Origin of the sequence: Rhodococcoides fascians NBRC 12155 = LMG 3623, assembly GCF_001894785.1 — a bacterium.
In the GTDB taxonomy this organism is placed as follows: domain Bacteria; phylum Actinomycetota; class Actinomycetes; order Mycobacteriales; family Mycobacteriaceae; genus Rhodococcoides; species Rhodococcoides fascians.
In genome coordinates this window covers 56,263-113,933 of sequence record NZ_BCWW01000012.1, presented here as the reverse complement: position 1 = coordinate 113,933, position 57,671 = coordinate 56,263, and the positions used below count along the sequence as shown (strand labels likewise).

Sequence of the window (57,671 nt, the reverse complement as noted above, 5' to 3'; positions counted from 1 at the left end):
TACCGGTGTCCTGGGCTTGGCCACCGTGGTGCTCGTCCACGAACTCGCCGAAGTCCTGGTCATTGCCAATGCGATTCGCGCCGCCCGCACCACGCCCTTGGACGGTTTCGTGCCCCCGCCCGCGGCGTCCGGTGCCCTCAACGTCACGATCGCACCCGCAGCGGCTTTCGAGGATGCCTGCTGCGCTCCGGCTCCGACGCCGAGGAACACCGCACCTCTCGCATCTGGGAACCTACTGGCCTCCACCACCGCAACGTCACCATCGGCGATCGGAGCAGACGATGGCAGCTCCGGGTGCTCGGATGGATGTACCTGCTGCACATCGACCCCCGCTACGGCGAACTCTTCCGCGGAAAGAGGTAGAGACCGGTGAGCGGTGATCGAACTGCACGCAGGCTCTACGGGATAGAAATGACCGCAGCAGCAGGTGCATCGACAACAGAGGTGCGCTGGTACCACCTCGAACGAGCACACATCCTCTCGCAGCCCTGTTGACGGTTGCATGCTCGCAACCACGACTTGATGTCGAAAGCTGCTGCGACAGAACATGATCGGCGCGAATCCTGGGGCCAGTTGCTTCGGATCGTGGTCGCTGCTCCAGGATCGTGGTCAGGGCGATACCCGGCCGGTAACACCGGCCGGGTCGAGGCGGGACTGATGTCGCCGATGCCCATTCCGCAGGACCTTGCGGACGCGCTGGGGGGCACGTAGCGGGAGTCATCAGTTCAGGCCTGCGTAGGAGTGCAGCCCGGAGACGACCATGTTGATGATGAACAGGTTGAACAGCATCGCCACGAATCCGGCGATGTTGATCCATGCTGCGCGGGTGTTGCGCCATCCGCTGGTGGCGCGGGCGTGCAGGTAGGAGGCGTAGACGATCCAGGTGATGAAGGAGACCGTTTCTTTCGGGTCCCAGCCCCAGAATCGGCCCCATGCGGCTTCGGCCCAAATGGCACCGAGGATGACGCCGACGCCGAAGAGCGGAAATGCGAAGATCGTGGTCTTGTACGCCACGATGTCCAGAGTCTGAGCGGAGGGCAGACGGGCGACGATCCGGCTGGCTCGACTACCCGAGGCCTCGGGATGCTTCATCCGGATCAGGAACAGCGCGCTCGCAACCCCGGAGATCAAGAACACCCCGCTGCCGAGCGAGACGATCGAGACGTGCACCGGCAGCCAGTACGACTGCAGTGCCGGTACCACCGGTGCTGCGTCGGCGTACAGCACGGTGCCGGCGACGAACAGGAGGATCAACGTCGGCACCAGAACGAACAACCACAGGGTGCGCAGCTGCGTCGAGCGCAGCACCACCAGTGCAGCCAGTACACCGGCCGCGCAGGTGACCGAGACGAATTCGTACATGTTGCCCCACGGCGGGCGGCTGGCGGCGATCCCGCGAAGAACGATCGAGCCCACGTGCAGACTCAGTGCCACCATCACCAGCCCGAGTCCGGTACGGCCCAGACGTTCGGACGGAACCCGACGGGGTGCGTCGGGAATGCGACCTGGTGTCGTCGATGTCGCTGCGATCACCCGCGTGCGCAGTCGCTCCATATTGTGCAGCGCCGCGCTACGGGTCGTCGCGAGCTGACCGAGGAATGCGATTGCGGCGAGGAGATAGACCACGAAGGCGGTCTCGAAGCTGATGTCGCTCCAACGGGCGAGGGTGTCGTCGATCGGCATGGTGCTACACCGTTTCTCTGTCGTGGGTCTCGGAGTCGCTCGGGGCTATCTGCGGCCAGATCTGTGACCGGAGGGTCTGGAATTCGGGTCCCCAGCCGGCGTGATCGGTGCGAGCCAGGCCGCCCATGTCCACTCGCGAGAGGCCGTGTTCGCCAAGGTGGGCCCGGAACCAGACGCGGCGGCGTGTGATCACCAGGGAGATCAGTAGTCCGGTCATCATCGTGATGGCGAACACCAGGACCCACCGCTGCGCGGGGTCGTATCCGACCTGGAGATTCGCGAATTCCTTGGCACCGTCGAACCGGACGAGAGTGCCGTCGGAGAGGGTTGTCGATTCTCCGGGCCGCAGGTTGACCCGGTCCTGCTTGACCAGCCGACCCTGGTTGATCATCTCCTGGTCCAGGGAGAAGATCGACTGCGGGATGCCGGTGTCGAGACCGGTGTCGCCCTTGTAGATGTCCACTGCCACAGCGGGATCGACCAATTCCGGGAAGCGGGAGGAGAGCAGATTTCCGTTGAATTGCGCGGTGGGCGCGAAGAGTCCTTCGATGGCGATCTGGCCTCGGCGGCGTTCGTCGGCGGTGGGGTAGGTCCCCCCGGGTGGGTCGAATCGCAGCGCGCCGCTGCTGAGGAACGTGGTGGCGTCGTCGGGGCGGAACTGCAGGGCTTCGGTGCGGGTCTGGCCGTCGGGGAAGGTGACGGTGAACTCGGGGGCATAGCCGTGTCCGGTGAGGTAGATGCGTTCGTCGCCGAGCCGGAGGGGTTCGTTGACTTTGAGCTGATACTCGCGCCAGGTGTCGGCGGCGATGTCGTCGGCGCTCTGGTAGGAGATGTTCGAGGTGAACATCTCGGCCTGACCGTTCTCGAGATAATCGGCGGTGAAGTCCTTGACCCGGATACAGAACGGCTCGAGTCCGGTGCCGTCGGTGCTGTTGCCGGCGCGGAAGGAGTCGTAGACGGCGGGAGAAGTGTTGCAGAAACCGGGTCCGTTGTCGGCGATGACGATGACCGAGCCTTCGTAGCCGAACAGTTTGCCGATGGCGATAGCGGCGAGCAGACCGATCAGCGAGAAGTGGAAGAGCAAGTTCCCGGCCTCGCGGGTATAGCCCTTCTCGGCCGAGAGAGTCAGTGCCCCATCGGGCTCGGGTCGAACGACGGTACGCCACCCTTTCAAGTGCGGCGCGATGTCGGCAAGCACCTTCTCGGGGTCACCGGCGAGGGTGCCCGAATGATGCAACGGTAGTCGAGTGAGATTTCGGGGTACTCGAACAGGTTGTGCGCGAAGAGCTTTGCCGTGCTCGATCAACCGGGGAGTCAGACAGCCGATCAGAGACACGAACAGCAGGACGTAGATCGCGGTGAACCAGGAACTTGCGAACACGTCGAACAATTCCAGTGTGTCCATCACCGGCCCGAGAGCCGGGCGCGCGGCGATGTAGGCATCGACGGCCTGGGTATTGAGATTGCGCTGCGGCAGCAATGCGCCGGGGATTGCTGCGGCGGCGAGGAAAAACAGCAGCACCAGCGCTGTACGCATCGACGTCAGTTGTCGCCACCGGTTGCGCAGCATCGCCACCGTTCTGCGCACCAGTCCCGGCGAGTGCACACCGGGGTGTTCCTCGATCGTCATCTCCGCACGCCCGTCACCGACCACCATCTAAATACTACGCGACATAGTAGTTGATGGGTTCGGTGTGATGGAGCGTGGTCGGCGCAGCAGCGAGAACGCCAGTGCCGCAACAGCGCCGGTGGCGGCAATCCATTCCGGAACGCTGCCGGTGATCGTCGCCGGGGTGAGGGTGGTGCTCAGTGACACCTCGGTGACGACAGCTGCGGGGGTGAACAGCTCCGTGCGCTCGACGACCTCCCCGCGTGCATCGATGACGGCGCTGACGCCGCTGGTGGCCGACACGACGACGCTGCGCCCGTGTTCGACCGCTCGTACCCGCGACATGGCGAGTTGTTGATAGGTCATGTTCGTCCGACCGAAAGTGGCGTTGTTGGTGGGCACTGCGATCAGCTGGGCACCGGCGCGCACGGAGTCGGTGAGCAACGAGTCGAAGGCGACCTCGTAGCAGGTGGCCACCGCGACGGGCACTCCGGCGAGGTCGAGGACGCCGTTGCCCTGGCCCGGGGTGAAGTTTCCTGCCTGGGCGGCATAGGGAGAGAGTGCGGTGACGATCGTGCGCATCGGCAGGTACTCCCCGAACGGCACCAGTTGCCGCTTGTCGTGCCTCTGCCCGGGCCCGGTGCCGGGATCCCACACGATCGAGGTGTTGCTCGTGGTGCCGTCGTCTCGGCGGAGAACCGTGCCGACGAGTACGGGGACTCCGACGGCGCGGGCCGCGGCGGCGATACGTGCGGCGGCGTCGGGGTTGCGCAGGGGATCGATGTCGGAGGAGTTCTCCGGCCAGATGACCAGGTCGGGTGCGCGTACGCGGCCGGAGTCGATGTCGGCGGCGAGCTCGATGGTGCGCTGAACATGGTTGTCGAGAACCGCGCGTCGTTGGGCGTTGAAGTCGAGACCGAGACGCGGGACGTTGCCTTGCACCAAGGCGACGGTGACCGTGTCCTGCTGCGGCGGAGCGAACAGTGGAGCCACCACCGTGAGCGCCCCTACAGCAGTGGCCACACCGATGCACGACGCTGCTGCAGTTCTGCGGGTGATGCGACCGGAGGCAACGACGCCGGCCAGAGCGGACCCGATCAGCACCACGACGAACGACAACCCCGGCGCGCCGATCACCGCAGCCAGAGGCAGCAGCGGCCCGTCGGATTGACCGAATGCGATGCGGCCCCAAGGGAAGCCGCCGAACGGGACACGTGAGCGCGCAGCTTCGATCGCCACCCAGGCGCTCGCCACCCAGACCGGCGCCCACGGCAGTCGGGACATCCGATCCGCTACCGCGCCGAACATCGCCACGAAGAGGGCTTGAACGACGGCCAGCGCCAGCCACGGCACCGATCCGACGTACTCCCCCACCCACGGCAGCAGAGGCACGAAGAACGCCGAGCCGGCGACGAAGCCGTAGCCGGCCCCCGCACGCGTCCCTCGCCCGCGCACAGCCAACAGCAGCATTGCAAGTGCTACCGGGGCGAGAAACCACAGATCGATGGGCGGGAATGTGGCGTACAACATCAGCCCGGATGAGGCAGCCGCGAGGAGCCGGATCCAGGCACGGACTCCGTTGCTGCCGGTCACCCACCGCGCCCGGTTCGAGTCGTCGCCGGGTCGTCGAGGTCCGGGTTCTGTGTCAGGAGCCGCTCTCATGACGACATGAGCGTGCAGCCGGTACCGGAGAAATCTCTGCCGTTCATCAACTACTATGGTGCATAGTATTTTATGTGATGGCAACTCTGCGGCGGTGACCGATCCCCTTCCGTCGACACCCAGCACCTGTCCGAGGTACACACCCGAGAACGAGGATCCGTGAACCGCTCCCCCACCACGTCTCCCACGCGGCTGCGTGCTTACGCAGTGACTCTCGTGCTGACATTGGTCGCTACCGCGCTGACCGTCGACTACTGGGCGCAACAAGCATTGCCCGGCTCTCCGATCCCTCTACCGATCCTCGAATTGCGACTCGCCTTCAACCGCGGAATGGCCTTCAGTCTGGGCAATTCGCTGCCTCTATGGGTGATCGTGTCGGTCACGGCGACGATCACCGCCGGGGTCGCGGCCTACGGATGGCACAGCGCTCGGCACGGGGAGCAGTGGACCACGGTGGCGCTGGCGTTGATCCTCGCCGGCGCGCTGTCCAACGTTCTGGACCGGCTTGTCGACGGTGCGGTCACGGACTACTTTCACACCGGTTGGTGGCCGACATTCAACCTCGCCGACATCTACATCACCTGCGGGGTGGTGCTGATGATCGGGTCGGCACTGTTCACGCGAGAGGCCACAAAGATTACCCCTCGGTCCGCAGTGCCCGACAGCGCCGAATCGTGAACGTGCATGAGATACCTCGGCGGTCGAATCGAATGCCCTGCAGTGCACATACATTCGCGACAGGACAATCATGCTGATCCGCTCGAACAGTGAGGGTGATCGACACCGGAACTGCTCGAAACATAGTCGACTACAACCACCGACACGCGATCGTCGCCTCTCGCTCACCGAGGCGTACCGAGGGGAGCCTGCTGTATGAGCGAGGACATCCCGGCGCTACCGCGCCGTATTTTTCTCGCTACGAGCTGCGCTACAGCGTGCCTGGCTGCCGCCGGATGCAGCGTCGGCGAAGCCCCGTCCGGTGAGGACACCGCTTCCGACGGTCCCGTCACCTTGTCGGTGAACGATGTTCCTGTCGGCGGTGGAATCGTGCTCGCCGACCGGCAGGTCGTCGTCACCCAACCGGAACCCGGTATCTTCCGGGCCTTCTCGGCTATCTGTTCTCACCAAGGGTGCACAGTGAACCGAGTTCGCAACGGCACGATCGAGTGCCCCTGCCACAACAGTGCGTTCTCGATCACCGACGGGGCGGTCATGCGCAGCCCCGCCACCGAGCCACTGCCGAACCGTGCCGTGACCAGAACCGTAGATACCCTCACAGTCGACTGATCCATCACCGGGCGCGAACATGCGAGGTGGACGGGTTCGGGGTGAACGGTCTCGACCGGGCCGATGTGCGGCACTCGAGGACCCACTCTGTGCCCCCACCCGACGGGTGCCGGTTCGGTACATCGCTGCCGTGTCGACGACAGCACAGCGTGCCGATCGCGCACCGGGTCGAGACCTGCCTACCAATTGACCTCTCGGCACCGGCCTTCGCCTTCCCGGGGTTCGACCTGCACAGTGGCGTGTTCGAGACCGAACTCGTTGCGGAGAACCTGCTGCGCTGCAGCGAGCACCCGCGGTGTCTCGGCCTCCGGGGCGACCGTCAGATGCGCCGACGCGACCTCCATCCCCGACGTCAGTGTCCATATGTGCAGATCGTGCACCTCTTCGACATCGTCGACATCGGTCAGGGCCCTTTCCACGGCGGCGACATCGATGCCCGCCGGAGCATGTTGCAGCAGAATTCGTACGGCGTGACGGCCCAGGTTGAACGCGCGTGGCAGGACGAACACGCCGATGGCGACCGCGATGACCGGGTCGGCGTACCGCCACCCGAACAGGACGGTGACCAGTCCGCTGACCAGTACGCCGATCGAGCCGAGCATGTCCGCCATCACCTCGAGATACGCACCCCGAACATTGAGGCTGTCCTTGGCGCCGCTGCGCAGCAGGACGAACGCGATGAGGTTCATCACGAGCCCGAGGGTGGCCACCGCCATCACCGGGACGCCGGGGACCTCGGGCGGATTCGTGATGCGTTGCGCGGCTTCGTAGAGAATCCAACCGGCCACACCGAACAGCAGAAGTGCATTGAACAATGCGGCGAACACCTCGGCTCGGTAGAGCCCGAACGTGCGGGCAGCCTTGGTCGATCGTCGCTGTGCGAGTGTGATCGCCACGATCGCCATCAGCACCCCGAACACGTCGGTGAACACGTGTGCGGAATCGGAGAGCAACGCCAGCGACGAGGTGGACAGGCCGACGACGACCTGCGTCACCAGGGTGACCGCCCCCAGACCGACAGCGATCCACAGTCGCCCGAGGTGCTTACCGGACGCGCTGGCCGGTGAACCCGGCTCTATCCCGTGGCCATGTCCGTGCCCCATCGTTGCTCCTTCGTCGTGTCAGATCCGCAGAACGACAACATATTGCGATATGCGCATACATGCAAGTGTTGAAGGATCATCCGGCGGTGGCTGCCCGGACTCGTACAACTATCATTCGTAGTAGTTCATTGTCGGCGCAGGTCGGACTGCCTCGCGCCCATGCCGGAAACACGATCCACCGGGAAGAGGCGCACACCATGGCCACCGAAGCGGCCCATTCGACCCGCGGCGCAGTGGATCGACGCTCCGGATCGCAGGTGATGGTGCTGTGCGCAGCGATTGCCGCGGTGGTCGCTGCACTGCTCGCAGCGATGTCGACGTCGCAAGCGCTCGTGCTGTTGGGTCTGCCCGATCCGGGCCCGATCACCACGTACGGGATCCCGGCACTGACCGCGATCGGCGAGGTGGCTGCCGTCGTGGCGGCGGGGTCGCTGCTCCTCGCGGCATTTCTCGTTCCGCCTCAGAGGTCGGGTGTGCTCGACATCGACGGGTACGTAGCCGTCCGCACCGCGGCGAAGGCCTCCGCAGTGTGGGCGGTGTGCGCGGCGGCGTTGGTGCCGCTGACACTCTCGGACGCCTCGGGTCAACCTGTCGGATCCGTTGCAGCGCAACCGGTGCAGTTCCTCGGTGCGATCGGCGATGTCGAGGCCTCCACTGCATGGGCCATCACCTCTGCGGTCGCGGCGATCACCGCCGCAGCATGCGCGGCGGTGTTGCGGCATCGATGGACCCCCGCCTTGTTCGCCCTGTCGATGCTCGCGTTGATCCCGCGCGCGGTCACCGGCCACTCCTCGACCGGCGGCAATCACGACATCGCGACGAACTCGTTGATCCTGCACATCCTCGCTGCCGCGCTGTGGGTGGGCGGACTCCTCGCACTTCTCGCTCATGCGCTGCGCGGAGGTGGGCACCTTGCCGTCGCGACCCGCCGCTACTCGACGCTCGCTCTGGTCGCGTTCGTGATCATGGCGGTCTCCGGAGTGGTCAACGCTGCCGTGCGAGTGCCCGTGACGTCGCTGTGGGATTCGACGTACGGCGCTCTGATACTGGCGAAGATCGCAGCTCTGGCGATCGTGGGGACCCTCGGGTGGATACAGCGACGACGAACGGTCCGCGCTCTGGCTCACGACCCCGCGAGGCGCAGATCCCTGATCACGTTGTCGATGATCGAGACCCTCGTTCTCGTCACCACCGTGGGCCTGGCGGTCGCACTGGGCCGCACTCCCCCGCCCCCGCCGCAGGACACCTCGCTGCCCCAGGCGCACGAAGAGGCCTTGGGCTACGTGTTGGACGGCCCGCCCACCGCTGCGCGGTTGGCGTTCGAGTGGCGTTTCGACCTGGTGTTCGGCTCCGCGGCGGTGATCGCGGCCGTCCTGTATCTGGTGGCCGTGCGGCGCCGTCGGCGGGCAGGCCTGTCATGGCGGCGGCGGTGGACAGCGAGCTGGTTGGCGGGTACTGCGGTGCTGCTCGTGGCGACCTCGTCCGGGGTCGGGTTCTACAGCCCGGCGATGTTCAGCGTGCACATGGCGGGACTGACCGCGGTCGCCGTCGCCGTGCCGTTGCTGTTGGTCCTCGGCCGACCGGCAACCTTGTTCGCCTCGGTCCTGCCGACCGCGTCGGCCGCCGAAGCACCGGGCTCGCGCGAATGGCTCCGGGCTGCATGGCAGAGCCGAGCAGCCCGGATCGCGATACACCCGTGGGTCAGCACCACGGTGTTCCTGAGCAGCTTCTACCTGCTCTACCCCGGCGGACTGTTCGACACCGTCGCCGACTCGCATGTGGCACACATGGTGATGAAGGGCTGGTTCCTGACCGTCGGGATGGTGATGTTCTGGGGCACGGTCGGCGAAGACCCGGTACCGAGACCGATCGCGGGACTGACGAAGTTGCTCGCGAGTATCACCGCATTGGCCGGGTTCGCATTCTTCCTCGTCGTGACGATCGATCTCGAGACCGCGCTCGGAGCGAGCTTCTACAGCGGACTGCGTCTGGACTGGAACGCAGACCTGCTGGCCGACCAGCGGCGCGGCGGCACTCTGGCGTGGGGCATCGGGGAGTTGCCGTTGCTCGCTGCCGCGGTTCTCGCCGCGGTCCGGTGGTCGGCGGCCGACGAGAGCGCGGCACGGCAACGAGACCGCCGAGTCGACGATCAAGGTGATACCGAACTCGAGGCGTACAACACCATGCTCGGTGGCCTGTCCTCTCGGCGCGATCACCCCTGATACCCGAAACGCCCAGCCCTGTTCCGGTGCGGATGTCGTAGCCCGGCGGGATGTCGTAGCCCGGCGGGATGTCGTAGCCCGGCGGGATGTCCTCCGAGGACCGTGACCAGCGGTACGGACGAATCCGGGTCGAGTGGGATGGAAAAACTATGCTCGATAGTAGTAACCTGTGGCCTGACCGTCACCATTTCGTTATCTCGAGCGAGGCCACGGCCTCGTAGCCACCAAGGATTGTGATCTTGGCCCGACACCGCACACCCGATCCGATCGACGACGACTACGCAGCGCCGGCACCCGGCGTCGCGGTCTCGATGCCCGTCGGCAACAGGCCGACGGCGCTCATCGATCACCCCCGTCATCGACACGCCGGGTTCGCACCCTCGCGTTTCGTGACCGAGTCGCCCGCCGAGACCGTGTACTCCGACAATCGGTCGCAGGACGAGCACACGCCTTCGGCGCAGACGCCCGCACCGGATGTACCCGCTCACGCGGTCAGCGCCGCCTGGGACACCGCGGCCGCGGACACTGCCGCGTCGATGTGGGTGCACGTGGCCGGTCCGGACGAGACGACACACGGCGACGGTGGCCGCGATGTAGTGCAGGCCGTGTCGCGACGTGCTCGCCGCGGACTTCATCGCCGCCGGGTGCCGAAGCCGGGTGGCCGCGCCATCGCTGCGTCGGTCGCGGTCGGTGCCTTTCTGTCCGCGGCAGCGACGTCTCCGAACACCGGGTCGCAGGACAGTGTGGCGCTCAGCGCTGCGAGTATCGATAGCCCTCCCGCCGGCGTCCTGCCGCCGAGCCCGGTCGTCGCCTCACCCCCGCAGGTGTTGCAAATGCCCGATCTCGATGTCGGCCGGCTCGCGCAGCGCATGACCGAGCAACTCGCCGAGGGGGGAGTTCGGGCGGCGGAGCGCGCCGCACGCGATGCCGAGGCGCGGCGCCCGCTCTCGGTGGTGCCGGTGTCGGGCACATTGACCTCCAGTTCTGGGCCGCGTTGGGGGACAACGCATTACGGACTCGACATCGCCAATACGATCGGGACGCCGATCGTATCGGTGACCGACGGTGAGGTCATCGAAGCAGGGCCGGCGCAAGGGTTCGGCCTGTGGGTGCGTATTCGTCAGGACGACGGCACGATCGGGGTGTACGGCCACATAGACCAGGCGCTCGTCACCGCCGGTCAACGCGTGAAAGCCGGCGAGCTCATTGCTACGGTAGGCAACCGAGGCCAATCCACCGGACCCCACCTGCATTACGAAGTGTGGCAACCCGACGGTGCCAAGTCCGACCCGACGGCGTGGCTGTCGGCACGCGGAGTCGATATCACCTGACACGACGAGGAAAGAAGAACTGGCGATGAAAAGGCTCGGTGATCTCGAAGCGGAGGTGATGAACGTGCTCTGGCAATGTGATCGACCGCAGTCGGTCCACGACCTGCGTGAACGCATGGCCGACAGAAACCCCGCCTACACCACGATCCTGACCGTCGTGACCCATCTCCACGAGAAGGGGTGGGTCGAGCGGACCAAGCAGTCACGCGCCTATCTCTACTCGCCCGTGCAATCTCGGGCCGAGGCCACCTCGCAAGCGCTGCGCGAAATCCTCGACACCAGCACCGACTCGGCCGCCGTGCTGATGCATTTCGCGAAAACCGTCACCGACGACGAACTGGACGCCCTGCGGGGGAACCTGCCGGACGCGAACCGGTGATCGTCGCACTGGCATTACTCCTCGCCGCGACCCTGGTGGCCGTTGCCATGCCGCCGCTGCTGACCTCACTCACCCGCACCGTCGGCCCCTCTCTCGCCTTGACCGCTTGGATCGGCAGCATCGCCGGGGTGCTGTTTCTCGTGGGATCCGCGGTGGCGGTGTTGCTCTGGCCCGGCCATGCGCCGGCCGAGGGCATGGTCGAACTCGCCGTCCGCTGCCTGGGCTCGCTGCAACACGCGGCCCAGCCGTGGATCGGGGAAGCGGTCGCCGGGGCATCGGTCGTCCTCGCGGCGTCGGCATCGGCGCGCGTCCTGCGCTCGACTCGCCGTCAGCTTCGAGCGCGGTCCAAAGTCCGCGACTATCACCGCGATGTCATCGCCGTCGTGGCGCGCACGGACCCCGGACCCGAACCGATCATGTGGCTCGACCACCCACTCCCGCTGGCCTACAGCATCGACGGTCGCCCCGGCTACGTCGTGGCCACCGAAGGCCTGCTCGCCCATCTCGATCCCGAACAACAGCGAGCAGTGATCGCACACGAACGTGCCCACCTGCGCGGGCGCCATCACCGCATCGTCAACATCTGCGAGATCCTGGCCAAAGCGCTTCCTCGCGTTCCCCTCTTCGCCGCGGCACCCGCGGCGGTACGGGTCCTGGTCGAGGTCGCAGCCGACCGGTCCGCGGCCGCAGTCACCAGCGCCGACACTGTACGTTCGGCATTGTCGACGGTCTCGCAGGCGCATTCTGCGCGGCCACTGTGGGCACTGGGCCTGATCGGGGACTCGACCACCGAGCGGTTGCATCACCTCGACACGAGCGCGCAAACACCGAGCCGAACCCGAGCGGGCGCTTATGCTGCCGCCGCCGTGCTGCCCCTCGTCGTGCCGGCCGTGTTGGCCGTCGTCTCGCTCAGCGCGGTCTCCGCCGCAGCGTGCGCGGTCCTGCTGATCTGAACAACCCCAAATACTATGCTGCATAGTATTTGGGTTACGCTGGCGGACGCGTCCTGTAATTCGCGTGCGACACGAAGGTGGTTCCATGACGGCGTTGACATCTCCTCCGGCTGCGCCGGCGGTTCGCCCCTATCCACCCCGCGGGGCCCGCAAGGGGTCGTTCCTGCACACGATGGTCACCACCACCGATCCGAAGGTCATCGGACTGATGTACTTGGTGACCTCGTTCGGGTTCTTTCTCGTCGGTGGCCTGATGGCGTTGATCATGCGCTCCGAGCTCGCGGTCCCGGGAATGCAGTTCCTCTCCAACGAGCAGTACAACCAGCTCTTCACCATGCACGGCACGATCATGCTGCTGCTCTACGCCACCCCGATCGTCTTCGGCTTCGGCAACTACATCCTGCCGCTGCAGATCGGCGCACCCGATGTCGCCTTCCCCCGGCTCAATGCCTTCTCCTACTGGCTGTACCTGTTCGGCGCACTGGTCACCACCGCAGGTTTCATCAGCCCCGGCGGTGCCGCAGACTTCGGCTGGACCGCGTACACCCCGTTGAGCAGCGCCGTCTACTCCCCCGGTATCGGATCCGACCTGTGGATCGTGGGCCTGCTCGTCGCCGGCCTGGGCACCATCCTGGGCGGGGTCAACATGGTCACCACCGTGGTGTGCCTGCGCGCACCGGGAATGACGATGTTCCGGCTACCGATCTTCACCTGGAACATCCTGGTGACCTCGATCTTGATCCTGCTGGCGTTCCCACTGCTGACCGCAGCACTGATGGGCCTGCTCGCCGACCGTAAACTCGGCACCCACATCTTCGATCCCGCCAACGGCGGAGCGTTGCTCTGGCAGCACCTGTTCTGGTTCTTCGGACACCCCGAGGTCTACATCATCGCGCTACCGTTCTTCGGAATCGTCTCGGAGATCTTCCCGGTCTTCTCCCGCAAACCCATCTTCGGGTACAAGGGGTTGATCTACGCCACCGTCGGCATCGCCGCCCTGTCCATCGCGGTGTGGGCGCACCACATGTACGCCACCGGTGCCGTGCTGCTGCCGTTCTTCTCGTTCATGACCTTCCTCATCGCCGTGCCGACCGGGGTGAAGATCTTCAACTGGATCGGCACCATGTGGCGCGGCCAGGTCACCCTCGAATCCCCCATGCTCTTCTCCATCGGATTCCTGATCACGTTCGTCTTCGGTGGACTGTCCGGAGTGCTCCTGGCGAGCCCGCCCATCGACTTCAACGTCACCGACACCTACTTCGTCGTCGCGCACTTCCACTACGTCGTGTTCGGAACGGTCGTGTTCGCGACCTACGCCGGCATCTACTTCTGGTTCCCCAAGATGACCGGCCGCATGCTCGACGAACGACTGGGCAAGTGGCACTTCTGGCTGACGTTCCTCGGCTTCCACGCCACCTTCCTCGTCCAGCACTGGCTCGGCGCCCAAGGAATGCCGCGCCGCTACGCCGACTACCTCCCGTCCGACGGATTCACCACCCTCAACCAGATCTCGACCGTGGGATCGTTCGTCCTCGGGGCCTCGACGCTGCCGTTCATCTGGAACGTGTTCAAGAGCTACCGCTACGGCGAAGTGGTCACCGTCGACGACCCCTGGGGCTTCGGTAACTCCCTCGAGTGGGCGACCAGTTGCCCACCCCCGCGGCACAATTTCATCGAGATGCCCCGGATCCGCTCCGAGCGGCCGGCGTTCGAGCTGCACTATCCGCACATGGTCGAACGCATCCGCGCCGAGCAGCACGTCGGTGGCCCGCACTCGGATTCGATCGCGCCCTCGGAAGTGATCACCGAAGCGATTGCCGGACCGGACGTATCGAAACGGCCGGACGTCGACAAGTAACACGGTCGACCGACCCCCGTAGGCTCACACCCCCTTACTACTAGTGCGCATAGTAGTAAGGAGAATCAGTACGACCAGAGGAGAACCGAACGTGAAACGATGGATGCTGGTCGCCGTGCTCATGTGCGGCACAGCACTGTTCTCCGCGGCCCCGGCATCGGCGCACAGTGAACTCGTCAGCTCCGACCCCCCGGCCGATGTGACGCTCGAGTTCGCACCGATCGGCGTCGGCCTCAAGTTCAATCAGGACATCAACGAATCGTTCGCGACCATCAGCGTGGTAGGTCCTGGCGATACTCAGTGGACGCAGGGTACGGCCACGGTCGAGGGCCCCGACGTATCGGTCCTGCTCGAGGACGGCCTACCCAACGGGCAGTACACCGTCGGCTACCGCGTCACCTCCGCGGACGGGCACCCGATCACCGGGTCGTACGGCTTTTCGGTCGACGTCGCGGAGACCGCCACCCGCCCGGACGCTGCTGCACAGCAATCGCAGGGCGGTGCGACCTCGCCGGCTCCCTCGACCACGCCGACGCAGGCCTACGATCCGAACAACCCGTCCGCCAGCGAGGACCGGCCACCGAAACAGAACACCATGATGCTGCTCTCCATCGTGGGCCTGACTGTCCTCGGTCTCGCTGCCATCGCCCTGACGTTGGTGATCCGAGGCAAGGACAAGCAATGACAGGGGCCCGATGAACATCGCCGCCGTAACTCCCCCGGAAGGCCCGCCGACCCTGGCAGCGTTGCTGAGCTTCGATCTTCCGCCGCTCCCGATCCTGCCGATCGCCGGCATCGTCATGGCCGGACTGTACTGCTGGGGGCTCTACCGGATCCGCGGCCGGGGTATCGCATGGTCACGGTGGCGGAGTGCGAGTTTTCTGCTCGGCTGCGCGGCGCTGGTCCTGGTGACCGGACTGCAGGTCGAACGCTACGGATACAGCCTGTTCAGCGTCTTCATGTTCCAGCATCTGACGTTGTCGATGACCATCCCACCGTTGTTGGTGGTGGGTTCGCCCGGACGACTTCTGTTGCGTGCCACCGCTCATCACGGAGCCGGGCGGTGGGTACTGATCGCGGCGCTGACGGGGTTGCGTAGCCGCGCCGGGCGCATCGCACTACATCCAGGTCTGACGATCCCGTTGTTCCTCTTCAGCTATTACGGGCTGTATCTGTCGTCGATCTTCGATGTTCTCGCCATCACAGTCATCGGGCACGTATCGATGGAGATCTTCTTCTTCGCCAGCGGGCTGCTGTTCATCATCCCTGTGCTCGCCGTCGGCCCCCTCCCCGTTCGGCAGAGCAATCTGGGCCGGTTGTTCGACCTGTTCGTCGAGATGCCGTTGCATGTGTTCTTCGGTGTCATCCTGATGATGTCGAGCACCCCCATGCTCGCCACGTTCGCCTCCCCACCCCCGGACTGGGGTGTCGATCCGGTATCCGATCAGAAGCTCGCCGGAGCGTTGGCGTGGTCCTACGGTGAGCCGGTGGCATTGCTGGTGGTGCTCATCTTCTGTATTCGGTGGAACCGGGACGAAAAGGAGGAATCGGCTGCCGCGGACCGGCACGCCGAAGAGGACGGGTACAGCGAACTCAACGCCTACAACGACTTTCTGAAAAAGATCGGTAGCGAGACCAGTCAACGGACCTGAGCTGTCGCGGCCGTCCCGCGCTCGGGGACTGCCGCGAGCTCATCGCCTGATCGCGCTTACTGGCAAGGGCACGATCGGGCGCATTCATCGCGCACGTGTGCCCGCCCCGATTCTGGCTCCCCGCTCACCGAGCCAGGCTTGCGGATCGACCTTCTGCCCCGCGGGAGATGTGGTCTCGAAATGCAGGTGCGGACCCGTCGAGTTACCGCGGTTCCCGACCTCTGCAATCCGATCGCCCTTACGGACGCGCTGACCCACCGTGACCGAATTTCCGTTGTTGTGCCCGTAGGTGGTGATCGATCCATCGTCGTGTCTGATCCGAACCCACAGCCCGAAGCCCTGTGCGGGCCCGGCGCTGATGACCGTTCCATCGGCCGCGGCGACGATCGGTGAGCCCAGTGAGTCGGCGATGTCGACACCGCCGTGTTGTGTCCCGCTTCGGGTGCCGAAATTCGAGGTGACCAGTCCGCTGCTGGGTGCGACAGCAGACGCAGTACCTCGGGAGGTGGCCGAGCCACCGGACGTGGAACCGCGCTGCTGTGCTGCATCAGGAACAGAATCTTCGGGCGCGGTCGTCTCGGATGCGGGAGGGGTGTCGGTGGTGCCGGGCACGGGCGAATCGCGGCCGGTGTTGCCCGTCACCGGATCCTGTTCCCCACCTCGGTCGCCGTCATGCGGGACTGCGGGGTCGAGGGCGTCGACCTGGAGCGATGCGGCGATACGAAGGGCCAGGAGTGGGTCGAGAGTCGCCAACGGGGCCAGGCAGGACAGGGACTGCGCCGGGGCATTCGAGACTCCACGGGCGATGGCGTCGACGATGCATCCTGCCGACGCGGACACCGGGCCGGCGGTGTCCGCGATGACGCCGCCGGCCTGGGCGGCGGCCCACGTCGAGGATGCGAAGGCTGCGAGGTCTGCCACCGCGATCGGATCGGTACCGATTGTCGCGGCCCGATCGGCCAGGCGGATCAACCGGCTGACGGCGTCGGCGGTCTGCTGACCTTCGACCTCGTCCCCGGACTCCACGGCCGGTTGACCCGGATTCGCTTCGGCTACCGGGGCGTGCAGGAACACCGCACCGAGTGCGGCACCGACGATCACGTATGTCCGCGCACCTCGGCATGCGCGACGTCGCCCGCCGCTCGGCGTCGTCTTTCCCGCGTTGTTCACGTGGTCACCCCACCCTTCTCGTTGAATGCCGGTCACGATCGCAGTGGATGCCGTGTCGGCCGTGGGTCAGTGTTGCGTGATCCCATCGACACCACAAGCCCCTTCTGTCACACTCTCGACTGCATTCGTCGCTGTTTCGCCTATCGATTCGGCGTCGAAAGTGAGTGCTTTGCACAGTAACTCGACGATTCGACGCCTTTTCATGCGTGCCGATGCCGGTCATGGGGGTCATCCCAATCGTTATTACTATGCAACATAGTATTTAGATATCGGCGTCAGCTCTCCGGCAACGGTGAGACCCCGTGTGCGCTCAGCAGGACATCGATCTGACCGACCTCGGCGGTTTGCGCGGAGGCGATCGAGCCCGCGAGCGCGGCGACAGCGGGAACTGTCGCGTTCGCTGCTCCCTGCTCTGCCATCGGGATTCCCCCACGATGGTGGCGGCGGAGCAGTTGTAGATACCGGCCGTCGAATTCTTCGGCGTTCATCCGGCGAAGTGCCGTCAGCTCGGCGGTACTGGCCATGCCGGGCATCGACGTCGCGTCCTGTCCGCTGTCGTTCGCGGACGCGCTCATGTCCATCGGGTGACCCCCTGTCGAGCTGGCCCCGGTCATCCACGTCATCGTCGGGCCGTCGGGCAGATATGGCCTGTCCCACAGTGTCAACCAGCCTTGCATCGTGCCGACTTGGCTCTGCTGCGAGGTCAACACGTCGAAGGCGAGGGTCCGGATGACCGGATCCGTCGAGCGTCCCAACGCCATCGCCGACATCTCGATCGCCTGGTTGTGATGGACCGACATGTCCTGCGCGAAACCCACATCCACCGAATTCGATGCCGGTACGGCCACTCGTGCGCTGTCCGGTGTGAGCAGTACGCCGATGAGGACGCCGGACAGGACGAGAGCTGTCACCGCCAAGCCGATGAGCAGTGCCCTGGGCCTGGATCTGGGTCCCGTTTCCGCGGCGTCATTCTGTGCACTGTCGTTCTGTGCATCGTCGATCTGGGCATCGTCGGCCTGGCCGTGCACGGTCATCGACTCCCCTCCCCCATCGGCGCTGGCGCACTGTCGAGGGCCGGGTCTTCCTCGAGGGGCACCGCGTCCGGTCCTGGCTCGCTGGCGTCGAACGGCGGCGGGTTGTCGGGATCGAACGCGCCGGGAATGGTCGAGCAACTGGCTCCGCTCTCGGGGTGGGTCGAGGGGTTCTGTCGCAGAGCAGCGACGAACTGAGTGATGCGCCGGTCGGAGGCATTGTCGAGCTCGAGTCGATGGCCCCACGACTGCAGCGTGATCGGTGCCGTCAGGCCCGGGTAGGGCGACATCATCGTGTAGGGCTCGCCCTCGACCCGCCCGGCGAGTGAACCGACCTCGTCGGAGGAGACCCGGTTCGGGTCGTACGTCACCCACACCGCCCCGTGTTCGAGCGAATGAACCGCGTTCTCGCTGCGTAGCGGGACGGGGTACACCACTCCGGTACACGTCGCCCAGGTCTGGTCGTGAGGGCCGCCGAACGGCGGACTCTGATCGTAGGCAACTCTCTGAGCTGGTTCGACGTGCCGCGCGGCCGGATACTCGACCTCGACGACGCCGTCGATGCCGCGGGAGGGGTCCGGGTCGTCGGCGGTCGGCGCGAACCGCTCGGCCTGATTGCGTTCGAGGACGCGGGGGGCCAGGTTGTATCCGATCGCACCGACGAGCACGACGATGACGACACCCGCGCCTATCACCGCCCAGGGAGCGCGCACGCCCCCGGGCACTCCGGCTGGGCGTGATCGCCGAGTCGAGCTCCGTCGGCCTCGGGCGGGGTTTCTGCTGCTGTTCATATTGCTCCTCCATCAAATACTATGCACCATAGTATTTGAATCAAGGTCCCAGGAAGCCCCTACGCACGACAGGACGGCCGATGCCGGTGTTCCGCGCACCCTCAACTGCTCGCGGGCAGCTTGCCCTTCATGTGCTGGCCTACAACGGTGCACGCCTGCTCTTCGTGTGTGTCGCCGCAGGAGTGCTTTTGGCCGTCGACGCACTGACGAGCCTTGACATTTCCTTCGTGTTGGTACTGCTTGGCGCACTTGCAGCAAGCCTGCCGCTGTCGGCACTGACCCTGAGGAAGCTCCGCCGAACCATCAATGCGGACATCGAAGCAGTCGATCGCACGCGCTCGATCAAGAAGCGAGGCCCCGCGGCGGGACGACCCGGCACCGACAAACCGTGACGTCGGCGCACGGACTTCGGCGTTGGCGTTGGCGTTGGCGTTGGCGGATCGTCCGTGTCGGTCACTGTTCGCCGACCCATTCGACGGACGCTTCGGCGTCCGGCTCGATGTCTAGTAGTTCCAGGGTGCGGTGCATCAGAGTCTCGATCCGATACTCGAGATCATCGACGAGGTCAGGCACATCGGCCAGAGCGGCGTGGGCACGGCGGCGGGCATCGACACCGATTAGCTAGTAGTCCGAGCCTGGTGCAGCTGACACCGGGTGCGGTGGTGTGCCGGTGACGTCAGTTTCCCGCTCGCCACGACCGCGTCGCCACGACAGGGGCGGGCGTGGATCGCGCCGGGGCAGTCGCCCGGAGCGGTGAGCAGCGATGACCGCCCCGACCGCTACCTGGGGCATCGGGTCGGCGGGAAACGGCACGACCCCACCGGTCGATCGGAACGGCGACGGGGCCTGGACGCACCGGCCACCTGCACATACCGGGAAAAGTCTCCCCCGGTACGTGCTCGGTGAGTAGTAGCGTCGAGGGGTAGCGATAGAACCGCAGGACAGTACGCCAGCGTTCCCACATCTCGGCGGGACGGAAGCCTTCCGACTCATCGGCTGATATCCGGACACTGTGCCGCCCACCGATCCACAGGGATGGAACTGACCACGCGCGGATGGGCCGCGAGTTCGTGCTACTTGAGCACGCAAATTACACCGCTGGGTGGGCTTGTCACCGAGGTCGGCAGACGAGGTGCAGGTGGGAGTTCGATTGCTTCCGAAGGGAATACGAACACCGAAGAACCGCCGAGTGAGCTGCACCTCATCGACTTGCGGCTCCGTACACGGCCGGGAGACTTGGTTGCATGACATCTTCTGTGGCACTCAGCCGCGAAACAGCCGTCGGCGCGGAGGCGCGACTGTCGTGGATACTGTCCGCGCTGGCCGGAATGGTGGGTGCTGTCGCATTTCTGCATTCGGCGGGGTATTTCGTGACGTTCATGACCGGCAACACCGAACGCGCCGTCATCGGGCATTTCGGCAGTCCGGAAGGTAAGCCCGTTGCACCCGGCGCATCGCCGTGGGCGGCGCTGGCTTTGATGGGTGCCTTTCTGGCGGGAGTGGTGATCGCGTCGATCTGCCGCCGCCGATACTGGTCCAATCACCCACACGGAGCAACAGTTGTCACGACCATCGCCCTCGCCGCGGCAGGGCTCATCGATATCGGGATATCCGGCTGGGCGTCCGACGACGTAAATTTCTATCCCATTCTGTTGGTTGCGTTCGCTCTCGGCGCGCTCAACACAGCATTCACGAAACGAGAAGAAACCTACATCCCCCTGAGCTACGTCACCGGCACCGTCGTCAAACTGGGCCAAGGGATCGAAAGACACCTACTGGGCGGCGGTACTTACCTCGACTGGCTTTGCTATGCAATGCTTCTCGGGTCCTTCGCAGCCGGAGGCGCAGCCGGGGCTCTGATCGGTGCCGCGATCACCGGACCTCAAGTACTCCTGGTTACCGCAGCCATCAGCCTGCTTGCAAGCATCTTCACCTTCACTCACACCGAGCGACGATCCCTATGGGGATAGGTCTATTCCCGGCCAGCGAAAACCTACGGGTCCGCGCTCCCGAGATCGTTCTGCTCCACCGGCGGACTCGACCAACAGAAACACTGTCGCAACGTGAATCAATCGGTTTGAGCGTGTGGAGAGGATGTTCGATACACACCATCTCTCGCTTGGCCCTGATCTCTTCGCCAAGGCGTCAGCGATGCCGGTAGTTGCTAGGTGGGTTGGGAGGTCGGTGCCGAAACCGTCAATAGTCGGCGACGCCGACGAGCGAGCTCGGTTTCGCAGCTACGTCGTGCACGGCCGCATCGGTCCCCGTGTGCGATCCGGATCGGAGCCATTGCCGACGACGGATACGGCAGATTCTGGGTCTCCCGCTGTGGACAACCGCGGGTGGTTCGCCCGCATCGCTACGCGTTGGCCATCGCGCTCGGTGGGTCGATCGACGAGTCGGTGAACGCATTGCACATGTCCGACAACCCGATCTGTGTACGAGTGACGCTGGACGAGGCGCAGCAACAGCCTCTTCACGTGGTCGACGGGAACCAATCGCAGAATCTGCGCGACATGGCCGCGAAAGGTCGCGGCGGTGGACGCCGCCGACCCGGGCTTTGGTACGGGCCGGATCGAGCCGCACGGGCGACGCGCGCCGGTTGCGTACGGCGGTACGCCATGGCCGAGACGACGTATCGGTGCAGGCAGCCTACTGAAGAGCGGTACACCCACGCTGTTCTCTCTAGCGTCGACGGATCGCAACCCACAGTCCGCAACGTCGGCAGATATAGGCAGCTCCCCCTGCCAGGGAGTGCAACTTCACGGTCGGGAAATCGCGACCACAGCAGGAACAGGCCGAGGTGCCGTCACTCTCACTGGACAGATTCATGAGCAAGCCCTTTCCGTCGAGAGTGACGGGAGAAGTTCGGCACTCCGTCTCCTTCCGCGTAATCGAATTCTACGACCTGTGCGCTGCCAACTTCAGCACGGATATACCGTGGGTGGATGGAGATCACCCTGCAGTATTTCGACGGTTGCCCGAACTGGACGGTCACTGCTGAACGGTTGCAGCTCCTCGCCGCGGAACACTCGGACGCCGTGCTCGTCTATCAACGCGTGGACACGGTGGACATGGCCGAACAGGTGCGTTTTCGTGGCTCTCCGACCGTTCTCGTCGACGGCGTCGACGTCATGGGCGACACATCCGCCGCAGTCGGTCTGGCCTGCCGTGTGTACATGACAGGTGACGGGCCGGCGGGTGCGCCGAGCATGGCTCAGCTCCGGGAAGCCATCCTCGGCTGACACCCGAATCGGGATACCCCAGGGGGTACTCATTGGTATCGTCGGTGACATACAGTCAGCTGATCGGCATGGTCGACGGGGCACAGCTCCGGCGGCCGGTTTGCTGAAAGCACTGACGGTGTTCGGCGTGCTGTTAATGCCTTCGGTGACACCGAACAATGAAGGTGATACAGCCGTGCTCGGGGGCCCGCATCCCTTTTTGAGTGCGGAGTCGCGGACGTCGCTGAATCCGGCGGTCGTCGATCCGACGAGATGTCCCGTGCGGGCGTTCTTCATCCCGCAGATGCGGGCCGTCCCGTCTCGACGGACCAGGGATCGACGCAGTTCGCAACCGTCGACACCGACGGCAACCTGATCGCCTTGCATAACGACGCCCCCGCACCCGAGGGACAGTTCTACCCGTCGCTCGACGGACGAGGGCGCACGATTGAAATTGGCTCGGCGCGGCGACTGCCGTCACCACTGACCGATCGACCCGCTCTTGGCAGGACCACTCAAGAGCCCATCGGACCACACATGATCACACCCGCAGCGGCGAGGGCACCGAACACGATCGGACTCGCGGTGATCGAGAGGACGATCAAGGACAGTTGGGTGCGGGCCCGCGCGTGCACGGGGGTGGACACAGCGACGGTGAGGCGATGAGCACGAGCGAGCACGTCGCCTCCGCTCGCGCCGAGGGCACCCGCGGGAGCGACGGACGAACCAGTGAGGGCGAGCAGACCACCGAGTAGCGCCCGCCGACCATGGGAGCGGGCAGCGCTGTCGTCCGCGCACATCTCGAGCAGCAGGGCGATCTCGGTCGCCCCGTCGCGGAACAACCGCATCCATGGAGCTGCCGCGGCGAGTCCGCGAACAGAGGCGAGCAGCAGGTGATGGCGACCGATTAGGTGAGCACGTTCGTGCGCCAAGACGGCGCCTAACTGATCCGGGACGAGTGCATCCAGGGCACCAGTAGTGATCACGATGGTCTTCGGACGGCCAGCAACGCAGTAGGCGAGCCGATCCGCGGTGTCGACGACCACCGCGTCGGTACCGGGCAGGCGTTGGCCGATCACCCTCGCCGTCCGGGCGTGGCGAAGCGTGTGCGTTCGCATCCGCAGCATGCCCCGCCCAGCCCTCCACACCACCAACGGAAGCGCCGCCGCAGCGACCGCGGAGACTGCTATCAGTGTTCCCTGAAGCAGTGCTGCGGCACGGCCGTCGATCGACCGGAGCACCTCGACGACGCACGCTGACACCCAGTGAGCGTCTCTGTTCCAATGCACCGCTTCGGTGACGAGCATGATCGCCGCGCCGGTCCAGGTCAGGATCACCACCGCCATTGCTGCACTCCAGGCAGCTATCCCGAGCTGCGGAGCGATGCCCCGGCGGGTCAGTCGCGCGAGCACAGGCGGACCGGCTACCGAGACCACGAGCCCGTAGAGCAGCAGGCACAGAGTCAGAGTCATCGCGACTGGCCGGGGTCGGTCAGTCTGCGCAACGCTCTTCGCACACGCTCCGACTCTTCGTCGCTCATCTGCTCGACGAAATGGGTGAGCACCAGGTCCGACTTGCCGCCCGCAGCGAACGCGTGACGCATCAGCCGGGCACTGTGCTCCTCGCGAGACAACGTCGGCCAGTAGTCGAACGCCTTGCCCCTACGGGTGCGCTCCAACCAGCCCTTACGGTGCAGGTTGTCCATCGTCGACATCACCGTGGTGTAGGCAATCACCCGCTGCTCGGCCAATTCGTCGAACAACTCCCGCACGGTGCTTCGCGCACCGCGGGCCCACAGGCGATCCATCACTACCGCCTCGAGTTCACCGAATCCGTTCACCCGCACCTATCGCCTCCTGCCCTGTCGTCTCCTGATCCTAGGGTCGTCGGTAACACGACATCTACTATCTATGTACGTACTCAGTATATGGTCGTGATGTCCCGTCTCCTCGGGACCAGAATTGAGGGAGATTCCGATGACCGAACTGATGACCAACCTGCAGACGTGGTGGGATTGCCAGATCATGATGGCCACCGGCATGTGTGGGGACATGTGCGCCGCAATGATGTGTTGCTGACCGGCTGACGACCTGCGATAGGATACTTCCCCCGACTTCCCGAAAGTCGGGGGAAGCTTGCCGGGCGAGCCTCTCGCGCGGCGTCGTACAGAACGAATCGACAGGGCGAGCGCAGTCTTTGACGATTGCGTACGGACGAAGACCAGGCTTGCCGAAGCCCTGCTGATCTGATCTCGTAACTCTCCTCGGCGACGGGGTGCCGGCGACGACGCTGCGCTTCCACGAAAGCGAGGGGCTGCTGCCGGCGGACCGAGCCCCGAACGGGTACCGCGTCTACGACAAACGAGCACAGCAACGGTTGGCGTTCATCACCGCCGCGAAAAGCTCGAAACTGACGCTGCCACAGATCAAGACGATGCTGCGCGCATGGGAGAACGACTCCTGCGCCGCTGTGAAGACCGGGCTGCGGCCAACACTGCGCGAGCACATCACCCGGGAGGAGGAGTCGATCGCGCAGCTCACCGAGCTGCATGCCGCAATGACCGGTGCGTTCGATCGTCTCGACGACACTCCCGACGCGTCGGCGCGCCGTTCGACCCGCAATGCAGCTGGTTGACCTCGGCCTCCTCGCCGTCTCGGACGGATTCGGCGAGTAGGGAATCGAAAGCGCCTTCGTAGCAGGTGCCACCGCGATCGGGAAGTCGGCGATCTCGACCGCGCCGTACGGAGCAACTGCGGTTTGTCGCGTGCGTCCGCAGGTCCGGTGACCGGGTCCCACACCACGGAGGTGTTCTTCGTCGTGCCGTCGTCCTGTCTCAGTACGGCACGACGAGGATCGGACTCGTGCCGACGAGACCGGGGCCGAGCATTCACGCATAGCGATCATACCGGGCTTAGATGCTATCATCGTTGCATGACGATCAATAAGGATGGCCGCCTGCCCGGCGGTTCCACGTCGACTTTCGATGCGGCAGTGTCGTTGTTCCACAGCCTTTCCGATGCGACACGGTTGGCTATCGTTCGCCGTCTCGCCAGCAGGGAGGTGCGTGTAGCGGACCTGGTGAGCGAGCTGGGGCTGGCACAGTCGACGGTATCGGCGCACATGGCGTGCCTGCGGGACTGCGGATTGGTCGTCGGTCGCCCCCAGGGCCGGCAGGTGTTCTACTCCCTCGTCCGGCCGGAACTGTTGGACCTGCTCGCTTCGGCCGAGACCCTCCTCGCCGTCACGGGGAACGCGGTGGCACTCTGCCCGGTTTACGGCACCGCGCCCGCCGGGTCGGCGGTGACCGGATGAGCGACGCATGCGGCTGCGGCCACGACGAACCCCGCCTGGACGGCGACGAGGAGCACGAACCCGACAAGCTGTGGCAGATCACCGAGATCCGAGCTGCCGCGGTGGCCGGTGCACTGCTGGCGGCAGGGCTGATCATTGACTGGATCGGCGGCCCTGATCGGCTGACCCTGGTGCTCGAATCACTCGCGTTGATCGTCGCCGGCTACACCTTCGTCCCGTCGACCCTTCGGCGGCTCGCGCGCGGCAAGATCGGTGTCGGCACCCTGATGACCATCGCGGCGGTCGGTGCCGTGATCCTTGGTGAGGTCGGCGAGGCCGCGATGCTCGCGTTCTTGTTCGCGATCAGCGAGGGCCTCGAGGAGTACGCGGTCGCCCGCACACGGCGAGGTCTACGGGCACTGTTGTCCCTGGTTCCCGACACCGCCACAGTCCGACGAGACGGCCTCGAGCAGGCGGTGTCGCCGACCGAGTTGATGCTCGGGGAGATGATGATCGTCAAGCCCGGCGAGCGCATCGCCACCGACGGCACCATCCGCCGCGGCACCACCGCGCTCGACACCTCGGCGATCACCGGCGAATCGGTGCCCGTCGAGGCCGGGCCCGGCGACGACGTGTATGCCGGGGCGATCAACGGAACCGGCGTTCTCGAGGTGGAGGTCTCCGCACGTGCCGAGGACAACTCGCTGGCCAAGATCGTCCGGATCGTCGAGGCCGAGCAGTCCCGCAAGGGTGAGGCTCAGCGGTTGGCCGACACGATCGCCAGGCCCCTGGTGCCGGCAATCATGGTCGCCGCCGCCCTCATCGCCGCCGTGGGCAGCCTGCTCGGCGAACCACGGGTATGGATCGAACGCGCACTGGTCGTCCTCGTCGCCGCCTCACCGTGCGCACTGGCCATCGCCGTCCCGGTCACCGTCGTCGCGGCGATCGGCGCCGCCAGCAAACTCGGCGTCCTGGTCAAGGGAGGCTCAGCTCTTGAGGCGCTGGGCCGCATCCGCGTGATCGCGCTCGACAAGACCGGCACCCTGACCCGCAACAAGCCGGTCGTCATCGACGTCGCCACCGCGGACGGTGCGACCCGCGAACAGGTCCTCGCCGTGGCCGCAGCGCTGGAAGTGCGCAGCGAGCACCCCCTGGCCGCGGCGATCCTCGCCGCCGTCGACGACCACACACCCGCCGACGACGTCGTCGCAGTCACCGGAGCCGGCCTCACCGGCCGCCTCTGCGGCGACGACGTCCGCCTCGGCCGACCAGGGTGGATCGACCCCGGCCCGCTGGCCGCGGACGTGGAACGGATGCAGCACGCCGGAGCCACCGCCGTCCTCGTCGAACAGGACGGCCGCACCCTCGGCGCGATAGCGGTCCGCGACGAACTGCGACCCGAAGCCGCGGAAGTCGTCGCCGGTCTCCGCCGCGACGGGTACCACGTCGCGATGCTCACCGGGGACAACGAACGCACCGCCCGCGCACTGGCCGCCGACGTCGGCATCGAGGAGGTCCACGCGGATCTGCGACCGGAGGACAAAGCACGCATCATCGGCGACCTGAAGGGCCGCCGGTCGACCGCGATGGTCGGCGACGGCGTCAACGACGCCCCCGCACTGGCCACCGCCGACCTCGGTATCGCCATGGGCGCCATGGGCACCGACGTGGCCATCGAGACCGCCGACGTCGCCCTGATGGGTGAGGACCTGCGGCACCTGCCGCACGCCCTGGCCCACGCGCGCCGATCCCGACGCATCATGCTGCAGAACGTCGGGCTGTCGCTGGCGATCATCACCGTGCTGATGCCGCTCGCCCTGTTCGGAATCCTCGGCCTGGCCGCGGTGGTGCTGGTGCACGAACTCGCCGAGATCGTGGTCATCGCCAACGGAGTCCGCGCCGGCCGCACCCACCCCCTGTCCGCCGCAGCGGTGCCCGCACCTGCCCCGGCAGCAGCCGAGGCCTGGACATGAGCCCAGACCCCACTTCGGGCCCGATGCCGGGTGTCTCGACCGGGGGACGCTCGGCGACTCGATCCCGGTGGACCCTGGCGATCGTCGTCGCCGTCCTCGTCGCGGCGGCACTCGCGGCCGACCCCGTCGCCCGCCGCGCACTCTCCGACGGCCGCGTCATCGAACTGGGGTTGCTGCAACTCAGGCTTGCCTACAACAGCGGTGTCGCCTTCAGCGTCGGGAACGGGCTGCCGCCAGGGGTCATCATCGCGGTCACCGCCATCATCACTCTCGCCATCGCCGTGTACGCGTGGCGCACCGTCCCCGTCGGCTCACTGACCGGGACGGTGGGGCTGTCGGCGGTCGTCGCCGGAGCGGCCGCCAACGTCATCGACCGCGCTGCCGACGGCCGCGTGACGGACTACTTCCACACCGGATGGTGGCCCACCTTCAACCTCGCCGACACCTACCTCACATGCGGCGTAGTCCTGGTCGTCCTCGCGTCGCTCCGGGAGGGCCGAACCCGCGTCGATCCCACGGGCACGGAGCAACGATCCGTATGACTGCTCCCCGACCTCGAATCCGATCGACCTCCATGACGGTCGCGTGCGGCACCGGGGGCGTCCGGTTACATCCTCACCGACGCCCGGTGCGGCAGTGATCACCACCATCGCCGCGGCAGTGGCGATGTTCGCCGGCACCAACATCGACGACATCGTCGTGCTGACGGTGCTGTTCGTCGCCTCCGCCAGCCAGGGTAGGCCGCGGGCGTGGCAGATCGTCACCGGCCAGTACCTCGGCCTGATCACCCTCGTCGCGACCAGCGTCGTCGCCGCTCTGGGACTGGTGATCGTGCCGCAAGAATGGGTCGGGCTACTCGGTGTGCTGCCCCTGTCGCTGGGGCTCTGGACGCTGATCCGCTGGCTGCGCAGCGACGACGAGGACGAACCCCCGGTCGCTGCCACCGGAATGGCAGGCGTTGCTGCCATCACCATCGCCAACGGTGCCGACAACATCGCCGTCTACACCCCGGTCTTTCGGACGCTCGGTCCACCACAGACCGCAGTCACCATCGCCGTGTTCCTGATCTGCGTCGGGATCTGGTGCTACGCCGGCAGGCTGCTGGGCACTCGCAGGAAGGTCGTCGACACTCTCGAACGGGTCGAGCACTGGCTCGTCCCAGCGGTGTTCATCGGCTTGGGTCTCTTCATCCTCCTCGAATCCGGAGTTCTCGCCCGGCTGATCGCCGCCGCGTCATGACCGACACCCGCTCGCGCGCAGCCTGCGGAACCGCTACGGCCCGACTCAGATCGGTTCCCGCCACCGCCCGGTGGCGTCACCTCCATGCCATCGATCGAAGCGTGAGGGTGAGCAAAGGGCGGCGCATCGATACTCGGTCGATCCGTCGGCGATCATCAGATCGACCACGGTGCGACAATCGGACCGGACTTGCCGAATCGACCGCCGAGTAGGCGTCGCTGACCCCGATCATCTGTGTCCGAGCGGTGTGTGGACAGACGAGCCACGCTCGTCCGCGCGGGCGCGGAGTCGTATTCGTCGCCGGAAGGTTAGGTTCGGCAGCCCTTATAGACTCGCTCGGTGCCCAGAGACTTCAACCGCCCGAAACGCCCCAGTGTGCGCTTAGCGCACGATTTGGGCAGATTCGGTGACGCACCGGGTCTGATATCGGTGAACGAGACGATCACCTACCGCGACCTGGACGAGCGCATCGACCGGCAGGCGGCCAGACTTGGACGTGGCCGTCGTCTGGTACTGATCGCCGGCACCAACAAGGTCGAGGTCGTCGTCACCTACCTCGCGGCGCTGCGTGCAGGACACCCCGTACTGCTGGCCTCGGACGACAATCCCGACCATCTCGACGGGCTCATCGACACATATCGGCCCGATGTGGTGGTGCGCACCCTCGACGGCAACACAGTCGTCGAAGAACTCGATCGACAATCCAGACATGAGCTGCACCCTGATCTCGCGTTGCTGCTGAGCACCTCGGGTTCGACCGGATCACCCAAACTCGTCCGTCTCTCGCACGACAACGTGCAGGCCAACGCCGAGTCGATTGCCGAATACCTGGGCATCCGCCCCACCGACCGTGCCGTGACCACGCTACCCATGCACTACTGCTATGGGCTTTCGGTCGTCCACAGCCACCTCCTGCGCGGTGCCGCCTTGATTCTGACCAACTCTTCGGTCACAGATACTCGACTGTGGGACCTTGCGCGCACCCACCGCGCCTCCACCTTCGCGGGTGTGCCGTACACCTTCGATCTGCTCGACCGTATCGGGTTCGAACAGCTGAATCTTCACGACCTGCGGTACGTCACGCAGGCCGGCGGAAAGCTGTCGCCCGATCGCGTCCGCACGTATGCCGAGCTGGGCCGACGCCAGGGATGGGACTTGTTCGTCATGTACGGGCAAACGGAGGCGACCGCCCGAATGGCGTATCTGCCACCGGATCTTGCCGCCGCTCATCCGCATTCCATCGGACGGCCGATTCCCGACGGGTCCTTTCGGCTCGATCCGGTCGCGGATGCCCCGGACGGGACGGGTGAGCTCGTCTATTCGGGGCCGAACGTCATGCTCGGCTACGCACACGACCCCGGCGACTTGCGCCTGGGTGACACGCTCGCCGGCGAGCTGCGAACAGGCGACCTGGCCCGGCGAACGGCCGATGGACTGTACGAAGTGGTCGGCCGACGCAGCCGTTTCGCGAAAGTGTTCGGTCTACGTATCGATCTGCACCGCGTCGAGTCCGCGCTCGCACACCTGGGATTGACCGTGTGCTGCACCGACGGCACGGACGAACTCGTCGTCGTCGCGGAGAACGCTGACGTCGCCGACGTGCGACGCTTGACAGCACAGTTCAGCGGCCTTCCCGCAACAGCAGTTCGGGTGTGTGTCGTCGATGAGCTGCCGCGCACCTCCACCGGCAAACCCGATGCGCGAGCGGTCGCGGAATTCGCAGGCAAGCCCGGCCCTGTTCAGCCCACCTCGACGACGACAAAGCCCGAGACCACCGATGTCAAAGCGATGTATGCCGAGGTCCTGCATCACGCAAGGGTCGACGACGACAGCACGTTCGTGAGCTTGGGCGGTGACTCTTTGTCGTATGTGCGGATGTCCATTCGGCTGGAGGAGCTGCTCGGTCACCTCCCGGCGGACTGGCACAACACCCGAGTCGTGGACTTCGTTCAGGCACCGCACCTGCGCCGCGGCTGGCGACGGGTGGAGACCAACGTTGTGCTGCGCGCCCTTGCGATCGTGCTGATCACCGGCTCGCACATACACCTGTTTTCGGTGCTCGGCGGGGCGCACGTGCTTCTCGGAATCGCCGGCTACAACTTCGCCCGCTTCCACCTCGGCGCGGTCGATCGCACCGCCCGCGCACGCAATGCTGTGCGCAGCGTCGCTCGGATCGCCATCCCCAGCATGGTGTGGATCGGGGCCATCATCGCTCTGACCGGGGACTACCGCATCACCAGTGCATTGCTGCTCAACGGAATCTTCGGCCCGGACGGTTGGTCTGTCGAATGGCGATACTGGTTCGTCGAGGCGATTGTGTACATCGTCCTCGTAGCCGCCGCTGTGCTCTATGTTCCGGCGGTCGCACGTCTCGAACGCAGTCACCCGTTCTGGTTTCCTATGGGGTTGGTGGCATTGGGCCTGGTTACCCGTTACGGATTGATCGAGATCGACGACAGCCGCAATCGCATTCTGACCGCGGCGGTTGTCTTCTGGTTGTTCGCCCTCGGCTGGGCCGCCGCCCGGGCGCAGACCGTGTGGCATCGAGTGGGAGTCACCGCGGCAATCGTGCTATCGATTCCCGGGTTCTTCTTCGGCGACATCCAGCGAGAAGTCATCGTGATTGTCGGACTTTGCCTGCTGGTGTGGCTCACATCCGTCCCATGTCCCGCAGTTGTGGGCCGGGTTGCGGGGGTGTTGGCAAGCGCGTCACTCTACATCTACCTGACCCATTTTCAGGTCTATCTACCGCTGCGCGACGACCATCCCTGGACAGCATTCGCCCTGTCGATCGTCGTGGGGGTTGTCTACTGGCAGGCCGCGACCTTCGTGCTCGCCCGTCTACCGTGGAGCGGGACAGGGCCGGGCATTAGGTTTGCCAATCCTCTAAGTACCATGGCGGCGGGGACGACCGGAGGTGGTCCGGTAAATGCGAAGGACGGACGATGAGCAAGCGGATCGAACTGATGGCGGGCCTCGCACTGGCGACCGCGGCACTGTTGACGGTGTCGGGGTGTTCGAGCGCTGAGTCCGACCCGGGCGGGGACAACCGGATCACCGTCTACAACGCCCAACACGAGTCGCTGACGAAAGAATGGGCCGACGCGTTCACCTCGGAGACCGGCATCGAGGTCGACCTGCGCCAAGGGAGCGATACCGAACTCGGCAACCAACTCGTAGCGGAGGGTGACCGATCGCCAGCGGATGTGTTCCTCACGGAGAACTCTCCGGCGATGACGCTCGTCGAGAACGCGGGTCTGTTCACCGACGTCGACCAGGCCGTGCTGGCCCAGGTTCCGAGCCAATACCGCCCGTCGAACGGCAAGTGGACGGGTATCGCCGCCCGCTCGACCGTGTTCGCCTACAACACGGACATGCTGACCCCCGATCAGCTCCCGGCCTCACTCCTGGACCTGCAGGACCCCGCCTGGAAGGACCGCTGGGCAGCATCGCCGTCGGGAGCCGATTTCCAAGCCATCGTCAGTGCGCTGCTCGAGTTGAAAGGCGAGGACGCTACACGCACCTGGTTGGAGGGGATGAAGAACAACGTCCGCGCCTACAACGGTAACGGCACGGTGATGAAAGCCGTCAACGCCGGAGAAATCCCGGGCGGCGTGATCTACCACTACTACTGGTTCGGCGATCAGGCCAAGACCGGAGAGAACAGCAGTAACGTCGCCCTGCACTACTTCAAGAACGAAGACCCCGGCGCATTTGTCAGCGTCTCCGGCGGCGGCGTCCTGCAGTCCAGCGCGAAACAGGATGCAGCGCAGCAGTTCCTGGCGTTCGTCACCGGACCGAAGGGTCAGGAAGTTCTGCGGGACGGGATGTCGTTCGAGTACTCGGTGGGCAGCGAAGTGGCGGCCAACGCGGATCTGGTCCCCTTGACCGAACTGCAGGCCCCGCAGGTGGACCCGGCGAAGCTCAACAGCCCGAAGGTCACCGAGCTCATGACCGAAGCCGGTTTGCTCTGATTCCAACGACGAACGGTCGAGAACAACGGGGGCCGGCCCACACGCTGCGGTGCCCAGCAGGCCGGTCGCGTATGCCCTTGCCTCTGGCTGTCACCGCAGTGATTGTCGTGGCGATCTCGCTCATCCCGCTCGGGTACGTGATCGTGGAGAGCGTGGACACCGGCTGGGCCACCGCGTCGGCGCTGCTGTTCCGATCGCGGGTCCGCGAATTGTTGGCCAACACCGTGATGTTGGTAGTGATCACGGTGCCCATCTGTGTCGCAATCGGCGTCGCGGCTGCTTGGTTGGTCGAGCGCACACGAGTATTCGGAGCGAAGGTGTGGGCGGTATTGCTTGCCGCGCCGCTGGCTGTCCCGGCGTTCGTGAACGGCTACTCGTGGGTGACGGCGATCCCTTCCCTCGGCGGGCTGCGCGGCGGCGTTCTGATCGCAACGCTCTCGTATTTTCCTCTCGTCTACATTCCCGTGGCCGCGACGCTACGCAGGCTCGACCCCGCGGTCGAGGAATCGGCGCGAGGACTCGGAATCGGACCGTGGGCAGTGTTCTTTCGCGTCGTGGTGCCGCAGCTGCGGCTGGCAATCGCCGGCGGCGCGCTTCTGGTCGCGTTGCACCTACTCGCCGAATACGGTGCCTTCGTCTTCATCCGCTTCGACACATTCACTACAGCGATTTTCGAGCAGTATCAATCGACGTTCAACGGAGCGGCGGCGACCATGCTCGCCGGGGTGCTGGTATTGCTGTGCCTCACATTGTTGGTGATCGAAGCGGTTGTGCGTGGCAGTGCCAGGTATGCCCGCATCGGCTCGGGTGCAGCCCGCCCGGCCGTGCCTGCAGAACTCGGTTGGCAGTATTCGCCGATCGCGCTCGTCTTCCTGGGGATGTTGATCGCACTGTCTCTCGGAGTCCCGATCGCCAGTGTTCTGCGGTGGCTTGTCGTCGGCGGCAGCGCGGTGTGGGAGTGGGACGAAATCTCGTCCGCGCTGCTGCAGACGCTCGGGTTCGGAATTGCCGGTGCGGTCATGACGTGTGCACTCGCGTTCCCGGTCGCGTGGATCTCGATTCGCCACCGCGGACGGTTCAGCCGTGTCCTCGAGGGCGGTACCTACATCTCGAGTTCGTTGCCCGGCATCGTGGTTGCGTTGGCGTTCGTCACCGTCGCCATTCGGTACGCAAATCCGCTGTATCAAACAGTTGTCGTCGTGATCGCGGCCTACGCATTGCTCTTCCTGCCACGCGCATTGGTCAACCTGCGGGCGGGGCTCGCGCAGGCGCCCGTCGGGTTGGACGAGGCGGCTCGGTCGCTGGGTCTGTCACCGCTGTCGAGTTTCTTTCGGGTGACTCTCAGATTGGCTGCGCCGGCCACCGCAGCGGGCGGTGCGTTGGTGTTCTTGGGGATCGTGAACGAGTTGACCGCGACATTGCTGCTGGCACCGACCGGAACCCGCACTCTGTCGATGCAGTTCTGGTCGCTGAGCAGCGAGATCGACTACTCGGGGGCTGCTCCGTACGCGTTGATCATGATCGTGCTGTCTCTGCCCATGACCTACGTTCTCTTCTCCCAGTCGAAAAAGGCGGCAGGACTATGACATACGCGGTGGAGGTGGATGGGCTGGACAAGTCGTTCGGTCCTGTGACGGTGCTACGTCGTGTTGAGTTCGCTGTCGATGCCGGGTCGACCACAGCCATCGTCGGACCGTCCGGTTGCGGTAAGACGACGCTGCTGCGTCTGATCGCGGGTTTCGACAAACCCGACGCAGGCACTGTCGCACTGACCGGGAAGGTCGTCGCGGGATCCGGCTGGACGCCTGCGCACCGAAGGTCGGTGGGGTACGTCGCCCAGGACGGGGCACTGTTCCCACACGCCACGGTCGGCGCGAACATCGGGTTCGGCCTGCCACGCCGTGCCCGCACCGTCTCGAAGATCACCGAACTGCTCGAGATGGTGTCGCTGGATTCGTCCTACGCCTCACGTCGACCCGACCAGCTCTCCGGCGGCCAGCAGCAACGGGTCGCGCTCGCGCGGGCGCTGGCGCGTGAACCTGAATTGATGCTGCTCGACGAACCGTTCTCGGCACTCGATGCCGGCTTGCGGGCGAACACTCGACGGATCGTCGCCGACGTCCTCGCCAAGGCTGGGATCACCACCATCCTCGTCACCCACGATCAACCCGAGGCCCTGTCGTTCGCCGACCGGGTTGCGGTGATGAGCTCGGGCAGGCTCGCACAGATCGGTACACCTCGTGAAATCTATTCCCGCCCTGTGGACGTCACCACCGCGGAATTCATCGGTGACGCCGTGATCTTGACGGCCCACATCGAGAACGGCCGTGCCCGCTGCGCCCTCGGCGACGTCGCCGTCGCCCCTTCCCCGAACGCCATCGAAGGTGCAGCCCGAATCATGTTGCGGCCGGAGCAAATCGAGGTGACCACCGACGGCGCGGGTGCATCGGGGGCCGTCGTCGACGTGGAGTACTTCGGGTCGGAGATGCTGCTCGGGATCCGCCTCGACACCGCGGACACCGCTATGGCCCAGCGGGTCACCGTGCGCCGCTTCGGCGCCACGGCTCTGACGCCCGGCGACAGGGTCGCCATCCGCGTCATCGGCGACGCCGTAGTGTACGACCTGTGAGAGAGCTACTCAGTGTGAGGCAGCCTCTCGCGTCCTGCTCGATCATGCGATCGATGCCGAACAATGTGCGTAGTTAGTGGGCAGACTTGCACCATCCAGACTGAGGCAACGCCCCGGAGGCAATCACGTCTCGACCCCAAGCATGGAACGGGCCGGCCGGCATCGACTGTCACCGCCGTCTACGATCCGCACGCGGGTTGATGTCTTGAAGGTGGTGGGCGGCTTCGTCGTCATCCAAACTGGGGGCATCGATTGCGTTGCTTGCAAATCTGGTGGCCCGCACTAAGTCTTCTTTCTTTCGAGGACGGACTCCCCCTGAGCGGCGGAAGAACCCACTGATTCCGATTTCCCACGCACACCACCACCATCGCGAGCGGTAATCGGTCCTGGAACACAGAGGCAAGCAGGAGACGTTCACCCGCGCACAATCAGACGACGGTTAGATGGATCAGTGCAATGCTGAGTGCGACGACGATTCCCGCGATGAACCGGGCTGCATATCGAGTGATCCGGTAATTTGACATCGCTGCCCATCAACATGCGGTCAGAGGTGAACCGCACCAACGGAATCAGCGCGATCGGAATACCGAAGGACAACACGACCTGCGAGACGACGAGAGCGCGACTGGGGTCAACCCCAGCGGCGAGGATCGCCAGTGCCGGAACCAGCCGCCGCACACGATCGGGATGCGCTTGCGTGGACGGTGCACGCCTGCTTTTCGTGTGTGTCGCTGCAGGAGCGATCGTGACCATCGACGCACTGACCAGTCTCGACATCCCCTTCGTGTTGGTACTTCTCACCGCGCTTGCCGCTGTCGGCACTGACCCTCAGGAAACGTCGCCGAACCATCAACGCAGACATCGATGCAGTGGATCGGAAGCGCACCGCGAGACGAGGTCCAGCGACACGACCACCCCGTACCAAGAGACCGTGAAGCCCGCGTGCGAACTTTCGACACAGACCCGGTCGTCGTTCGGTGCAATGTTCGCTGACTCACTCACAACAGGGGTCGCTCCTGCGGGGTGACACCTGGGATCGTCGCGCGCTGAAGACTATTGCTCGCACTCCGGCATTTCCGCATCTAAGAACTCGAGAAGTTCCCTGAGCAGTCGGTCTGCGCGGTTTTCGACATCGGCAAGAACCGAATCGACGTCGTCGAGGAGCGCGTGGGAGTGCCTTCGTGCGAGTGTGCCGCGTTCGTAGTAACCAGGGTCGAGCGAGACCGCCGATGCAGGCTCGAGCGTAAAGACACGCTTTGGGTTCGTCTCTCGGACGGGGGGCGGTATGTGCGTGGGAGCGCGTCCCCCGAGGTGTGCTCGAACGATATCGGCTATTCCCCGGGAGGTGAGAGGGGTTGCGACCAGCGGGGTATGGCCCCACCGGTCGATCGTGGTCAACAACGGCCGTTCGCTGCCTGGGTCGAGATGAGTAACGGAGTCGGCGAGTTCGGTTCCGTCGACGTGCTCGATGGCGTCGGCGAGCATGCGTGTGCTGGGGTGCCGCTCGCCGTGGGCCAGGACCTCGTACCAGCGCCTGTACACCTTTCTCGGTGATGCGCCCGCCCTCACGAGCTCCAACGAAGTGACGGCATGTACACCGGTGCCCGTTTCGATTGTGAGGGCATCGAATTCGGGTTCGACGGCGACATCTCTTATTCGCAGTGCCGCGATCTCGGTGTATGGCAGCCCGGCCGCGGCAAGAGTGAGGACCAGTGCATCTCGGCGAGCGAACAACGCCGCCGGCCACCCTGTTCCGGGGAGGCGCGTGACGATGCCGCCGATCCGAGTTGCGGTGTCGCGCAAACGCGCTGCACGCAGCGCGTCCAGAGCCGCTCGCACGCTCTGACCGCGACCCGGCGGGGGCAGGGCGCGGTCTCGATGAACAGCGTCGATGACGGCGATGCGACGACGTTGCGTTGCCGGCGCGGCAGGGTTGGCTCGGAGGAACCGAACGAACAACTCCGGTGAGACCGGCAACGCCGACTGATCATGAGCGGTGCACCAGTCCGCGAACAGCGACCACGTGTGTCGACCCCGTTCCGGGACAGTGTCGTTCGATACTGGAGTTGTTCGGACAAGGTCGGTGTTGTCGCCGCTCGTCGAGGTGTCGGTGCCGTGCATGAGGGTCACAAGCCGAGATCGTTCACGGCGTTGCCGACCAGAGGCGCGTTCTCGCGGGCATAGATTTCGACCATTCCCGGGCTTCTGTGTCCGGTCTGTCGCATGATCGCGTGTGCGTCGGCACCGTTACGGAACGCTTGAGTGACGAATCCGGCACGCAGTGAATGTCCGCCCAGCTGGGCGAGAAGGTCTGCGTCGTAGCCGGCGCGGCCGGCGCGGCGGCGGATCGCGGCGTGCACTGCCGCACCCGACAGTGCGGTCTGGGATAGGTTGCCGTTCTTGCGGATCGACCGGAACAGCGCCGACCGCGTGTCAGCGGTGGGCAGGGTGCTGTGGCAGAGATGGGAGTCGAACTTCGCTGCGCGGGAAAGCAAACGAATGATCGCGGTTCTGCCACCGGTATCGAATGCAGCAACGATCTGCAGCCAGCGAACCCACGCGCAGACCGGGCATGATTCGTGCCGGTCGGTGAACGGCAGCGCCTTCACCGTTCCGGTTCCGTCCTGGTCGGTCTTCGAGTGCCGCAGGCGGACATGCGCACCGTCGAGGCGATCGCGGCGCACATCACGACATTCGAGGTCCACGAGTTCGCTGCGCCGAAATGCCCCGGAGTACCCCATCAGCAGTAGTGCGGTGTCGCGGCGTTCGAGCACTTCACTGGCCCAGCCGGTGACACCGGCACGTGCTACGTCAACGATGGCAGTGATATCGGACGTCAGGAGTGGGGCGCGGGGATTGCGGGGGCGCTCCCCCGCGGCGGCGTAGTCTCGGCGGATACCGGCGAGGGTGGCGCGCACCATCTCGTGGCCACACGGGGTGTCGTGGCCGAGCCCGCGGTGACGGTCGGTGATCGCAGCGACCCATTTGCCGAAGGTCGACGGTGCATACGCCCGGACTCCGTCGACGGTCAGCGAGTCCGCCGCGTCAACGAGATACGCAGCCACGGTCGCAGGGTGCGCCGGCAACGAGATGTGCCCGGCGGCAGTGCACCAGGTCTCGAATCGCCGCCACGCCGAATCGTAGGCGCGGCGGGTTGCGGCAGACCGCGCCGACGCCATCGACCGTTCGATACGCGCAGCCACCTCGGCCGACAGGTCCGGAAACACCACCGCACCACTCACCAGGGCAACTGAATCTGCGTCCAGGACCTCACCGAGCTGCCGTTCTGCCATGGCAAGAACTGTAGTGCGCACCTCCGACAGGCTTTTTGATTTCAAAACACGCTCACCTGGTGTTTCGCCGGGGATGGTGCGGGAAAATGGGCGTACGACGGCCTGCAGTACCACTTCTCGGTGCTCTGAGCGTCGGTTGAGGAGCAGAAGTTTGCTCCGTACACGGCCGCACCGGTCTGTTCGAATTGCTCGACAGTTGAGTATCCCTGGGACGGGTCGCAAGCGTAGCCGTCGAGGACTTGTCCGGCCACGAGATCAGGTCGTTCCACTGAGCAGTAGCTCTTTGGACGGGAAACCCGTCGAATCTCCTTCACTTTGACACCTACACCGGCAGCTCGTGGCGGGGTCGCAGCCCTACGAGGACCTAGTCGGGGCGTGACACCCGAATAGTTCTCGAGTACGCGGCTCGGAATTATCGGGAACTTCCGGGACCGCTGGCCCGACTACTGCACGAGTAGGACCGGCTGAGCGCCCAGTGCAGCCCGAGGAGAAGGAACCGAAACACGCAGATGTCCACCAGTGAAATCGATCGACCGCCTGCGCCCGGTGACACCCCGCCTTCGGTGACGAAGATCCCGTTGTGGCCACAGATCAGGCCGTTCGTGCTGCGGTTGCACTTTTATGCCGGCATCCTGGTCGGACCGTTTCTGCTGATCGCGGCCGTGACCGGCCTGCTGTACACCATCAGGATCAACCGGATCCGGTCCGCGTCGTCGAGTGCGGCGAGCGGACGAACCGACTCCCGAAGGTGCCCCAAATCCTCGCTGGACGACTCGGTGGGTTCGTCGCTGCTTCCTGTCGATGCGGTCATCGCCTCACCATTCCTCGATGTCGCTGAAGACAGGCGTTGCGGTGCCGCCGTCCGCTCGAGGCTCCACCGGCGGGTGGATCGCCGGGATCGGTGCAGACGCGGCGCCGGTGAGATGCGTGCGGCGGGCACGGTTGCGCCGGGCTTTGCGGGTGGCTTTCTGCGAGCGGTCGGTGACCTCGCGCATCTGCTCGATCATCGAAAACAGTGCGCTCTCATCGACGTTCGACCGACCTTGTTCGCGGAGACGAGTGATAGCAACTCTGTGCTCCCACAATGTCACCGCGGGATGTGACATCGTCCGGTACGGCACCTCGACATAGCCGGCACCGTCTGGTTCGAGGACCCAGATTCTGCTCAAATCGCGTGGGTCACGTCGTATCACGAACCGTCCCAAGTCCTCTCGCCGCGCAACCCACGGTTTGAGCGCGTTCGAGAAGTAGTGCACGTGATCGAGGACGAAGCCCGTGCGCGTCAGACGTCGCCGGATGACGGGAAGAAAGTCCACCAGGAACGCGGTTTCGCGGAGCACAACACGAGGGGCATGACCAGCTGCGGCAACCGCGCCGGCCCACACGGCGGCCGGAGTGTTCCCGATCCCTGTGTGAACACTCGCGTGATACGAGGCTATGGCCAGGACCAGCCAGCGCTCCAACTCACGCAATGTCAACGCCGCATGCTTGTCCGAGTCGTACCTTCCTCGGTCCGCGGGGCTCGAGAAGGTGGTCCCAGGCAGCTCGTGCACCGCTGTCATCGCCGTTCCGATGATGCGTTCGACGATCCCGCCGTAGTGCGGTCGGCCCGGAGGACGGTATTCGAGTGTGATGGCGTGCTGGGCGCATCCGCGGCGCAGCGCTTCGCTTTTGAACTCTGAGGCGTTGTCGAGATACAACTGTTTCGGCTTCCCTGCCATCGGCCACTGCACCTGCTCCGCGAGCTCGCATGCCTCCAGCCATGTCTGCTTCTCGCAGCACACGCGGCCCAGGCACAACCCGACCGATATCGACGACGGCGGCTCCAAAGTGACGACGAACCCGAGTACGGAACGGCTGAGGACATCGATGGCGATCGTCAGGTAGGGGCGGCCGATCGGTTGACGCTCGTACTCGTCGACGACCATCAGATCGACGACGGTGTGGTCGATCTGGACCTGATCGAGAATCCCCGCAACTGTCGGTGGACTGTCGCCGGCGGACTGACGTGGGCGGGCGGCATCGGGTCCTCCGCGTGACCTGGCCACCGATGCCGGATGGAGCGCGGCGATTCGTGCGGTGACGGTGTTTCTGGCCGGCACTGGCAGACCCGCGCGGTGACACGCCAACGCGATACGTCGATGCAGCGCAGCGACACTCAGCTTCTGGCGGTGAAGAAAATATCGGGTGAGATGATCGCCGATCACCTCTTCGACCTCAGCCGCTACTCGGCTGCGGCCACGCCCACCCGGCGAGACCTTCGTCAGAAGATCGGTGACCGTACCTGTCCCGTCCCTGAGTTTGCCAAGCAACGCATAGACCCGACGCCGCGACAACCCCAGTCGTTCGGCCGCATCATCGACCGCTGCCAAACGCACCGGATGCATCTCCAGCAAGGGAGCCAAGACAGCGAATCGGGTCTCTGCCTGCGCCCACCGCTCCCCCGACGCCGTCAGCACACCGGTCTCCACGACGTCGAGCTTGCCCGGGTCCACCACAAGCCTCCCCTGTCACCGAGAGCCGAACGCGATCGTGCAGCGCACTTCTGACATCAGAATGTCAGAAGACCACTGCACTCACCCACAAATCGCCAGCAAAAAGTGCCGCCGTCTTCTGAAACTGACACGATTCGGCCGCGGGGTGTCTCGATAGACGATCGTCAAAAAGGACGCCGAGCCTCGGTGGGGGTGCCTGAAATCTCGGTCCCGCCTTAGGTCTGCCATCGCGCACATGTACGTGACTGAATACTTATGGGTCACAAAAAGGGCTGTGCTAGCAACGCTAGCTAGCACAGCAAGCGGGGATCCTCATTCAACGGTCTAGATGCCCCGCTTGTCGAGGTACTCACAGAGCGCTGCGTCGGTCAAGGAAGCAATACTGATTGATCGGTCCCCTGTCTCGTACCGCAGCCTGTCGACGGCTCTGTTCAAACGAAGCTTGGTAGAACTCCGTATCCGCACATTGTGCTGCTCAGTAAATTTTTCTCCGCCTGGTCCTGCCGCCGGCCGCGCATTGTGCTGAGCCAACGGTTCGTTCGTTGCCGGAAGAGTGGGCTCGTTTGTCGGCCTGATACCGCCAGCACTGGTCGGAACGTCGACGCTCGGCGACCCGGTTGATTCTTGCTGTGCTTCGAGCCCAACGCGCCGGGGTGAAGCGGTCGGTCGCGAAGGGAGGTCTGCAGCCGGATGGCGGCGGATGGCGGGTTCGCGTTGTGCGTTCATGCGGCAGGCTCTCCTAGGAGGTCGATAGACAGTTCTTTCAGCAGGGCGTCGTAGGCGACTTGCAGGTCTATCGCCCGGCCTCCCTTGTAAGAATGGATGGGAGTGTGGCTGCTATGAGCGTCTTGGCGCGCCGCCAGCTCCGGGATCCCCGCTCTTGCAACCAATTCGCCGTATGCAGCACGCAACTCGTCCTCGCGATACTGATGCTCCGAGGTCCTTCGTTTCTTAGACAAGACGATCTTCTCGAGCTCGAGACGAGGGTTCGCACGCCGCTTGACGTTGGTGATGGTTTCCTCAACCTTGGTAATCGCTCGCACGCTGTCGATGGTGGGTTCGGTGACCGCGATGACTGAGTCGCAGGCGCAGAGGACCGCGAAAAGTAACTTTCCAAGCGACGGCGGGCAGTCGATGAAAACTGCACTGTAAGGCGACAGATCGACACCCTCAAGCGCGATATCCAACCGAAAGATCAAGTCGTTTGCACCGTCAGCCTCAAGATTGGCGAGGCTCTGAGTCGCCGCGATCAGGTCGACCCGATCCCATTCGGTTGCTACTACCGCATCCGCTGCTGCACCCTCGCCAGTGACCGACATCAGGTCGAAGGTAGTTCGCATGTCGTCATCAACGTCGACTCCCAGACCGGTCGTCGCGTTGGCCTGAGGATCCATATCGATGACGAGGACGTGTTTGCCCTTGTCTGCCAATGCACTCGCCAATCCGAGTGTTGTCGCTGTCTTCCCAACCCCACCCTTCTGGTTGCATATCGCGAACTTCCTGGGTTGCTTCGACGACGTCGACATTGGGATTCGCGTTCCTTTCTCTGTTTGAGGATCAAGGCCAACGAACTTTTCTCCGAGGAAAACTGCGTTGGCTCGCACCCTGGACGTATGCCCTGCAAGCCTTCTGGCTCGCTACGCTATAGCCAATTGCTTCGTGTGCTGCGTTAACACGCGGAGCGAACCTTGCGACGAGTGCTTTGCTCGCTTGCGTAGCTCGCTTCGCCCGTCTCGCACTGCTTGCACGCCGCGCTGCAGCGCCTTGCGTATCTAGCCAAGCGCATTTAGTTACGCAAGATTACCGTGCTAGACAAGCAACTCTCACTTGCCTCGCTAGCACCGCGTGTGTAGCAATCGCATCTAGTGCATCACGCCTATCTAGCGTTGTTTTGCTAGCTATGCCAGCTACGTTAGCCTACGTTCCGACGCTCCGCTCGCTTTGCATTCTTTGCTAGCTACGCTAGCTATCATTGCACCCATACCTCTTCAATTACTGCTCAACAGAACGCGAACGGAGCGAACCCGGTTAACTGCCCGTCTGCGCGCAGGCGAATCTCGCGTGCAACGGCCCTCAGCAGGATAAATAGCAATGCTAGATGGCCTAGCACTCGCGTATGCCGAAGCCCAAGAGTGTCTGTACAGGGCTGGCGTTGCAGAGCCTTGCAACACCTTGCTCCACAATGCGTCAGTTCAATCCGCCGGACCCACGGTTCGGCGGATTGAACTGAGAGGCGATAAAACTGCGACGGACTGCGCCAGGCAGCAACATCGCAAACCGAACAATCGCGAGCTGTGATCACGTACGGACTGGGCGCTTTGTTCAACCCAGGCGAAATCATGCCCGGCGTCAGAACCTCTAGCGTTGCTAGCATAGATAGCTATCATCACTAGCGTTGGCATCCATCACAACAGGTTGGACGGTCGTCTCACAAGATGGTGACCTATGGGGTGTCGCGCGACTCGTCGGCTGCAACCGACTCAGCCTGCGGCGAGTTCAGTGTCGAGGATGGGGACTTGACGGTTGGCTGCGTCCACAAGCGCCGCCGCCACCATTCTCAAGGTGGGCAACGTGCGTCTTACCGACACCCAAAACACAGCGCCGCACCGCGAGGCTGTTCCCTGTCTAAGTCGCAGGAACGGTCGGAACCACGACTGCGCCCGAACTCAACCAATGATTCGGTGGAATACCGCAGTAACGGCGGGCCCCACGGCCACGAGGGAATCCCACAGTTCGAAGCCCCAAAAAGCAGACGCGAAACGGACGATCGTTGTAACTACCGGGGGGAGCAACGACCGCCAAGATCGCCTGGTGCAGCCCCGGGCCGGATCAAACTGGGGTCTATTACGGCGGCTCTTTCAAGTTGATTAGCAGGGACATTCATCCCGCCTTCGTTGTCACCCATAGTTCAATGGATCTGACCCACGTAAATTGCATTTTCCGCACCATGCGAGCCAAAACGCCCGGTCAGCACAGTTTTGCTACGCATGGATGTCGGTGACCTGGGCTAGGCTCTCTAAATGGACTTCCGACCGGGCCGCACACCTGCGGTGAGCCCATCGGCGGGCTCTACGGGGCTCGTATCCACCGCTGTGGAGCCCGAGATTCCGCTGGCGGTGGCCAAGCGGATCGCCAAAGCGGTCGAATAGTCCCGTTCCGAGGGGACCCGTCGCACCTATGCCGCAGGGTGGCGACGCTTCGTCGGCTGGTGTGAGAGGGAAGGACATGTTGCGTTGCCGGCGCACCCGGTGACCGTCGCCGCGTATCTGGTCGATGCCGCGGACACCCGCACGGAATCGGGGGAGCGGGCCTACGCCGTCGCCACCTTCGGTACTTGGATCGCGGCGATCAATCATCAGCACCGCACCACGGGACATCTGTCTCCGTCGGCACACGAGCTCGTCACCGCGACATTATCCGGGATCCGCCGCGAGTATGCCGCGGCGGGGGATCGGCCGCGCACACCGCGGGACCCGCTACTGGTCGACGACATCAAGGTCTTCGTCTCGACGGCGCGGAAGCGATGCCGGGGGTGGGCCGACGCGGTACTCGAACGACGCGATTCGGCAATCCTCCTGCTCGGGTTCGCCGGCGCGTACCGCCGCAGCGAACTCTCGGAGCTCTTGTGCGGCGACGTGACCGTGCACCGGCACGACGGCCTACACGTGCGGCTACGGAAATCGAAGACCGACCAAGAGGGCAGGGGAGCGATGAAAGCCTTGCCGTACACCGAGTCTCACGAGACATGCCCGCCCTGCGCCTACGTCCGCTGGGCACAGGTCGTGGCCGCGTTCGATGCTGGTGGCCGCCCGTCCGTGATCCGACTGCTCCGTAAGCAGGAGCCATTCGCCGAGCACGTGTGCCGTGGGGGAGTGCCCCGCACCGCAGCCCGCGCCCCGCTACTTCGTGCCGTCGCCAAGAACGGCAACCTTGGCTCCACATCGCTGTCCGGTGCCGCGATCCACCAGACCATCCGCCGCCGCGCCGAACACGCCGGCTACGACCCCACCGCGCTCGCCAAACTCGGCGGCCACTCGCTCCGCGCCGGCTTCGTCACCCAAGGCACCCGCAACGGCGCCGACGGATCCGCCATCGCACGCCAAACCGGCCACGCCAGCCTCGACTCCGTCGAGGTATACCGCCGCGAACACGCACCACTGGTGGGAAACGCTGTGAACCAGATCGGACTGTAGCGAGTCAACTGAGCGGAATTGTGTTCGATGCAACTGTGCGACAGCGAGTACGGAATTCGTGACCTTCACGTGAACGCTAAATCCAGCGTAGCGTTTTCGGGCTTCGCGCCAACGTCGGCCTGCGTATATGCATCGCACACTGGACGAGGTTCAACGTCGTTGTGTTTGATGCAACGCGTGGGTGGGGGCTAAAGCCCCAGGTGCGGCGCATCTGGTCTCGGTTCCTGAGCGGCGAGGGGGACGATCAGACCGCGATTATCGCCGGTGCGCCGAATTGCGGGCAACCAGAAGCACTGGTTTATCGTGCCGAATACCGCACCTTCGAATTTCGTCACTCCGCCAGTCATATCCGCGGGCAAGGTAGTGAGAGTGTTCTCTGTTTGAGAGGGGCCGCCGATGATGAAGGTAACGGTTGGGAACCCTGCATGTCACTCGTCTTACCGTGCCGTTCGAATGCACGGTTCGGTCAGAAACCGGGTTTCGGACGTCGGTCATCAACGTCGTAACTACTGTCTACGGCGACCGTTGACTCAGGACGCAGCTCTCGGCGGCGGTCTCCGGCGCTGAGGGGGGCGCCGGCTGGTGCCTCGTGGCTTTGACCATCTCGGCGCGTGGGTGGTCTGCGCACGGGAGGCCCGATTCGATGTCTCGGACGAGGAACATGGGCCGGTGCGGTGAGAGTTGCAGCGCGTTCGCGCGCTGACATTCCGCCCCAGACTCCGTATGGCTCTGCGTTGTTCAACGCGTGGCTTCGGCAGTCGTTGAGAACTGGGCACCGAGCGCACACCTGTTTGGCGGTCTCCTCCGCTCGTCGGAGTTCGCTTCCGCGTGTACCGCGGGCCGGGAAGAAGGTCGATACGGCAAATCCTCGGCAGTGGGCATGCAGTTGCCAGTCCCAATTGGATGTAAGTGGGGCCGGGAGGATTCCGGTAGGGAAATAGATTCTCATGGTTCCTCGGTGCGGGTGGTTCGGCGACGGTGGATGTCAGTCGTTGTGGCCGATTCGGTGGACGCGGATCATGGTGGTGGTACCGGTCAGATCGTGGGGTCCGCCGGCCACGATGACGACGAGGTCACCGCGTCGATAACGGTCCATGCTCAACAGCGCCCGGTCGACTTGCTCGATCATGAGGTCGGTGGATTCGGTGGGCTCGACGACGAAGGTCTCGGTCCCCCACGTCAGTGCGAGTTCATTGCGTATCTCCGCAACCGGGGTGAACGCGAGCACGGGCAGCGGCGTGTGCAGCCGCGCGAGGCGGCGGACGGTGTTGCCGGAACGCGTGAAGGCAACCAGGGCGCAGGCGCCGAGTCGTTCTGCGATGTCGCGTGCTGCATAGGACACCACACCGGCTCTGGTCTGGGGGAGATGGGTCAACGGGGGCACGTCGGTGGAATGAGTTTCGACCGCATCGAGAATCCGCGCCATCGTGCGTACTGCGTCGACAGGGTATGTGCCGATCGATGTCTCGCCGGAGAGCATTACTGCGTCGGCGCCGTCGAGTACGGCATTCGCGACGTCGGCGGCCTCGGCCCGGGTGGGGCGCGAGTTGTCGATCATCGATTCGAGCATCTGAGTTGCGACGACAACCGGGCGGGCATTCTCACGGGCGATTTGGATTATGCGTTTCTGTATCAGCGGTACGTCCTCGAGAGGCACTTCGACGCCGAGGTCGCCGCGCGCGACCATGATCGCGTCGAAGGCGAGCACGATGGCTTCGATGTCCTCGACTGCCTCCGGTTTCTCGATCTTGGCCATCACCGGGACGCGCCTGCCGACTCGGTCCATGACCGCGTGTACCCGGTCGATGTCGGACGGTGACCGGACGAACGAGAGCGCGACGAGGTCGACGCCCATGCGCAGCGCGAACTCCAGGTCGTTGATGTCTTTGTCCGAGAGAGCGGGAACGGAGACATTCATACCGGGGAGGGATACCCCTTTGTTGTTGCTGATCGGCCCGCCTTCGACGACCCGGCACACCACGTCGTTTCCGTCGATGTCGATGACGACGAGGGTGATCTTGCCGTCGTCGACGAGAAGTCGGTCCCCAGGCGATGCGTCCTGCGCGAGTTGGTTGTAGGTGGTGGATACTCGCTCGTGGGAGCCGTCGCAGTCCTCGACGGTGATGCGAACGATGTCTCCGGCCGCCCAGAGGGCGCCGCCGTCGGTAAATCTGCCGAGCCGGATCTTGGGTCCTTGGAGGTCGGCGAGGACGGCGACGGCACTGCCCAGTTCGTGTGCTGCGCTGCGGACACGGTCGTAGTTCTCTCGATGATCCTGGTGTTCGCCGTGGCTGAAGTTCAGCCGTGCGACGTTCATTCCTGCAACGATCAGGGCTCGGGTTGCGTCGTCGGTCGCGGTAGCAGGCCCCATTGTGCAGACGATTTTTGCGCGGTGGGGGGAGAACATCGGCGCGAGCTCATCGGGCCGGGTGGAGTGGACGTCGGTCAGTGTCATCGGAATCCTTTTGTGTCGCCGTGTTCACCTCAGTCGGGACGCGGGTGTGATCGGCGGTCAGTGTGGCAGTGCGAACCGGGGGAATGCAGTGCGGCCGGCGTAGTGAGCGCTCTTGCCGAGGAGTTGTTCGATGCGCAGAAGTTGGTTGTATTTCGCGACGCGCTCGCTTCTGGCCGGCGCGCCGGTCTTGATCTGACCGCTGCCGACTGCGACAGCGATGTCGGCGATGGTGGTGTCCTCGGTTTCGCCGCTGCGGTGGCTGATCATGGTTTTGTAGCCGGCGCGGTGCGCGAGGTCGATGGCGTCGAGGGTTTCGGTGAGCGTGCCGATCTGATTGAATTTCACCAGCAGAGCGTTGGGGCGCCGAGGTCGATACCATCCTGAATTTGTGTGGGGTTGGTGACGAAGAGGTCGTCGCCGACCAATTGAACAGCGTCACCGATGTCCTCGGTCAGACTGACCCACCCTGTCCAGTCGTTCTCGCTCAGTGGGTCTTCGATGGACACCACGGGATAGTTGCGAATCAGCTCACGGTAGAACCCGATCATGTCGCTGGTGGAGCGGTCCTTGCCTTCGAATCGGTATCCGGCCCCGTCGGTGAAGAACTCCGACGCGGCGACGTCGAGGGCGAGTGCCACGTGGTCGCCGAGGCCGAACCCTGCGGTGTCTACGGCGATGGTGATGAGGTCGAGGGCTTGGCGGGTGTCGGCAACGTCGGGTGCGAATCCGCCTTCGTCGCCCAGTCCGGTCGACAGGCCCTTGTTCTTGAGCACCGACTTGAGGGCGTGGTAGATCTCTGTTCCCCAGCGCAATGCTTCGTCGAACGAATCGGCAGCGAGTGGGACGATCATGAATTCCTGAACGTCGACTCCTGTGTCGGCGTGCGCGCCGCCGTTGACGATGTTCATCAACGGTACGGGTAGGACGTGGGCATTGGACCCGCCGATGTAGCGGTACAGGTCCATACCTACGGCAGCTGCTCCCGCTCGTGCGACTGCCAGCGAGACACCGAGAAGGGAATTCGCTCCGAGACGCGACTTGTCTGCTGTGGCGTCGGTGTCGATCAGGATGCGGTCGATGCGTCGTTGATCGTGGACGTCGCATCCGACGACGGCGGGGGCGAGTTCGGCGCGGACGGCCTCGACCGCTCGGCGCACACCTTTGCCGTTGTACCGGTCCTGTCCGTCGCGGAGTTCTACCGCTTCGTGTTCGCCGGTGGATGCACCAGACGGGACAGCAGCGCGTGCCGAGGTTCCGTCGTCGAGAACGATGTCGACCTCAACGGTGGGATTGCCACGGGAATCGAGGATTTCGCGGGATATGACCTGGCTGATGGTGGGCACGGGGGAGCTCCTCTGGAAGATGTATGCGGCCAGTCCGGATGCGAGGCGGGCGTCGTGTGCCCGCGCGCCGGGCGTCGCCGGACAGCGGGGCGAACGGTCAGCGGTACGCGCGCCCCGCCGCAGCTGGGACCGACGACGCGGTCGGTGTGCGCGGGGTGTCGGCGGCGTTGTCGAGTGCGATGTCGCGTCCGATGCGCACGAGCAGCTGGGCGGTGAGTTCGGGGTCGCGTGAGGTATCGCGGCCGGTGTAGTCGGTGAGGGAGCGGATGTCGCTAAATCCTGCTGTGTGCCAGCGTGATCTGGGGAGTGTATTTCGTCCTGCGGCGACAATGACGGGTACCGGTTGTGCTCGTCGTGCTAGGACGGAGAGCAGTTTGCCGTGTTCGGTTTGCTCGTCGATGCTGCCTTCGCCGGTGACGACCAGATCCGTACCGGCGAGGTGTTGTTCGAAGTCGAGTAGGTCGAGGAAGTACTCCGCTCCCGATGCCATGCGGGCACCGAGTAGCAGTGCTGCGAAGCCAAGTCCTCCTGCGCTGCCCGCTCCTGCGGTGTCGGCGAATTCCCTGGCCTGGGTGTAGCCGCTGCGGGCGAATGCTGCGACCAGAGTGTTCAGGCCTTCGTCGAGGTAGTGCACCGCATCGGGGTCGGCGCCTTTCTGCGGCCCGTAGACCGCCGCGGTGCCGGTCGGCCCGGTCAGGGGGTTGGTGACGTCGCCTGCGATGACGAGGTCAAGCCCGGTCAACGACGCGGCCTGGGAGGTGTCGACGGTGTGGATTTCGGTGAGTCTGCGTCCGCATCCTCGGACTTGGCGTCCCTCGGCGTTACGAAAGATGTAGCCCAGTGCTGAGAGCAGTCCGGTGCCGCCATCGGTGCTGGCGCTGCCGCCGAGCGCCAGCACCAGTCTACGAGGATGGTGTCGAAGGGCGCTCTTGACTGCTTGACCCATTCCGAGGCTGGTGGCCTCGAGTGGCGAGCGGCGACCGAGCGGCAGGGTGCCCAGTCCGCATGTGTTGGCGACTTCGACCACCGCGGTATCACCGCGGTGGGCGATCGTCGCGGTCTGCGGTGTGCCGGTGGCTCCGGCCACGGTGATCGTGTTGGGGGTGAAGCCGGCGGCGATGGCGGCGTCGACGCTGCCGTCACCGCCGTCGGCGAGGGGGAGCGCGGTGGTGTGGGCTCCGCCCGAGGTCAGTCCGATCGACAGGTGCTCGGCGACATCGCCCGCGGTCAGTGATCCCTTGAACTTGTCGGGTGCGACAAGAACCCTCATGGTCGGCCTTTCTCGGTGTTGGCGAAGCAACGGACGGGTGTGTGCAGATGGCCTGTCAGTGTCGGACCGAGCTCGCGGACGACGCCGGTGCGGGGAGATGCTCATGTCGGCTGCCGGGATCGTCTTTGACGAGGTCGACGTCGCGGTGGTGGTGTTTGTCTGCGGGTTCGTGTTCGAGGATTTCCATGTCGAAGTCGTTCTCTACTTCGCCTTCGGGCGGGGGGAGTATTTCCCCGGCGAAGACGCGGCGGGCGCGGTCGACGTCGAGTTCGCCGTTCCACTTGGCGACGAACAGGGTGGCGACGGCGTTGCCGATGAAGTTCACCAGTGCGCGGCATTCGGACATGAACTTGTCGATGCCGAAGATGAGCATGATGCCGGCGGCCGGGATGGTGCCCAGCGTGCTCAGTGTTGCGGTCAGGGCGATGAATCCGCCGCCTGCGACACCTGCGGCCCCCTTGGAGGTGAGCAGCATGACGCCCATGAGTCCGAGCTGCTGCGCGATCGTGAGGTCGGTGTTGGTGGCCTGGGCGATGTAGAGCGCGGCGAGCGAGAGGTAAATTGCTGCGCCGTCGAGGTTGAAGCTGTAGCCGGTGGGGACGACGAGACCGACGGTGGTCTTCTTGACGCCGGCGTATTCGAGTTTGCGCATCAATCCGGGCAGGGCCGGTTCGGCGGTGGAGGTGCCGAGGATCAGCAGGAGTTCTTCTTTGAAGAAGCCGAGCATGCGGAAGATGTTCAGGCGCAGGTAGGCCATTACCGATCCGAGGACGACCACCACAAAGAGCGCCGAGGTGACGTAGAAGAGCAGGATGAGGCTGCCGAGGCTGGTGAGAGTCGAGACGCCGTACTTGCCGATGGCGAATGCCATGGCGCCGAATGCGCCGAGCGGGGCGAGCTTCATGATGAAGCCCAGGACTTTGAAGATCACTGCGGTGAGGCGTTCGACTGCGTCGCGGATCGGGTCGGCGATCTGTCCGACAGCATTGATGGCGACACCGAAGATGACGGCAAGGAAAATGACCTGCAGGATGTCGCCTTCGACGAAGGGGCCGACGACACTGTCCGGGACGAGGTGAGTGATGAACTCCCACCACTCCTTTTCTTCGCCTGCCTTGATGAAGCTGCTGGCGGAGTCGGTGGTTTCCAGCGATGCTGCGTCGGCGTTGACACCGTCACCGAGCCGGAAGATGTTGATCGCTACCAGGCCGGTCATCATCGCGATGATCGTGCCGACCTGGAAGTAGGTCAGCGCCTTGATGCCGGTGAGGCCGACCTTCTTCAGGTCGGCGACCGAGGCGATGCCGCCGACGATGGTCAGGAACACGATCGGTCCGATAAGCATCTTCATTGCCGTGATGAAGGTGGTGCCGATCGGCTCCATCGCTTCGCCGGTGCTGGGCCAGAGCCATCCGACGCCGATACCGGCGATGATGGCGACGATGACCCAGAAATAGAGCTGTTTATACCAGGGTTTTTTGACCGTGGTCGGTTGGTAACTCGCTGTGCTGCTTGTGGTTCCCATGAGATTCACCTCTGGTGAGAGTTCGCGATAGTCAAGGTTGTGGTCGAGAGTTACCGACCGACTGTGGTGTCGGCCGGCTCGACGGGATCACCTGTCGAGCCGGCCGGGTCTGGCGTGGTGCAGGTCCAATCAGGATCAGGCTGGGGTCAGAGCGTTCTGCAGTGCGTGCACGATGGCTTCGGTGACCTCGTGGGTGTCCGAGGTGCCGCCGATGTCGCGGGTCAATGCTCCGTTGCCGGTGGCGGTTTCGATGGCAGCTTCGACGCGGCGCGCCTCGTCGTGCAGGCCGAAGTGGTCGAGCATGAGTGCTGCGCTGGCGATCGCGCCGATCGGGTTGCTGATGCCCTTGCCTGCGATGTCGGGGGCCGAGCCGTGGACGGGTTCGAACATGCTCGGGAAGCGGCGCTCGGGGTTGAGGTTGGCGCTCGCGGCGATACCGAGGGAGCCTGCGAGGGCGGATCCGAGATCGGAGAGGATGTCGGCGTTGAGGTTCGAGGCCACGACGACCGAGAGGTCCTCGGGGTGCAGGATGAACTTGGCGCTCATGGCGTCGACGAGCACGCTTTCGGTGGTGACGTCCGGGTAGTCGAGGGCGACGCGCTTGAAGACGTCGTCCCACAGCACCATTCCGTACTGCTGTGCGTTGGACTTGGTGACACTGGACACCTTTTTGACGGTGCGGGTACGCGCGAGATCGAACGCGAAGCGCATGATCCGCTCGCAGCCTTTCTCTGTGAACAGGGCGGTTTGTAGTGCAACCTCGTTGCCGGGGCCGCGGCCGCTGAGGTTGCGTCCGCCGAGTCCGGCGTACTCGCCTTCGCTGTTCTCGCGAACGACGACCCAGTCGAGTTCGGTATGGTCGGCTTTGCGGAGCGGGGACTGGACGCCGGGCAGGAACTTCACCGGTCGGACGTTGGCCCACTGGTCGAAGTTCTGGGTGATGTTCAGGCGCAGGCCCCACAGGCTGATGTGGTCGGGGACGTTCTCCCAGCCGACGGCGCCGAAGTAGATCGCGTCGTAGCTCTTGAGGGTTTCGAGTCCGTCGTCGGCCATCATCTTGCCGGTCTCGGCGTGGTACCCGCAGCCCCAGGGGAATTCGTCCCACTGGAAGGCGAACTTGCCGGCGGACTGTTCGGCCAGGACGTCCAGTACGCGCTGGCCCGCCTCGACGACCTCGCGACCGACACCGTCAGCCGGGATCGATGCGATCTTGTAGGTGGTGAGTTCGGTAGCCATGAGTTCCTCCGTAGTAGTGCACATCACATTCTGTCTTGAACCATTAAGCGGTCACAGGCGGGCGTGCGTCCATGACCAAAAGCCGATGCGTCTTATCGGTTTTTCCTAACTGTGAGAGATTCCCGCAGCTAGACTGGCCAGCAGATGAATTTCTGTCAGCCCTACACACCTGCACACCCGGCGCAACCGGAAGGAACGATCCTGTATGGATGCGCGGCACCTGAAGTACTTCCTGGCCGTAGTCGACGAGGGCGGCATCAACCGCGCGGCAGAGGCGTTGCTCATTGCGCAACCATCGCTATCCCAATCGATCGCGACGCTGGAACGGGAGCTGGGTGTTCCGCTTTTTCATCGCATCGGACGCAGGCTGGTACTGAGCGAGGCGGGTGAGACCTTGATCGGCCCAGCGCGAGTGGTGCTGCGTGATCTCGACGACGCCACCGCATCGATCGATGCTCTGAAGGGTCTGCGACGTGGACGCGTGGATCTGATTACGATGCCCTCGCCCGGGATCGAACCGCTGACAACGATTCTGACCCGGTTCAGCGCGTTGTATCCCGCTGTGACGGTGAACGCCGAGGCTGCGTTCACGCCGGAAGAGGTACTGCATGCGGTACGAACCGGGGCATGTGAAGTGGGCATTCTGGGCTCGCCCAGCGAGGTCCGCGCTCCTGAGCTCGAGGTCGTTGCGCTGGAGAGTCAGCCGTTGATTCTCATCTCGAGCGTAGACGCGGTTACACCGGACTCACCGGTCATCGAACGCTCCGAGCTGTCCGGGTTACGGCTGATCGTCTCGCAGCACGGTTCCTTGATGAGAACGCTCGTCGACGATGTTCTTGCGAGCGGCGTCGATGCCACCATCGCCGCCGAGGTAGCGCACCGCACCTCCATCCTTCCTATGGTGCTCAGTGGATTCGGTCAGGCAGTGATGCCATCGTCGTGGGCTCCGACCGCGCGCCAATCAGGAGCCAGAGTGCACCGCATCGTTCCCGGGTCCTATCTGCACGTCGCTGCCGTGTGCCGGACGACCCATCTCACGCCGCCCGCACACAAACTGATGGACGTGGCACGACTGTACGCAGCGGGCCACCCAACATCGTGGGAAATAGATTGACGCACAAGGCTCAAGAGGTTTTGCCGAAAACAATGAGCACTGCTGCGTCGACCTGGAGGTGACACGCCACGGGAGCTTCACCTCGTCCTCGTAAAGCAGGATGCCCGTGTCCTCCTGCTTCACCAGCTTGCCCCCTCCCAGGTCGGCGGCGACGAGACCGAACAGCTGGTCGCTCACCCATCCCCGGATGCGTGACGGCGATTCCAGGGGAATCACGGGGGCCCGCTTCGACATCGACCGCAGCGTGGAAGTTAAGGGTCTCGATCTGCGTGGGTCGCCGGGGGTTTCTTCACCCGACCGAGGCCATCGACATCAAGGTCGTCTTACCAGGCACAAGAGGCCATAGCCGGCAATTTCGGCGTAGGTGTTGGAGTGGCCGAAGAGTAGTCCAGGCGGCACTACAGACCGGCTATCCGACAACCACCGGCAGTCAGCTGAGCCGTCGATCGTCAACGCCTGTTGACGGTGCGGTAACTGTCTCGAAGCGATCTGCGTTGCGATAATCGAAAGATCCCTCTGCGCAGTATGGTCGGGCAATGTCGTTGACTCAGGAGTGGAACCTCCTCGTGACTGCGCTGCGGGACGTGGCACCGGTGACGGCGCGAACGCTCAGGCCATGTGCGTCGACGAGCGCGGTGAAACGGGCCGAGGCAGCGACGGTTCCGTGGCCGGACGGGCTTCGCGAATTCTTCGGCCTTCATGACGGTCAGAACGAGGTCGGCGGCGCGGGACTCGTCGTTCCGGCTGGACGTCTGCTGCAGGTCGCGGAGATACCTCAGCGGCATTCCGACATGGTCGAAGTCATGGCGGATATCGTTGCAACAGAACCAGATATCTACGACGGGACCTACGCCGAGATCGTCGACAACCTGGTCGAGGCGGGCGTCGAGGCAGAAGATCACCTGTTCCTACCGGGGTACGTCCCTATCGCGGCTTGGGATTCGAATCTGATGTATTGCGACACCCGTTCGGGAGAGATGCGGGGGAGTGTGTCGTACCGATCAGACGACGGCGGGCACCTGGGTGTGCCAACCTGGCCGTCTTTGGAAGCATTTGTTTGCGACGTCAGGTCGGCCGTGACCGATCAGATATCGATCGGCTGGTACACAGCAGCGGTCGACAACGGGGTACTGGACTGGGACATTGTCGAATGACGTTGTGGCAGGGCGAGAGCGCCGAGATGGCGGTACGGGTACCAGCGGCCGGCCTTGGAGCGGCCACCCTCCGAAACACCTGGTGTTGCAGTCCACACCCACCGGTGTCGTGCGGTCAGGCGCGTAGTCGGCAGACGGCGGCGTCCAGATGACCATCACTCCGTGTCGTGACGGCTCACCCGCTCGATGGTTGATCGATCAAAGACGCGACTGGTGGGATCTGGTCACCCGCGGCCCGTCGGGGTACGAGCGTTACGCACGGTTGAGATTCATCCCGGATCCGACTTACGACGGTCAGCGCGAAATGGACACCGACTTCGCCAACGACGGACCGCCCGAGATCGCCCAGCTCGGAATCGCTGTCTCCACCCTCGCCCGGTTCACCACAACTCCGGACGACTGCTATTTCCTGATCTGGGAGGGCTACGAAAACCTCGACCACATGCAGGCCGCGACAGTCTCGATCCCGGAGCGGCCCTGCTACCTCTTTCGAGGTACTGCGGAGGACGTGTCGACGTGGAAGGACGCCCGAGACGGCACTGGTGAGCTGCCGATACCTGCGTTTGTGTGGCCAGCCGATCATGCGTGGTGCATCGCCAACGACGTCGACCCCCACTTCGCCACCATCGGTGCCGGCGAGTCCGCTATCGCAGATCTTCTTCGGACCGCACGAATCGATACGACGCCGGACAATCCCACCACGTACCCACCGTTTTACGGATTTTGAAGGCCACGGTCCAAAGGACGCGTTCGAGGCGGTCGCCGATACGGCGCAGTGCCTGCAGCGCAACGGTTTCTAGTGGGCGTTCCGTACCCTCGGGTGGCGGTGTCGAACAGGCACCGCTACCCGAGACGCAAGGAGGCACCTCCATGGCTGGAATCGCTGACAAGCTCGACAAAGCATACGAAGACAAGCCACTCACCGAGCTCGTCGACGCACCCGTCGAAGCACTGCAGGGCGTTAGCCCTGGCGATGCCGAGCATCTCAAGGCCGCATTCAACATCACGACCATCGGCGATCTCGGACGCAACAAGTACTTCCTCTGGGCGCAGTCGATCGCCAAGCTCGCCGAGTAAGACTCGAGTACGGCACACACGATGAAGCCACAAGACTGGCTACGTCCTGTGGCTTCATCGCAAGCCGACATCGATGCCTGTGGCGTACCTGCACCATCGACCGTCGACAGCGATGCCGTCGACGCGCATGCGTGCCACGTTCGCGGCGGGCGACCCTCGGCGACGTCCCTGATCGGTCGGCCTTCAGCCCGGTACCGTCGCACTGTGACACCGAGACAGGTCAGCACGGTGAGCGGTTACCGCTATCAGTGGTCACTGTTCGTCGATTGGTGCGCTGCGGCCGACGTCGAGGCTCTACCTGCGTCGCCGATCACGCTGGCGCAGTTCCTCGATGAGAACCCTGCCGGCGACGCGGTTCAGTTGCGCCGGGTTTCTGCGATCAACCGCGCTCACCTCGATGCCGGCCAACCCGCCCCCGGCGGAGTCACCTCGATTCGGATCGCACTGGACTCGGCACGTAGTGAGCGAACGATCCGGCGTGCTGAGCAGGACCAGATGATGATCGCGGCCGGACTGCCGACCTCCGGATCGACAGCGGCACTGTTCGGTCGCCGTGACGCCGTTCTTCTCATGCTCGCCGGAGCAGGCCTGTCCCACAAAGCTATTGCGAAAGTAGACCGCACCGAGATCACCACCGACGGCGACGCTGTGTGGATCGGCAGCCGCCACCGCATCCGTATCGCCCCCAACGACTCCACCGGTTTCGAACCGGTCACGATATGGGATCGGTGGCACCCGGTCCTGCAGTTCTCCGAGCGCTACCCGTCGACCACGCTGCTGGCAGAACATTTGCAGCGCAACACTTTTCCCGACATGACGGGGCTGCCGCTTCGCAGTGGTCCGGTCGCGGTGCCGATCGACCGGTGGGGCCACCTACCCTTGCCGGTGACGGCGATGACCGCCGCCGAGGTCGGAGCGGTGATCGCCAGGCACCGCACCGGGGCTTCTCCACTGCACACCCCGCGCCGCCTCCTCGCCAGACCCACCGACGGTGGTACCGATCGGCGTGACCCCATCGTTCCGGAGCCAGTGCCCCTGGAGCTCGACTCCGGGTACTACCGCTCGGGTGTCGAGGCACGTCGACGCGCCCACACGGCGTTGGCCGACGTACCGGACATGGTCGACGACGTCGAGGACCGCATCGAGCAACTCCTGCAACGCACCCTGCAGCTCCTCGACCCATCCACCAACGGCGACAGCACCTGATGCGGCGCACTCACGACCCGGCACACCGACACCTTGGTCGTCGTCCAACTCGTCGAGCACAGAGATCGGACACCGCCACGTTGCCGCAACCTGGGCGCAGCACCTAGGTTCAGTGAGCCGCGACAGATGACGTTTGAAGGCTCAGGCGCGGGTTCGAGACCTTCCGGGCCAATCGTCAACATACCTTGACGGTGTGTAGCCGCTCTTCATGCCATCAGCCGACATCGACACAGTAGAGACGTCGCAGCA

46 protein-coding genes and 5 pseudogenes (1 of these 51 running past the window's edge) are annotated in these 57,671 nt (G+C 64.6%); 30 read left to right on the top strand and 21 right to left on the bottom strand.

Translation table 11 applies throughout. The annotated features are described in order from the left end of the window. Positions 1-373 carry the 3' portion of a heavy metal translocating P-type ATPase gene (locus tag RFA01S_RS22735; protein WP_027494225.1) on the top strand. 1,844 nt of this gene lie to the left of the window's left edge, so only the last 373 of its 2,217 coding nucleotides appear in the window; the start codon falls outside the window, past its left edge; it ends in the stop codon at positions 371-373. Continuing rightward, positions 370-711, top strand: a pseudogene (locus RFA01S_RS22730) (DUF3703 domain-containing protein). Before RFA01S_RS22735 ends, RFA01S_RS22730 begins: the two are co-directional and overlap by 4 nt. A 9-nt stretch (positions 712-720) precedes the next feature. On the opposite strand, the gene ccsB reads toward RFA01S_RS22730, so the two are convergent. Genes ccsB through lnt form a run of 3 tightly spaced genes read right to left on the bottom strand, consistent with a single transcriptional unit; the run spans position 721 to position 4,822 of the window. Further along, entirely contained in the window at positions 721-1,683 is a 963-nt protein-coding gene (gene ccsB, locus RFA01S_RS22725) for a c-type cytochrome biogenesis protein CcsB (protein WP_027494224.1), read from the bottom strand. Positions 1,684-1,687: 4 nt separating this feature from the next. Continuing rightward, positions 1,688-3,313, bottom strand: coding sequence for a cytochrome c biogenesis protein ResB (gene resB, locus RFA01S_RS22720; protein ID WP_052060744.1), 1,626 nt, complete (start codon positions 3,311-3,313; stop codon positions 1,688-1,690). Positions 3,314-3,340: 27 nt separating this feature from the next. Next, on the bottom strand, positions 3,341-4,822 hold the full coding sequence (gene lnt, locus RFA01S_RS22715) for an apolipoprotein N-acyltransferase (protein ID WP_237606112.1): 1,482 nt from the start codon (positions 4,820-4,822) through the stop codon (positions 3,341-3,343). Positions 4,823-5,113: 291 nt separating this feature from the next. On the opposite strand from lnt, the gene lspA reads away from it, so the two are divergent. Both lspA and RFA01S_RS22705 read left to right on the top strand, forming a co-directional pair. Next, positions 5,114-5,632, top strand: a complete 519-nt coding sequence (lspA, locus tag RFA01S_RS22710; RefSeq protein ID WP_032407490.1) for a signal peptidase II — start codon at positions 5,114-5,116, stop codon at positions 5,630-5,632. Between the two features lie 195 nt (positions 5,633-5,827). After that, on the top strand, positions 5,828-6,241 hold the full coding sequence (locus RFA01S_RS22705) for a Rieske (2Fe-2S) protein (protein WP_027494222.1): 414 nt from the start codon (positions 5,828-5,830) through the stop codon (positions 6,239-6,241). Positions 6,242-6,420: 179 nt separating this feature from the next. Here RFA01S_RS22705 and RFA01S_RS22700 read toward each other — a convergent pair whose 3' ends face one another. Beyond that, a complete protein-coding gene (locus RFA01S_RS22700; RefSeq protein ID WP_008720942.1) occupies positions 6,421-7,344 on the bottom strand; it encodes a cation diffusion facilitator family transporter in 924 nt (307 codons plus the stop codon). A gap of 197 nt (positions 7,345-7,541) precedes the next feature. On the opposite strand from RFA01S_RS22700, the gene RFA01S_RS22695 reads away from it, so the two are divergent. The 7 genes from RFA01S_RS22695 (at position 7,542) to RFA01S_RS22665 (ending at position 15,739) form a co-directional block, all read left to right on the top strand. Beyond that, positions 7,542-9,566 (top strand): bifunctional copper resistance protein CopD/cytochrome c oxidase assembly protein, encoded by a 2,025-nt coding sequence (locus RFA01S_RS22695; protein WP_032373357.1) that lies wholly within the window; start codon positions 7,542-7,544, stop codon positions 9,564-9,566. A gap of 536 nt (positions 9,567-10,102) precedes the next feature. Beyond that, entirely contained in the window at positions 10,103-10,897 is a 795-nt protein-coding gene (locus RFA01S_RS22690; protein ID WP_080733228.1) for a M23 family metallopeptidase, read from the top strand. Between the two features lie 25 nt (positions 10,898-10,922). Next, positions 10,923-11,276 carry a BlaI/MecI/CopY family transcriptional regulator gene (locus RFA01S_RS22685; RefSeq protein WP_027494220.1) on the top strand — a complete coding sequence of 118 codons (354 nt, stop codon included), beginning with the start codon at positions 10,923-10,925 and terminating at the stop codon, positions 11,274-11,276. After that, entirely contained in the window at positions 11,273-12,229 is a 957-nt protein-coding gene (locus RFA01S_RS22680) for a M56 family metallopeptidase (protein ID WP_008720986.1), read from the top strand. Before RFA01S_RS22685 ends, RFA01S_RS22680 begins: the two co-directional genes overlap by 4 nt. Before the next feature lie 85 nt (positions 12,230-12,314). Then, positions 12,315-14,087: an aa3-type cytochrome oxidase subunit I gene (ctaD, locus tag RFA01S_RS22675; RefSeq protein WP_072692203.1), complete on the top strand. Its 1,773-nt coding sequence runs from the start codon at positions 12,315-12,317 to the stop codon at positions 14,085-14,087. 91 nt (positions 14,088-14,178) lie between these two features. Further along, positions 14,179-14,772, top strand: coding sequence for a copper resistance CopC family protein (locus tag RFA01S_RS22670; protein ID WP_008720475.1), 594 nt, complete (start codon positions 14,179-14,181; stop codon positions 14,770-14,772). Positions 14,773-14,782: 10 nt separating this feature from the next. After that, positions 14,783-15,739 carry a cytochrome c oxidase assembly protein gene (locus tag RFA01S_RS22665; protein ID WP_027494218.1) on the top strand — a complete coding sequence of 319 codons (957 nt, stop codon included), beginning with the start codon at positions 14,783-14,785 and terminating at the stop codon, positions 15,737-15,739. A gap of 84 nt (positions 15,740-15,823) precedes the next feature. On the opposite strand, the gene RFA01S_RS22660 is transcribed toward RFA01S_RS22665, so the two are convergent. From RFA01S_RS22660 to RFA01S_RS22650, 3 genes are all read right to left on the bottom strand, one after another. After that, positions 15,824-16,945 carry a M23 family metallopeptidase gene (locus RFA01S_RS22660; RefSeq protein WP_237606110.1) on the bottom strand — a complete coding sequence of 374 codons (1,122 nt, stop codon included), beginning with the start codon at positions 16,943-16,945 and terminating at the stop codon, positions 15,824-15,826. 239 nt (positions 16,946-17,184) lie between these two features. Then, positions 17,185-17,943, bottom strand: a complete 759-nt coding sequence (locus RFA01S_RS22655; RefSeq protein WP_008720482.1) for a DUF305 domain-containing protein — start codon at positions 17,941-17,943, stop codon at positions 17,185-17,187. Beyond that, entirely contained in the window at positions 17,940-18,731 is a 792-nt protein-coding gene (locus RFA01S_RS22650; protein ID WP_032373348.1) for a thioredoxin-like domain-containing protein, read from the bottom strand. The genes RFA01S_RS22655 and RFA01S_RS22650 overlap by 4 nt, the downstream gene beginning before the upstream one ends. A gap of 80 nt (positions 18,732-18,811) precedes the next feature. Between RFA01S_RS22650 and RFA01S_RS22645 the strand changes: the two genes are divergently transcribed. From RFA01S_RS22645 to RFA01S_RS22630, 3 genes are all read left to right on the top strand, one after another. Continuing rightward, positions 18,812-19,123, top strand: coding sequence for a DUF4229 domain-containing protein (locus RFA01S_RS22645; protein ID WP_008720486.1), 312 nt, complete (start codon positions 18,812-18,814; stop codon positions 19,121-19,123). Between the two features lie 852 nt (positions 19,124-19,975). Beyond that, positions 19,976-20,701, top strand: coding sequence for a YoaK family protein (locus RFA01S_RS22640; protein WP_008720488.1), 726 nt, complete (start codon positions 19,976-19,978; stop codon positions 20,699-20,701). 978 nt (positions 20,702-21,679) lie between these two features. After that, positions 21,680-21,976 carry a hypothetical protein gene (locus RFA01S_RS22630; protein WP_008720468.1) on the top strand — a complete coding sequence of 99 codons (297 nt, stop codon included), beginning with the start codon at positions 21,680-21,682 and terminating at the stop codon, positions 21,974-21,976. A gap of 494 nt (positions 21,977-22,470) precedes the next feature. On the opposite strand, the gene RFA01S_RS22620 is transcribed toward RFA01S_RS22630, so the two are convergent. Together RFA01S_RS22620 and RFA01S_RS22615 are read right to left on the bottom strand one after the other, a co-directional pair. Then, positions 22,471-23,427, bottom strand: a complete 957-nt coding sequence (locus tag RFA01S_RS22620) for a M56 family metallopeptidase (RefSeq protein WP_008720467.1) — start codon at positions 23,425-23,427, stop codon at positions 22,471-22,473. After that, positions 23,424-23,801, bottom strand: coding sequence for a BlaI/MecI/CopY family transcriptional regulator (locus RFA01S_RS22615; protein WP_008720466.1), 378 nt, complete (start codon positions 23,799-23,801; stop codon positions 23,424-23,426). Before RFA01S_RS22615 ends, RFA01S_RS22620 begins: the two co-directional genes overlap by 4 nt. A gap of 428 nt (positions 23,802-24,229) precedes the next feature. Here RFA01S_RS22615 and RFA01S_RS22610 point away from each other — a divergent pair, with 428 nt between their 5' ends. The 9 genes from RFA01S_RS22610 (at position 24,230) to RFA01S_RS22570 (ending at position 35,061) form a co-directional block, all read left to right on the top strand. Continuing rightward, positions 24,230-24,589, top strand: a complete 360-nt coding sequence (locus RFA01S_RS22610) for a MerR family transcriptional regulator (protein ID WP_008720465.1) — start codon at positions 24,230-24,232, stop codon at positions 24,587-24,589. A 297-nt stretch (positions 24,590-24,886) separates the two neighbouring features. After that, positions 24,887-25,267 carry an ArsR/SmtB family transcription factor gene (locus RFA01S_RS22605; protein ID WP_008720464.1) on the top strand — a complete coding sequence of 127 codons (381 nt, stop codon included), beginning with the start codon at positions 24,887-24,889 and terminating at the stop codon, positions 25,265-25,267. After that, a complete protein-coding gene (locus tag RFA01S_RS22600) occupies positions 25,264-27,219 on the top strand; it encodes a heavy metal translocating P-type ATPase (protein WP_008720463.1) in 1,956 nt (651 codons plus the stop codon). The genes RFA01S_RS22605 and RFA01S_RS22600 overlap by 4 nt, the downstream gene beginning before the upstream one ends. Continuing rightward, positions 27,216-27,761: a signal peptidase II gene (locus RFA01S_RS22595; protein ID WP_008720462.1), complete on the top strand. Its 546-nt coding sequence runs from the start codon at positions 27,216-27,218 to the stop codon at positions 27,759-27,761. The genes RFA01S_RS22600 and RFA01S_RS22595 overlap by 4 nt, the downstream gene beginning before the upstream one ends. Before the next feature lie 94 nt (positions 27,762-27,855). Continuing rightward, positions 27,856-28,458: a cadmium resistance transporter gene (locus tag RFA01S_RS22590; protein ID WP_008720461.1), complete on the top strand. Its 603-nt coding sequence runs from the start codon at positions 27,856-27,858 to the stop codon at positions 28,456-28,458. 339 nt (positions 28,459-28,797) lie between these two features. Continuing rightward, positions 28,798-31,407: an AMP-binding protein gene (locus RFA01S_RS22585; RefSeq protein ID WP_237606109.1), complete on the top strand. Its 2,610-nt coding sequence runs from the start codon at positions 28,798-28,800 to the stop codon at positions 31,405-31,407. Further along, a complete protein-coding gene (locus RFA01S_RS22580; RefSeq protein ID WP_008720459.1) occupies positions 31,404-32,432 on the top strand; it encodes an iron ABC transporter substrate-binding protein in 1,029 nt (342 codons plus the stop codon). The genes RFA01S_RS22585 and RFA01S_RS22580 overlap by 4 nt, the downstream gene beginning before the upstream one ends. Before the next feature lie 71 nt (positions 32,433-32,503). Next, positions 32,504-34,018, top strand: coding sequence for an ABC transporter permease (locus RFA01S_RS22575; protein ID WP_080733225.1), 1,515 nt, complete (start codon positions 32,504-32,506; stop codon positions 34,016-34,018). Beyond that, positions 34,015-35,061 carry an ABC transporter ATP-binding protein gene (locus tag RFA01S_RS22570; protein WP_008720455.1) on the top strand — a complete coding sequence of 349 codons (1,047 nt, stop codon included), beginning with the start codon at positions 34,015-34,017 and terminating at the stop codon, positions 35,059-35,061. Before RFA01S_RS22575 ends, RFA01S_RS22570 begins: the two co-directional genes overlap by 4 nt. 428 nt (positions 35,062-35,489) lie before the next feature. Here RFA01S_RS22570 and RFA01S_RS22565 read toward each other — a convergent pair. The 3 genes and pseudogenes from RFA01S_RS22565 to RFA01S_RS22555 form a co-directional block, all read right to left on the bottom strand. Continuing rightward, positions 35,490-35,742, bottom strand: a pseudogene (locus tag RFA01S_RS22565) (divalent metal cation transporter); the annotation flags it as partial. Positions 35,743-36,114: 372 nt separating this feature from the next. Next, positions 36,115-37,182 carry a hypothetical protein gene (locus tag RFA01S_RS22560; RefSeq protein WP_032373364.1) on the bottom strand — a complete coding sequence of 356 codons (1,068 nt, stop codon included), beginning with the start codon at positions 37,180-37,182 and terminating at the stop codon, positions 36,115-36,117. Positions 37,183-37,187: 5 nt separating this feature from the next. Further along, positions 37,188-38,354: a site-specific integrase gene (locus RFA01S_RS22555; protein ID WP_008720452.1), complete on the bottom strand. Its 1,167-nt coding sequence runs from the start codon at positions 38,352-38,354 to the stop codon at positions 37,188-37,190. Between the two features lie 509 nt (positions 38,355-38,863). Between RFA01S_RS22555 and RFA01S_RS27895 the strand changes: the two are divergent. Next, positions 38,864-39,004, top strand: a pseudogene (locus tag RFA01S_RS27895) (hypothetical protein); the annotation flags it as partial. Here RFA01S_RS27895 and RFA01S_RS28010 read toward each other — a convergent pair. The 3 genes from RFA01S_RS28010 to RFA01S_RS22535 all read right to left on the bottom strand — a co-directional run bounded on the left by RFA01S_RS28010 (position 38,974) and on the right by RFA01S_RS22535 (position 42,375). Further along, positions 38,974-39,165, bottom strand: coding sequence for a hypothetical protein (locus RFA01S_RS28010; RefSeq protein ID WP_032407491.1), 192 nt, complete (start codon positions 39,163-39,165; stop codon positions 38,974-38,976). The pseudogene RFA01S_RS27895 and the gene RFA01S_RS28010 sit on opposite strands and share 31 nt — an antisense overlap. A 4-nt stretch (positions 39,166-39,169) precedes the next feature. After that, complete coding sequence (locus RFA01S_RS22545; protein WP_072692212.1) at positions 39,170-40,849, bottom strand: TnsB C-terminal domain-containing protein; 1,680 nt, start codon at positions 40,847-40,849, stop codon at positions 39,170-39,172. A 722-nt stretch (positions 40,850-41,571) separates the two neighbouring features. Continuing rightward, positions 41,572-42,375 (bottom strand): ParA family protein, encoded by an 804-nt coding sequence (locus RFA01S_RS22535; protein ID WP_032407517.1) that lies wholly within the window; start codon positions 42,373-42,375, stop codon positions 41,572-41,574. 1,494 nt (positions 42,376-43,869) lie between these two features. Here RFA01S_RS22535 and RFA01S_RS22530 point away from each other — a divergent pair. Then, positions 43,870-45,042: pseudogene (locus tag RFA01S_RS22530) on the top strand (site-specific integrase). Between the two features lie 466 nt (positions 45,043-45,508). Here the strand turns inward: RFA01S_RS22530 and RFA01S_RS28575 are convergent. From RFA01S_RS28575 to RFA01S_RS22500, 6 genes and pseudogenes are all read right to left on the bottom strand, one after another. Beyond that, positions 45,509-45,991 (bottom strand): WhiB family transcriptional regulator, encoded by a 483-nt coding sequence (locus tag RFA01S_RS28575; protein WP_072692200.1) that lies wholly within the window; start codon positions 45,989-45,991, stop codon positions 45,509-45,511. 36 nt (positions 45,992-46,027) lie between these two features. Then, on the bottom strand, positions 46,028-47,497 hold the full coding sequence (gene pyk, locus RFA01S_RS22520; protein ID WP_032407516.1) for a pyruvate kinase: 1,470 nt from the start codon (positions 47,495-47,497) through the stop codon (positions 46,028-46,030). A gap of 57 nt (positions 47,498-47,554) precedes the next feature. Then, positions 47,555-48,840, bottom strand: a pseudogene (gene eno / locus RFA01S_RS22515) (phosphopyruvate hydratase). A gap of 97 nt (positions 48,841-48,937) precedes the next feature. Beyond that, on the bottom strand, positions 48,938-50,110 hold the full coding sequence (locus RFA01S_RS22510; RefSeq protein ID WP_052060747.1) for a glycerate kinase: 1,173 nt from the start codon (positions 50,108-50,110) through the stop codon (positions 48,938-48,940). Positions 50,111-50,165: 55 nt separating this feature from the next. After that, positions 50,166-51,635 (bottom strand): C4-dicarboxylate transporter DctA, encoded by a 1,470-nt coding sequence (gene dctA, locus RFA01S_RS22505; protein ID WP_032407677.1) that lies wholly within the window; start codon positions 51,633-51,635, stop codon positions 50,166-50,168. A 135-nt stretch (positions 51,636-51,770) separates the two neighbouring features. Then, on the bottom strand, positions 51,771-52,871 hold the full coding sequence (locus RFA01S_RS22500) for a tartrate dehydrogenase (protein ID WP_027494113.1): 1,101 nt from the start codon (positions 52,869-52,871) through the stop codon (positions 51,771-51,773). A 205-nt stretch (positions 52,872-53,076) separates the two neighbouring features. Between RFA01S_RS22500 and RFA01S_RS22495 the strand changes: the two genes are divergently transcribed. The 5 genes from RFA01S_RS22495 (at position 53,077) to RFA01S_RS22475 (ending at position 57,422) form a co-directional block, all read left to right on the top strand. Continuing rightward, the gene (locus RFA01S_RS22495) at positions 53,077-53,985 is read left to right on the top strand and encodes a LysR family transcriptional regulator (protein WP_027494114.1); all 909 of its coding nucleotides are present in this window, start codon (positions 53,077-53,079) and stop codon (positions 53,983-53,985) included. A gap of 536 nt (positions 53,986-54,521) precedes the next feature. Next, positions 54,522-55,139 (top strand): SMI1/KNR4 family protein, encoded by a 618-nt coding sequence (locus RFA01S_RS22490; RefSeq protein ID WP_027494115.1) that lies wholly within the window; start codon positions 54,522-54,524, stop codon positions 55,137-55,139. Between the two features lie 148 nt (positions 55,140-55,287). After that, positions 55,288-55,866, top strand: a complete 579-nt coding sequence (locus RFA01S_RS22485) for a hypothetical protein (protein WP_027494116.1) — start codon at positions 55,288-55,290, stop codon at positions 55,864-55,866. A gap of 143 nt (positions 55,867-56,009) precedes the next feature. Beyond that, entirely contained in the window at positions 56,010-56,216 is a 207-nt protein-coding gene (locus RFA01S_RS22480; RefSeq protein ID WP_027494117.1) for a hypothetical protein, read from the top strand. Between the two features lie 204 nt (positions 56,217-56,420). Next, the gene (locus RFA01S_RS22475; RefSeq protein WP_237606104.1) at positions 56,421-57,422 is read left to right on the top strand and encodes a hypothetical protein; all 1,002 of its coding nucleotides are present in this window, start codon (positions 56,421-56,423) and stop codon (positions 57,420-57,422) included. Positions 57,423-57,671 lie beyond the last annotated feature (249 nt).

What these genes read in the sequence shown, in the direction of transcription:
- ccsB (WP_027494224.1), bottom strand. Translation starts at nt 1,683, where the DNA reads ATGCCGATCGACGACACCCTCGCCCGTTGGAGCGACATCAGCTTCGAG.
- resB (WP_052060744.1), bottom strand. Translation starts at nt 3,313, where the DNA reads ATGACGATCGAGGAACACCCCGGTGTGCACTCGCCGGGACTGGTGCGC.
- lnt (WP_237606112.1), bottom strand. Translation starts at nt 4,822, where the DNA reads ATGTTGTACGCCACATTCCCGCCCATCGATCTGTGGTTTCTCGCCCCG.
- RFA01S_RS22705 (WP_027494222.1), top strand. Translation starts at nt 5,828, where the DNA reads ATGAGCGAGGACATCCCGGCGCTACCGCGCCGTATTTTTCTCGCTACG.
- RFA01S_RS22700 (WP_008720942.1), bottom strand. Translation starts at nt 7,344, where the DNA reads ATGGGGCACGGACATGGCCACGGGATAGAGCCGGGTTCACCGGCCAGC.
- RFA01S_RS22695 (WP_032373357.1), top strand. Translation starts at nt 7,542, where the DNA reads ATGGCCACCGAAGCGGCCCATTCGACCCGCGGCGCAGTGGATCGACGC.
- RFA01S_RS22690 (WP_080733228.1), top strand. Translation starts at nt 10,103, where the DNA reads ATGTGGGTGCACGTGGCCGGTCCGGACGAGACGACACACGGCGACGGT.
- RFA01S_RS22685 (WP_027494220.1), top strand. Translation starts at nt 10,923, where the DNA reads ATGAAAAGGCTCGGTGATCTCGAAGCGGAGGTGATGAACGTGCTCTGG.
- ctaD (WP_072692203.1), top strand. Translation starts at nt 12,315, where the DNA reads ATGACGGCGTTGACATCTCCTCCGGCTGCGCCGGCGGTTCGCCCCTAT.
- RFA01S_RS22665 (WP_027494218.1), top strand. Translation starts at nt 14,783, where the DNA reads ATGAACATCGCCGCCGTAACTCCCCCGGAAGGCCCGCCGACCCTGGCA.
- RFA01S_RS22655 (WP_008720482.1), bottom strand. Translation starts at nt 17,943, where the DNA reads ATGACCGTGCACGGCCAGGCCGACGATGCCCAGATCGACGATGCACAG.
- RFA01S_RS22650 (WP_032373348.1), bottom strand. Translation starts at nt 18,731, where the DNA reads ATGAACAGCAGCAGAAACCCCGCCCGAGGCCGACGGAGCTCGACTCGG.
- RFA01S_RS22645 (WP_008720486.1), top strand. Translation starts at nt 18,812, where the DNA reads ATGCCGGTGTTCCGCGCACCCTCAACTGCTCGCGGGCAGCTTGCCCTT.
- RFA01S_RS22640 (WP_008720488.1), top strand. Translation starts at nt 19,976, where the DNA reads ATGACATCTTCTGTGGCACTCAGCCGCGAAACAGCCGTCGGCGCGGAG.
- RFA01S_RS22630 (WP_008720468.1), top strand. Translation starts at nt 21,680, where the DNA reads ATGGAGATCACCCTGCAGTATTTCGACGGTTGCCCGAACTGGACGGTC.
- RFA01S_RS22620 (WP_008720467.1), bottom strand. Translation starts at nt 23,427, where the DNA reads ATGACTCTGACTCTGTGCCTGCTGCTCTACGGGCTCGTGGTCTCGGTA.
- RFA01S_RS22605 (WP_008720464.1), top strand. Translation starts at nt 24,887, where the DNA reads ATGACGATCAATAAGGATGGCCGCCTGCCCGGCGGTTCCACGTCGACT.
- RFA01S_RS22600 (WP_008720463.1), top strand. Translation starts at nt 25,264, where the DNA reads ATGAGCGACGCATGCGGCTGCGGCCACGACGAACCCCGCCTGGACGGC.
- RFA01S_RS22595 (WP_008720462.1), top strand. Translation starts at nt 27,216, where the DNA reads ATGAGCCCAGACCCCACTTCGGGCCCGATGCCGGGTGTCTCGACCGGG.
- RFA01S_RS22580 (WP_008720459.1), top strand. Translation starts at nt 31,404, where the DNA reads ATGAGCAAGCGGATCGAACTGATGGCGGGCCTCGCACTGGCGACCGCG.
- RFA01S_RS22575 (WP_080733225.1), top strand. Translation starts at nt 32,504, where the DNA reads ATGCCCTTGCCTCTGGCTGTCACCGCAGTGATTGTCGTGGCGATCTCG.
- RFA01S_RS22570 (WP_008720455.1), top strand. Translation starts at nt 34,015, where the DNA reads ATGACATACGCGGTGGAGGTGGATGGGCTGGACAAGTCGTTCGGTCCT.
- RFA01S_RS22560 (WP_032373364.1), bottom strand. Translation starts at nt 37,182, where the DNA reads ATGCACGGCACCGACACCTCGACGAGCGGCGACAACACCGACCTTGTC.
- RFA01S_RS22555 (WP_008720452.1), bottom strand. Translation starts at nt 38,354, where the DNA reads ATGGCAGAACGGCAGCTCGGTGAGGTCCTGGACGCAGATTCAGTTGCC.
- RFA01S_RS28010 (WP_032407491.1), bottom strand. Translation starts at nt 39,165, where the DNA reads ATGACCGCATCGACAGGAAGCAGCGACGAACCCACCGAGTCGTCCAGC.
- RFA01S_RS22535 (WP_032407517.1), bottom strand. Translation starts at nt 42,375, where the DNA reads ATGTCGACGTCGTCGAAGCAACCCAGGAAGTTCGCGATATGCAACCAG.
- RFA01S_RS28575 (WP_072692200.1), bottom strand. Translation starts at nt 45,991, where the DNA reads ATGAGAATCTATTTCCCTACCGGAATCCTCCCGGCCCCACTTACATCC.
- pyk (WP_032407516.1), bottom strand. Translation starts at nt 47,497, where the DNA reads ATGACACTGACCGACGTCCACTCCACCCGGCCCGATGAGCTCGCGCCG.
- RFA01S_RS22510 (WP_052060747.1), bottom strand. Translation starts at nt 50,110, where the DNA reads ATGAGGGTTCTTGTCGCACCCGACAAGTTCAAGGGATCACTGACCGCG.
- dctA (WP_032407677.1), bottom strand. Translation starts at nt 51,635, where the DNA reads ATGGGAACCACAAGCAGCACAGCGAGTTACCAACCGACCACGGTCAAA.
- RFA01S_RS22500 (WP_027494113.1), bottom strand. Translation starts at nt 52,871, where the DNA reads ATGGCTACCGAACTCACCACCTACAAGATCGCATCGATCCCGGCTGAC.
- RFA01S_RS22495 (WP_027494114.1), top strand. Translation starts at nt 53,077, where the DNA reads ATGGATGCGCGGCACCTGAAGTACTTCCTGGCCGTAGTCGACGAGGGC.
- RFA01S_RS22490 (WP_027494115.1), top strand. Translation starts at nt 54,522, where the DNA reads ATGTCGTTGACTCAGGAGTGGAACCTCCTCGTGACTGCGCTGCGGGAC.
- RFA01S_RS22485 (WP_027494116.1), top strand. Translation starts at nt 55,288, where the DNA reads ATGACCATCACTCCGTGTCGTGACGGCTCACCCGCTCGATGGTTGATC.
- RFA01S_RS22480 (WP_027494117.1), top strand. Translation starts at nt 56,010, where the DNA reads ATGGCTGGAATCGCTGACAAGCTCGACAAAGCATACGAAGACAAGCCA.